We start from the raw sequence: 57,671 nt of genomic DNA on the forward strand, positions 1-57,671 counted from the left end.
GCCGGGCGGCACGAGGCCCCCGAGACGGACGGGCCACCCGCCGGGCCCGCCGCCGCCGAGGCGCCCGCCCGGGCCCCCGCGCAGCCCGCCCGCGGCGCCGCCACGGGCGCGTCCCTGAACGGGGGCGACACCCCGGAGGAGGACGTCGAGGTCACCGACCTGCTCCTGGTCGTGGACCTGACCGACGAGGTGCTCGTCGTCGACGAGCACCCGCGCTACCACCTGGCCGACTGCCCCTGGCTGGCCGGCCGGGAGCCGATCCCGCTGCCGGTGAACGAGGCGCGCACCGACGGGTTCACCCCGTGCGCGGTCTGCGGACCGGACGCGCACCTGGCCACCGTCGAGCGCGCCCGCAGGGCCGCCCGCCGCGGCTGACCGCGGCGGGCGGCCGCGTCAGGCGGCCACGAGGTCAGGCCCGGGCGAGCCAGAAGCGGGAGCCGTTCGGCCCCTCGACGCCGGCACCCTCGCCCGCGGTACCCGCGTGGACGGCGGTGGCGAGCACCTCGCCGGCCAGCTGCTCGCCGGACGCGGTGAGCGCCTCGGCCATCGGCCCGTCGGCGGTCCACCACAGCTCGATCCGGTCGCTGACCGCCAGGCCCGCGTTCTTGCGGGCCTCCTGCACCAGCCGCACCGCCTCGCGGACCAGCCCGGCCCGCTCCAGCTCCGGGGTGAGCGTGAGGTCCAGCGCCACGGTCAGCCCGGCGGCGCTGGCCACCGTCCAGCCCTCGCGCGGGGTCTCGGTGACCACCAGGTCGCCCTCGGCCAGCGGCACCGCCTCGCCGTCGACGTCGACCGACGCGGTCCCGGCCCGGTAGGCCGCGACCAGGGCGGCGGGGTCGGCCGCGGCGACGGCCTTCGCCACCGCCTGCACCTGCTTGCCCAGCCGCCGCCCGACGGCGCGGAAGTCGACCTTGACGCTGACGTCGACCAGGTCGCCGCCCACCGCCGCCAGCTCGTCGAGCTCGGCCACGTTGAGCTCGTCGGCGACCTCGGCCACCAGGTCGCGGCCCATCGCGGACCAGCCGGGCGCGGCGACCAGGGCCCGCGCCAGCGGCTGGCGGGTGCGCACCCTCGCCGAGGTCCGCGCCGCCCGGCCCAGCTCCACCAGCCGGCGCACCAGGTCCACCTGCGCCACCAGCTGCGGGTCGCGGGCGTCCTCGTCGACGGCCGGCCAGGACGCCAGGTGCACCGAGTCCGGGGCGTCGTCGCCGAGGCCCGGCCGCACGACGCGCGTCCAGACCTCCTCGGTGACGAACGGGGTGAACGGCGCCATCAGCCGGGTCAGCCCGTCGAGCACCTCGTGCAGGGTGCCCAGCGCCGAGGGGTCGCCGTCCCAGAACCGGCGCCGCGAGCGGCGGACGTACCAGTTGGACAGGTCGTCGACGAACTGCGCGAGCAGCCGCCCGGCGCCCTGGGTGTCGAAGGCCTCCAGCGCGTCGGTGACGCCCTCGGTGACCGCGGCCAGCTGGGCGAGCGCCCAGCGGTCCAGCAGCGGCCGCTCGGCCCGCGGGGGAGCGGGGGAGGCGGCCGGGTCCCAGCCGTTGGTCTCGGCGTACAGGGTGAGGAAGCTGGCGGTGTTCCAGTAGGTCAGCAGGACCTTGCGGACCACCTCGGACAGCGTCTCGTGCCCGACCCGCCGCGCCGACCACGGCGAGCCGCCGGCCAGCATGAACCAGCGGACGGCGTCGGCGCCGTGCCGGTCCATGAGCGGGATCGGCTCGAGGATGTTGCCCAGGTGCTTGCTCATCTTGCGGCCGTCCTCGGCGAGGATGTGGCCCAGGCACAGCACGTTCTCGTAGGAGTTCCTGCCGAAGACCAGCGTGCCGACGGCCATCAGCGAGTAGAACCAGCCGCGGGTCTGGTCGATCGCCTCGCAGATGAACTGCGCCGGGTAGGCCGCCTCGAACTCCTCCCGGTTCCGGTGCGGCGCGCCCCACTGCGCGAAGGGCATGGAGCCGGAGTCGTACCAGGCGTCGATGACCTGCGGCACGCGCCGGTAGGTCCCCTCCTCGCCGGGGCGGGTGAAGGTCACCTCGTCGATGAAGGGGCGGTGCGGGTCCAGGTCGGACAGGTCGCGGCCGGCCAGCTCCGACAGCTCCGCCAGCGAGCCGACGACGACCGTGCGGGACGGGTCGGCGTCGTTGCGCCAGATCGGCAGCGGGGTGCCCCAGTACCGGTCGCGGGACAGCGCCCAGTCGACGTTGTTGTTCAGCCAGTCGCCGTAGCGGCCCCACTGGATGGTCTCGGGGTGCCAGTGCGTCTTCTCGTTCTCCGCGAGCAGCTGGTCCTTGACCGCGCTGGTGCGGATGTACCAGGACGGCTGCGCGTAGTACATGAGCGGCGTGTGGCAGCGCCAGCAGTGCGGGTAGCTGTGCTCGTAGCGCTGCTCGCGCCACAGGACGCCGCGCTGCTGCAGGTCGACGACGAGGGCGTCGTCGGCGGCCTTGAAGAAGCGCCCGCCGACCAGCGGCACCTCCGGCAGGAAGTGGCCGGAGGCGTCGATCGGGTTGACCACCGGCAGGCCGTAGGCGCGGCAGACGGCGAGGTCGTCGGCGCCGAACGCGGGGGACTGGTGGACCAGGCCGGTGCCGTCGTCGGTGGTGACGTAGTCGGCGAGGACGACGTAGTGCGCGTCCTGCGGCCGACCGTCGGGGCCCTCGGGGAAGTCGACCAGCTCGAACGGGCGCCGGTAGTGGGTGCGCTCCCAGTCGCGGCCGGTCGTGCGCGCCAGCACCTCGACGTCGTCGGTGTCGCCGAAGACGGCGCCCAGCAGCGGCTCGGCGACGACGAGGGTGGGGCGGGCCGGGTCGGAGTTGTCGCGCGCCACCAGGTACGTGACGTCGGGGTGCACCGCGACGGCGGTGTTCGACGGCAGCGTCCACGGCGTCGTCGTCCAGACCAGCAGGTCGGCCTTCCCGGCCCACTCGCCGTCGGTGACCGGCAGCCGGACGTACACCGAGGGGTCGGTGATCGACTCGTAGCCCTGGGCGACCTCGTGGTCGGACAGGCCGGTGCCGCAGCGCGGGCAGTACGGGGCGACGCGGTGGTCCTCGACCAGCAGGCCCTTGTCGAAGACCTGCTTGAGCGACCACCAGACGCTCTCGATGTAGGAGGGGTCCATCGTCCAGTACGCGGTGGACATGTCGACCCAGTAGCCCATGCGGCGGGTGAGGTCGCTGAACGCGTCCACGTGCCGCATGACCGACTCGCGGCAGCGGGCGTTGAACTCGGCGATGCCGTAGCGCTCGATGTCGGGCTTGCCGGCGAAGCCGAGCTCCTGCTCGACGGCGATCTCGACCGGCAGGCCGTGGCAGTCCCAGCCGGCGCGGCGGGGCACGTGCCAGCCCTGCATCGTCTTGAAGCGGGGGAAGACGTCCTTGAACGCCCGGGCCTCGATGTGGTGGGTGCCCGGGCGCCCGTTGGCGGTGGGCGGGCCCTCGTAGAAGACCCACTGCGGGCGGCCCTGCGAGGCCTCCAGCGACCGGGCGAAGACGTCGGCGTCCTCCCAGCGGCGCAGCACGTCCTGCTCGAGCGCGGGCAGGTCGACCTGGGGCGGCAGCGCACGGAACGGAGAGCTCACGGACCGATCCTCCCACCCTGCCCTCCCCTCGTCCCCGAGCCGTCGAGCGCGCCCACGTCCAGGCGCGGCGGCCCGGCCGCGGGCGTACGGGAGACTGATCACCATGGGGAGCGGGCGGTGAACACCACGGTCACGCTCGCCCTGGCAGTCGGGGCGCTGGTGGTGCTCGTGGCCGCGGTCGCCCTGCGCGTGGCCGACCGGCTGGGTCTGCCGAGCCTGCTGCTCTACCTCGCGCTCGGTGTGGCGCTGGGGGAGAGCGGGCTGGGCATCGAGTTCGAGGACGTCGCGCTCACCCAGACCCTCGGCGTCGCCGCGCTCGTCGTCATCCTCGCCGAGGGCGGCCTGACCACCCGGTGGGGCGACGTCCGCCGCGCCGTCGGGCCGGGGCTGGCCCTGTCGACGGTCGGCGTCGTGGTCAGCGTGGCGACGACGGCGGCGGTCGGCGTCTGGCTCCTGGACCTGGACTGGCCGTTCGCGCTGCTGCTGGGCGCCGTCGTGAGCTCGACCGACGCCGCCGCGGTGTTCGCGACCCTGCGCCGGCTGCCCCTGCCGCGCCGGATGGTGGCCGCGCTGGAGGTGGAGTCCGGGCTCAACGACGCGCCCGTCATCCTGCTGGTCGCAGTGCTGTCCGACGCGCTCACCGGGGAGGAGACGGAGTCCTGGTGGGTGACCGTGGTGGTGGTGGTCGCCGAGCTGGTCGGCGGCGCGGTGGTCGGGCTGGCGCTCGGGGCCGGGGGTGCCTGGCTGCTGCGCCGCGCGGCGCTGCCGCTGTCGGGCTTCTACCCGCTGGCCACGCTGGCGCTGTGCGTGCTCGCGTTCGCGTCGGCGTCGCTGGCGCACACGTCGGGCTTCGTCGCCGTCTACCTGTGCGGGCTGGTGCTCGGCAACGCGGCGCTGCCGCACCGGGCGGTCACGATCGGCTTCGCGGAGGGCATGGCCACGCTGGCCCAGATCGGGCTGTTCGTCCTGCTCGGGCTGCTGGTCTCGCCCGGCCGGCTGCCCGACGCGATCGGCCCGGCGCTGCTGGTCGGGCTGGCGCTGCTGCTGGTGGCGCGGCCGCTGTCGGTGCTGGCGAGCCTCGTCTGGTTCCGCATGCCGGCGGTGCAGCAGGCGTTCGTGTCCTGGGCGGGGCTGCGCGGCGCGGTGCCGATCGTGCTGGCCACCTTCCCGCTCACCGCGCAGGTGCCCGGCGCCTCGTTCGTCTTCGACACGGTCTTCGTGCTGGTCGTCGTCTTCACCGTCGTGCAGGGCTCGTCGCTGCCCTGGGTGGCCCGCCGGCTGGGCATCGCCGCGCCGCTGACCCCGCGCGAGATCGAGGTGGAGTCAGCGCCGCTGGAGGAGCTCGACGCCGAGCTCATGCAGATGCGGGTGCCCGACGGCTCCCGGCTGCACGGCGTCTACCTGCCCGAGCTGCGGCTGCCCGAGGACGCCGCGGTGGTGCTGATCGTCCGCGACGGGCGGTCGTTCGTGCCCGACGAGACCACCCGGCTCATGCGCGGGGACCAGGCGCTGCTGGTGTCGGCCCGCCGCTCCCGCCCGGAGGCCGAGCGCCGGCTGCGGGCGGTCAGCCGCGCGGGCCGGCTGGCCACCTGGCGCGGCGAGCAGGGCGCCGCGACCGAGTCCGACTGAGCGGCCCCCGGACGACGACTCCCCCCAGTCGCGGGAACGGAGCGGACCTCAGCCGTTGAGCTCGAGGGTCTGCGTCGTGTCCGCGCGGACGGCCGCCAGCAGGGCCGGGTCGGAGGAGAGGTCGCGGCCGTAGGAGGGGATCGCCTCCTCGAGCGCGGCGCGGCGCGCGGCCACCCGGTCGGGGAACGCCCGCTCGACCAGCGAGAGCATCGCCGAGACCGCCGTCGAGGCGCCGGGGGAGGCGCCCAGCAGGCCCGCGATCGAGCCGTCGCCGCCGACGATGAGCTCGGTGCCGAACTGCAGCACGCCCTTGCCGCTCCTCGGGTCGCGCTTGATGACCTGCACCCGCTGGCCGGCGGTGATCATCTCCCAGTCGGCCTGCTCGGCCAGGGGCACGAACTCCGTCAGCGTGCGGTGGCGGGCCTTGCGCGACTGCAGCAGCTCGGTGACCAGGTACTTGGTCAGCGCCAGCTCGGTGCGGGCCACGCCCAGCATCGAGCCGAGGTTGTTCGGCTTGACCGACAGCGGCAGGTCGAACACCGAGCCGGCCTTGAGGAACTTCGGCGACCAGCCGGCGTAGGGGCCGAACAGCAGCGAGAACTCGCCGTCGACCAGGCGCAGGTCCAGGTGCGGCACCGACATGGGCGGCGCCCCGACGGCGGCCTGCCCGTAGACCTTGGCCTGGTGCCGGCTGACCAGCTCGGGGGAGCGGGTGCGCAGGAACATGCCGCTGACCGGGAAGCCGCCGAACCCGCGGATCTCGGGGACCGCCGCCTTCTGCAGCAGCGGCAGCGCGCCGCCGCCGGCGCCGACGAAGACGAACCGGGCGCGCACGGTGCGCTCCTCGCCGGTCCGCCCGTCGGTGACGGTGACCTTCCAGCGGCCGTCGTCGCGCTTCTCCAGGCCGGTGACCCGCTGGCCGGTGTGCACCTGCACGCCGCGGGCCTCGCCCTGCTCGAGCAGCAGCCGGGTCAGCGCGCCGAAGTTGACGTCGGTGCCGGCGACCGAGCGGGTCGCGGCGACGACCTGCGCGGGGTCGCGGCCGTCCATGACCAGCGGCACCCACCCCGCCAGCTCGGCGGGGTCGTCGGTGTACTCGAGCCCGGCGAACAGCGGCTCGGCCGACAGCGCCGCATGGCGGTTGCGCATGTAGGTGCGCCCGCCCTCCCCGGTCACGAAGCTGACGTGCGGGACGGGGGAGATGAACTCCTTGGGCGAGCCGGTCAGGCCGCTGCGCACCAGGTGCGACCAGAACTGGCGCGACACCTGGAACTGCTCGTTGATGAGGCGGGCCTTGGTGGTGTCCACCCGGCCGTCCGGCCCCGCGGGCGTGTAGTTCAGCTCGCACAGCGCCGCGTGCCCGGTGCCGGCGTTGTTCCACGCGTCCGAGCTCTCGCCCGCCACCGCGTCCGCGGACTCGAAGACGGTGATGCTCCACTCCGGCGCGATGACACCGAGCAGCGACGCCAGGGTCGCGCTCATGATGCCCCCGCCGACGAGCACCACATCGGGGTCGGTGGCTGAACCGAGGTCGGTGGACACGACTGCCTTCCTGCCGGGTGGACGTGCGCCATCTCCGACGATCGGCCGAACGGCGTCCCGGGACGCCCTCGGCGGGGTGTGAGATTCGTCTACCCGGCGGTGAGCTGCCTCACCGTCGCGGCGGTGGTACGGCCGCGCCGCGGGCCGGGAGGCACGGCCGCCGAGGCTATCGTCGGGCTCGCCGGCCGCCTCCCGCGGCCACCCGCACACCGCCGCGAGCACGAGGAGCCCCCCGCTGAGCGAGCGACCCGAGGACCCCGCGGAGGCCCCCGCCGCGGCCGCTCCGGACGACGCCGCCGTGTACGACGCCGCCGTGCACGCTGCCGCCGCGGACGCTGCCGCCCCGGCACCGGCCCGGCGCGCGCGCACGCGGCTGCTCCTCCTGCTCGCCGCGGCCGTCTTCCTCGCCGACCTCGGCAGCAAGCTGCTCGTCGTCGCCACGATCGACCGCGGCGAGAACCTCCGGGTGCTCGGCGGGGCGCTGTACCTCACGCACGCGCGCAACACCGGCGCCGCCTTCTCCTTCGCCGAGGGCTTCACCGTCGTCTTCACGCTGGTCGCGGTCGCCGTCGCCGTGGTGATCGTCCGGACGGCGCGGCGGCTGTACTCCACCGGCTGGGCAGTCGCGCTGGGGCTGGTCCTCGGCGGCGCCCTGGGCAACCTGGTCGACCGCGTGTTCCGCGAGCCGGGGTTCCTGCGCGGCGGCGTCGTCGACTTCCTGTCGGTGTTCGCGCCGGACGGCGAGGTGTACCCGATCTTCAACCTGGCCGACTCCGCGATCGTCTGCGGCGGGCTGCTCGGGGCCTACCTCGCGCTGCGCGGCGTCGAGTTCGACGGCACCCGGACCCGCGACCGCGGCGACGGCGCGGTGTCCCGCGGCTGACCTGTCACGATGGACCGGTGAGCGCTCCCGGTCAGCACCGCGCCCTCCCGGTGCCCGACGGCCTGGAGGGCCAGCGGGTGGACCAGGCGCTGGCGCGGCTGTTCGGGCTGTCCCGCGCGGTCGCCGCCGACCTCGCCGACGCCGACAAGGTGTGGGTCGACGGCCGCGTCCGCGGCAAGGGCGACCGGCTCACCGGCGGCAGCTGGCTGGAGGTCGAGCTGCCCCCGCCGCCGGGGGAGGCGCCGCCGCCCGAGCCGGTGCCCGGCCTGACCGTCGTCCACGACGACGACGACGTGGTGGTCGTCGACAAGCCGGTCGGCGTCGCGGCGCACCCGAGCCCCGGCTGGGAGGGCCCGACCGTCGTCGGCGGGCTCGCCGCGGCCGGCTACCGCATCTCCACCTCCGGCGCCCCGGAGCGGCAGGGCGTGGTGCACCGCCTCGACGCCGCCACGACGGGGCTGATGGTCGTCGCCAAGAGCGAGCGCGCCTACACGCTGCTCAAGGCGGCGTTCAAGGAGCGGACGGTCGACAAGGGCTACCACGCGCTCGTACAGGGCCACCCCGACCCCTCGCGCGGCACCATCGACGCGCCCATCGACCGGCACCCGCGGCACGACTGGAAGTTCGCCGTCGTCTCCGGGGGGCGCCCGTCGGTCACCCACTACGAGGTGATCGAGGCCTTCCCGGCCGCCAGCCTGGTCGACATCCACCTCGAGACCGGCCGCACCCACCAGATCCGGGTGCACTTCTCCGCGCTGCGCCACCCCTGCGTCGGCGACACCGCCTACGGCGCCGACCCGACGCTGGCCGCCCGGCTCGGGGTGTCCCGGCAGTGGCTGCACGCGGTGCGGCTGGGCTTCGCGCACCCCGCCGACGGGCACCGGGTCGAGTTCACCAGCGACTACCCGGACGACCTCGCCGGGGCGCTGGCCGTCCTGCGCGCCGAGTCCTGACCCTCCCGTGACCGGCCTCCCCGCCACCCTCGCCGACTGGGGCCCCGCCGCGCTGTCGGCCGTGGTCGTCGGGGTCTACCTCGTCGCCGGCGAGCCGCTGGTCGGGCACGTGCTGCACCGCCGCTTCGAGGGCCGGCTGCGCACCGACCCGGCCGCCCGGCGCTCCTTCTACCGGCGGCTGCTGGTCCTCGAGTGGGGGCTGGCGGCCCTCGCCCTCGTCGTCTGGCTGGCAGCGCCGGACGTCGACGCCGCCGCCGTCGGGCTGGCCTGGCCCACCGGCCCGCCGGGACCGGTCACCGGCGCCGCCGCGCTGCTGGTCCTGGTCCTGGCGCTGGTCTCGGTCCGGGTGCTGCGCAGCGGGGCGCTGACCCGTGCGGGCACGCCGCAGCCGGGCACCTCCCCGCCCGCCCAGGGCCGGCACGCCGAGCCGCCCGTGCACGCCACCCTGGCCCTGCTGCCGCGCAGCCGGTCCGAGCGGCGGCTGTTCACCGTCGTCGGGGTGACCGCGGGGGTGTGCGAGGAGTGGCTCTACCGCGGGTTTTTCCTCGCGGTGGTCGCCGCGGTGGGCGGCGGGCTGCCGCACGCGGTCCTGGTCGCCGTCGCGGCCGTGGCCTTCGGGCTGGCGCACGCCTACCAGGGGGTGGGCGGGGTCGTGCTCACCGGCGTGCTGGGCGGGGTGTTCGCGGCGCTGTACCTGGAGACGGGGTCGCTGCTGCTGCCGGTGCTGCTGCACGCCGCGGTCGACCTGCGGTTCCTGCTCGTGCCGTCGTCGGCGCTGCCCGAGGCGCTGCCCGCGCCGCGCGCCACCGGCGGGGCGCCCGCGTGAGCGCCCCGACGGCCGGCGTCGCCACCGCCGCCGACTGGCCGGAGGTGGTCGCGGTGCGCACCCGGGTCTTCGTCGAGGAGCAGGGCGTGCCGCCGGAGGTCGAGCAGGACGCCGCCGACGCCACCGCCGTCCACGCGGTCAGCCGGGGCCTCCACGGCGACCTGGCCGGCCGGGTGGTGGCCACCGGGCGGCTGCTCGAGCGCGACGGGCGGGGGGTGATCGGCCGCATGGCCGTCGACGCCGCCGCCCGCGGCGCCGGGCACGGCGCCGCGGTGCTGACCGAGCTGCACCGGCAGGCGGCGCTGCGCGGCCTGACCGAGGTGGAGCTGCACGCGCAGGTCACCGCCCGCGGCTTCTACGAGCGGGCCGGCTACACCGCCGTCGGCGAGGAGTACGAGGAGGCCGGCATCCGGCACGTCACCATGCGCCGCCGACTGTGACGGGGTCGTCCCGCCGCGCCGGGACACGTCCTGTCAGACCCTCGGCGTAGAACGTCCCCGGTGCGAGGATCAGGGGACCGGCCCGGGCCTGCGTCGGTGCCCGGCCGGACCAGTCCCGAGCCCGCACCGCGCCGCCCGGTCTTCCCCGCCGGTCGCCCGCCGGAGCACCCGACGGCCGGGCCAGCACGACCCGTGAGGAGCACCGCACCGCCGTGAGCAGCAGCGCCGCCCAGAGCACCGACTCGTTCGCGCACCTGCACGTCCACACCGAGTACTCGATGCTCGACGGGGCGGCCAAGCTGCCCGAGGTGACGAAGGCCGCGGCCGAGCAGGGCATGCCGGCGCTGGCCATGACCGACCACGGCAACGTCTTCGGCGCCTACGACTTCTACAAGCAGGCCAAGGCCGCCGGCGTGAAGCCGATCATCGGCATGGAGGGCTACTACACGCCCGGCTCGCGGTTCGACCGGGCGCCGTTCGACTTCGGCGACAACCTCATCGACGAGGACGGCGAGGGCGGGTCCTCCCGCGGCAAGGCCGCCTACACGCACATGACCCTGCTGGCGCGCACCACCGAGGGGATGCACAACCTCTTCCGCATCTCCTCGCTGGCCAGCCTCGAGGGCCAGTACCGCAAGCCGCGCTTCGACCGCGACCTGCTCGAGCGCTACGGCACGGGCCTCATCGCGACGACGGGCTGCCCGTCCGGCGAGGTCAACATGTGGCTGCGCGCGGGCAAGCTCGACCGCGCCCGGCAGGCGGCCGCCGACTTCCAGGACATCTTCGGCAAGGAGAACTTCTACGCCGAGCTGATGGACCACGGCCTGTCCATCGAGCAGAAGACCCGCCCGCAGCTGCTGGAGATCGCGAAGGACCTGGGCATCCCGCTGCTGGCCACCAACGACCTCCACTACACGCACAAGGAGGACGCCGAGGCCCACGACGCCCTGCTGTGCATCCAGACCGGGGCGCGGCTGAACGAGACCAACCGCTTCAAGTTCAACGGCGACGGCTACTACCTGAAGAGCGCCGCCGAGATGCGCGCGCTGTTCCCCGGCGACCTGGCCTCGGCGTGCGACAACACGCTGCTGGTCGCCGAGCAGTGCGAGGTGGCCTTCACCGAGGGCGCCGACCTCATGCCGCGGTTCCCCCTGCCGCCGGGGGAGGACGAGACCTCCTGGTTCGTCAAGGAGGTCGAGCGGGGGCTGCACAAGCGCTACCCGAACGGCATCCCCGACCACGTGCGCAAGCAGGCCGACTACGAGGTCGGGATCATCACCCAGATGGGCTTCCCCGGGTACTTCCTCGTGGTCGCCGACTTCATCAACTGGGCCAAGGACAACGGCATCCGCGTCGGCCCCGGCCGCGGCTCGGCCGCGGGCTCGCTGGCCGCCTACGCCATGGGCATCACCGACCTCGACCCGCTGCAGCACGGGCTGATCTTCGAGCGGTTCCTCAACCCCGAGCGCGTCTCGATGCCCGACGTCGACATCGACTTCGACGACCGCCGCCGCGGGGAGGTCATCCAGTACGTCTCGCGGAAGTACGGCGAGGAGCGGGTCAGCCAGATCGTCACCTACGGCACCATCAAGGCCAAGGCCGCGATCAAGGACGCCGCCCGGGTGCTCGACCGCCCCTACTCGGTGGGCGACGAGCTGACCAAGCTCATGCCCCCGGACGTGATGGGCAAGGGCATCCCGCTGTCGGGCGTCTTCGACCCGGCCCACCCGCGCTACAAGGAGGCCGCGGAGTTCCGCGCCCGCTACGAGTCCGACCCCGGCGCGGCCGAGGTCGTCGACCAGGCGCGCAAGCTCGAGGGCCTGAAGCGGCAGTGGGGCGTGCACGCGGCCGGCGTCATCATCGGCCGCTACCCGCTGATCGACTCGATCCCGATCATGCGCCGCGAGAACGACGGCGCGATCATCACGCAGTTCGACTACCCGACCTGCGAGACGCTCGGCCTGCTGAAGATGGACTTCCTGGGCCTGCGCAACCTCACGGTCATCGACGACGCGCTGCGCAACATCGTCGCGAACGGCAAGGAGCCGATCGACCTCGACGAGATCAGCAAGGACCTCACCGACAAGGCCACCTACGACCTGCTGGCCCGCGGTGACACCCTCGGCGTCTTCCAGTTCGACGGCGGGCCGATGCGCTCGCTGCTGCGGCTCATGCGGCCGGACAACTTCGAGGACATCTCCGCGGTCGGCGCGCTCTACCGGCCGGGCCCGATGGGCGCGAACTCGCACACCAACTACGCGCTGCGCAAGAACGGCCAGCAGGAGATCACGCCGATCCACCCCGAGCTGGCCGAGCCGCTCGAGGACATCCTGGGCGGCACGTACGGCCTGATCGTGTACCAGGAGCAGGTCATGGCGATCGCGCAGAAGGTCGCCGGGTACTCGCTCGGCAAGGCCGACCTGCTGCGCCGCGCGATGGGCAAGAAGAAGAAGTCCGTCCTCGACGCCGAGTTCGTCGGCTTCGAGGCCGGCATGAAGGAGCGCGGCTACTCCGACGCCGCGATCAAGACCCTGTGGGACATCCTCGTCCCGTTCGCCGACTACGCGTTCAACAAGGCGCACTCGGCGGCCTACGGCCTGGTCTCCTACTGGACGGCCTACCTCAAGGCCAACTACCCGGCCGAGTACATGGCCGGGCTGCTCACCAGCGTCGGCGACGACAAGGACCGCCGGCCGGTCTACCTGGCCGAGTGCCGCCGGATGGGCATCAAGGTGCTCCCGCCGGACGTCAACGAGTCCTCCTGGGACTTCACCGCGGTCGGCACCGACATCCGCTTCGGCCTGGCGTCGGTGCGCAACGTGGGCACCAACGTCGTCGACTCGATCGTCCGGGCGCGCGAGGAGAAGGGCGCGTTCAAGGACTTCGCCGACTTCATGCGCAAGATCGACACGGTGGCCTGCAACAAGAAGGTCATCGAGTCCCTGGCCAAGGCCGGCGCCTTCGACTCCCTCGGCCACTCGCGCCAGGGCATCGCCGCCATCCACGCCCAGGCCGTCGACGCCGCCATGTCGCTCAAGCGCAAGGAGGCCGAGGGCCAGTTCGACCTGTTCGGCAGCTTCGGCGGCGACGGGGACGACCCGTTCGGCAGCGCGCTGGACATCGCCGTCCCGACGGCGGACTGGTCGAAGTCCGAGCGGCTGGTCTTCGAGCGCGACATGCTCGGCCTCTACGTCTCCGACCACCCGCTGCACGGCGTCGAGCACGTGCTCGCCGCCAACGCGGACACCCCGATCGCGGAGATCAACGCCGGCGGGGTCGAGGACGGCGCGAACGTCACGATCGCCGGCATCCTCACCTCGGTGCAGCCCCGCACCAACAAGCAGGGCGCGCCGTGGGCCATCGCGACGCTGGAGGACCTCGAGTCCGGCATCGAGGTGCTGTTCTTCCCGAAGACCTGGGCGGAGGTCTCGGAGAAGGTCGTCCGCGACCAGATCGTCGTGGTCAAGGGCCGGATCAGCCGCCGCGACGACCAGCCCTCGCTGTTCGGCTCCGAGGTGACCGTCCCCGAGCTCACCGAGGGCCCCCGCGGCCCGGTGCTCGTGTCGATGGCCGCGGCCCGCTGCACCCCGCCGGTGGTCGAACGGCTGCGCGAGGTGCTGGGCAGCCACCCGGGCACCACCGAGGTGCACCTCAAGCTGCTCAACAACGGGCGCGAGACGGTGCTGCGGCTGGACCAGGGGCTGCGGGTGCGGCCGAGCACGGCCCTCATGGGCGACATCAAGGCACTGCTGGGACCGACCAGCGTCGCCCTGCTGTGACCGGCACGCCCGGGAGCGGGCCGTCCGCTCCGCGGGGTTCACTGGGGGTCGTGAGCAGCCCGTCTCCGCTCCCCGACAGCCCGTACGCCCCGCCCGCCTCGGTGGTCGGCGCCGCGGGCACCGCTCCCGGCGCCGGGAACGCCGCCTCCGGCGCCGGGGACGTCGCCCCCGGTGCCGTCCCGGCCGCGGTGCCGCCCGCCCGGCCGGCCGGTGCCGCGCTGCTGGCGGAGCTGCGGCGGGACCTGCGGGGGGCGGCGCTGTGGGCGGCGCTCGTCGCGCTCGCGGGTGTCCCGGCCGGCCTGCTGTGGGTCTGGCTGGCGCCGCGGGCCCGGTTCGAGGTGGTCGAGGGCGGGGCGGTGCCGGTCGGGCGCCCGTCGGCGGAGCTGCTGGTCGCCGACGACTCGGTGCTGGTGCTCGTCCTCGCCGGCCTCGGCCTGCTCGCCGGCGGGATCGCCTGGGGGATGCGCCGCCGGCGGGGCGTGGCCACCGTGGTGGGCACCGCGCTCGGCACCGCGCTGGCCGGGGTCCTCGCCTGGCAGCTGGGGGAGCTGCTCGCGCCCGGGCCGACGCCGGCCCAGCTCGGCGACGTCGGCACCCGGGTGACCACCGGGCTGGAGCTGTCCAGCCCGCCGGCGCTGGCGGTGGCCCCGTTCGCCGCGCTGCTGGTCTACGTGGTCGCGGCGCTGTTCGCCGCCCGCGACGACCTCGGCCGGGGGTGACGTCCTGGGACGGCCCCCCGCAGGGTCCCGCCGCGAGCCTCCACCGGCCTTCCTGCAGGGTCCCGCCGCGAGCTTGCGAGCGGTGGGGGGCAGGGAGGTCCTCCACGGGGGTAGGGGGTCCTCCGCCTAGTTGAGGCTGGTCGGGCCGGCGAACTGCTGCAGCGGCGCCGGGACCGCCCCCACCGTCCGGAGCAGGGTCAGCTCCCGGCGCAGCATCCGCGTCTCGGCCACCAGCCGCCGCCGGGTCGCCGACTCGGCCAGGAGCGCCTGCCGGTCCTCGGTGGTCAGCAGCGCCGCCGAGGCCACCAGGTAGGACAGCGCGCGGGCGTCCCCGTCGACGACGTCGAGGAGCGCGTCGGTGCCCTCGAGGTCCTGCGCGTCGCCGGCCACGGCGGTCTCCGCGCCGCCGGTCTGCAGGCTCGCCACGGCGCTCACGTAGCGGGTGAACAGCGAGCCCACCCCGCGCTCCAGCACGTCGAGCGACCCGCGGGCCACCTCGGCCACCAGCCCCTCGTCCGGGCCCCCGCCGGGCGGGGAGGACCCCACCTCCTGGTCACCGGCCGCCTCCTCGGCGGCCTCCTCCTCGGCCAGCCACTCGACCTCGGCGCGCAGGTAGGGCGTGCCGTCCTCGTCCTCGTCGTCCCCGCCGACCAGGACGTCGAGCAGCCGGAACCGGTCGCCGCCGACGGTGGTGAGGCGGAACCCGCCGTCGGGCTGCGGTCGCACGGTCTGCAGGTGCGCGGTGCAGCCGACGTCGTAGAGCGCCTGGGCGGGGGCGACCCGCTCGACCTCCCAGCCCTGCCGGATCGCGACCACCCCGAAGAACCGGCCGTCGCCGTCCTCCGGCTGCGCCAGCAGGTCCCGCACCAGCGCCCGGTAGCGGGGCTCGAAGACCTGCAGCGGCAGCACGATCCCGGGGAACAGCGGCGACCCGAGCGGGAACAGCGGGATGAGGTCGCCCACACCGGCGAGCCTACGGGCGCCCCTGGCCCCCGGCGCCGTGACGGCGGGCGGCCGGACCCCGACTACGCTGGGAGGTCGTCCCTCGCCTGGTTCCGGAGGCCTCCCGTGCTCGCCCGCATCGACCTGCGTGGATCCGCGCTGCCGGGGGTCCGTGACCTGGCCGGCCTGCTGCCGCGCGCCGCCACCGACATCGACTCCGTGCTGGCCACCGTCCGGCCGCTGTGCGAGGACGTCCGCGTCCGCGGCGCCCAGGCGGTCCGCGAGATCACCGCCCGCCTCGACGGCGTCGACCTCGAGGACTTCGCCGTCCCGGCCGACGCGATCCAGGGCGCGCTCGACGGGCTGGCCCCCGACGTGCGGGCCGCGCTCGAGGAGGCCATCGCCCGGGTGCGGAGGGTGCACGCCGACCAGGCGCGCACCGACGTCACCACCCAGGTGGTCCGCGGCGGCACGGTCACCGAGCGCTGGGTGCCGGTGCGCCGCGTCGGCCTCTACGTCCCCGGCGGGCTGGCGCCGCTGCTGTCCAGCGTGGTGATGAACGTCGTCCCGGCGCAGATCGCCGGCGTCGCGTCGATCGCCGTCGCCTCCCCGCCGCAGCGCGACCACGGCGGCCTGCCCGACCCGGGCGTGCTGGCCGCGTGCGCGCTGCTCGGCGTGACCGAGGTCTACGCCGTCGGCGGCGCGCAGGCGATCGCGGTGTTCGGCTACGGCGCGGGCTCGTGCGAGCCGGTGGACGTGGTCACCGGCCCCGGCAACGTCTACGTGACCGCCGCCAAGCGGCTGCTGCGCGGGCTGATCGGCATCGACTCCGAGGCCGGCCCCACCGAGGTCGCGATCCTCGCCGACGACACCGCCGACCCGGTGCACGTCGCCGCGGACCTGATCAGCCAGGCCGAGCACGACCCGCTGGCCGGCGCGGTGCTGGTCACCACGAGCGAGGAGCTGGCCGACGCCGTCCTCGACCTCGTCCCCGGCCAGGTCGCGGCCACCAAGCACTCCGACCGCATCCTCACGGCGCTGGACGGCAGCCAGTCGGGGATCGTGCTGGTCGACGACCTCGACGCCGGCCTGGCGGTGGTCGACGCCTACGCCGCCGAGCACCTGGAGATCCAGACCCGCGACGCCCGCGACGTGGCGCTGCGGGTGCGCAACGCCGGCGCGGTGTTCGTCGGCGCCTGGTCGCCGGTGTCGCTGGGCGACTACATCGCCGGCTCCAACCACGTGCTGCCCACCGGCGGCTGCGCCCGGCACTCCAGCGGCCTGTCGGTGCAGTCGTTCCTGCGCGGCATCCACGTCGTCGAGTACGACGAGCAGGCGCTGGCCGAGGTGGCCGGGCACGTCGACGCCCTCGCCCACGCCGAGGACCTGCCCGCGCACGCGGCCGCGGTCCGGGTGCGGCAGAAGCCGTGACGGCCACCCCGAGGACGTCGATCGACGAGCTCCCGCTGCGGCCGGAGCTGCGCGGGCGCACGCCCTACGGCGCCCCGCAGCTGCAGGTCACCCACCGGCTCAACACCAACGAGAACCCGCACCCGCTGCCCGCGGAGCTGCTGGCCACGCTCGGCGAGGCGCTCGGGCACGCGGCGCTGGAGCTCAACCGCTACCCCGACCGGGACGCCGTCGCGCTGCGCACCGACCTCGCCGCCTACCTCAGCCGCGGCGGGGAGCGGGTCGAGCCCGCGCAGGTGTGGGCGGCCAACGGCTCCAACGAGGTCCTGCAGCAGCTGCTGCAGGCCTTCGGCGGCGCCGGGCGGACGGCGCTGGGCTTCACCCCGTCCTACTCGATGCACCCGATCATCTCCGCCGGCACCGGGACGGCGTGGGTCGACGGGCACCGCCGCGAGGACTTCACCATCGACGCCGCGCAGGCCGCCGCCCAGGTGCGCGAGGTCCGGCCCGACGTCGTCTTCGTGACCAGCCCGAACAACCCCACCGGGACGGCGGTCGCGCTGGAGACGGTCGAGCAGCTCCACGACGCCACCGAGGGCATGGTCGTGGTGGACGAGGCGTACGAGGAGTTCGCCCGCACGGGCACGCCGTCGGCGCTGAGCCTGCTGCCCGGCCGCCCGCGGCTGGTGGTCAGCCGCACGATGAGCAAGGCGTTCGGCATGGCCGGCCTGCGGCTGGGCTACCTCGCCGCCGACCCCGCCGTCGTCGACGCGCTGCAGCTGGTGCGGCTGCCCTACCACCTGTCCTCGCTGACCCAGGCCGCCGCGCGGGCCGCGCTGGCGCACACCGACGCGCTGCTGGCCACCGTCGACGCGGTCAAGGCCCAGCGCGACCGGATCGTCGCCACCCTGCCGTCGCTGGGGCTGACCAGCGTGCCCAGCGACGCCAACTTCGTCCTGTTCGGCCGGTTCGCCGACGCGCACGCCGCCTGGCAGGCGCTGCTCGACCGCGACGTCCTCGTCCGCGACGTCGGCATCCCCGGCTGGCTGCGGGTCACCGCCGGCACCCCGGCGGAGACCGACGCCTTCCTCACCGCGCTGGGTGAGGTGGCCCCCGACCACCGCCTGGGAGACTGAGACCCATGAGCCGTACCGCCCGCGTGGAGCGCGCCACCAGCGAGACCAAGCTGGTCGTCGAGCTGGACCTCGACGGCACCGGAAAGAGCTCGATCAGCACCGGCGTCGGCTTCTACGACCACATGCTCACCGCGCTGTCCCGGCACAGCGGCATCGACCTCACCGTGCAGGCCGACGGCGACCTGCACATCGACGCCCACCACACGGTGGAGGACGTCGCCATCGCGCTCGGCCGGGCGTTCGGCGAGGCGCTCGGGGACAAGAAGGGCATCACCCGCTACGGCGACGCCACGATCCCCATGGACGAGGTGCTCGTGCAGGCGGCGGTCGACCTGTCCGGCCGGCCGTACTTCGTGCACGCCGAGCCCGAGACCATGACGCCGATGATCGGGCCGGACTACCCGACGTCGCTGACCAAGCACGTCCTCGAGTCCTTCGCCTTCAACGCGCGGATCACCCTGCACGTGCGGGTGCTCTACGCCGGCCGCGACGCCCACCACATCGTCGAGGGCCAGTTCAAGGCGCTCGCCCGGGCCCTGCGCGCCGCCGTCGCGATCGACCCGCAAGTCGCCGACGTCCCCTCCACCAAGGGCGCGCTGTAACGGATGGAGTTCGGCGTCGTCCTCGTCGTCCTCGGCGGGTTCCTGCTGGGCGGGGCGTGGAGCATGTGGAAGGCGGACCACGACACGAGGGGCCGCACGGGCCCGCAGGTCCTGATCGCGGTCGTCCTGCTGGTGGCGGCGCTGCTGGCCACCGCGTCGGGGATCCTGAGGCTCGTCTGAGCGACCGGGACCGCCTCCCCGGGCCGGTCCTCGCCGACCGGCGGTGGCCGCGGTGCTCGAGCGGGCGCCCCGGGACCGGGCGGGAATCCCGGCGGGGACCGCGGCGCTGCCACGTACCGTGGCAGACGTGAAGAAGGTGGTCGTCCTCGACTACGGGTCCGGCAACCTGCGCTCGGCCGAGCGGGCGCTGGCCCGCGTCGGCGCCGACGTGACCGTGACCGCCGACCGCGACGCCGCCCTCGAGGCCGACGGGCTCGTCGTGCCGGGAGTGGGCGCGTTCGCCCACTGCATGCGGGAGCTGCGCGCCGTCGACGGGCCGCGCACCATCGGCCGGCGGCTGGCCGGCGGCCGGCCGGTGCTGGGCATCTGCGTCGGTATGCAGGTCCTGTTCGAGCGCGGGGTCGAGCACGGCCACGACGCCGAGGGGTGCGGTGAGTGGCCCGGCACGGTCGAGCAGCTGGAGGCGCCCGTCCTGCCGCACATGGGCTGGAACCGGGTTGAGGTGCCCGAGGGCAGCGTGCTGTTCGACGGCCTGGCCGACGAGCGGTTCTACTTCGTGCACTCCTACGGCGTCCGCGAGTTCACCCTCGGCCAGGACGGCCCGCCGTCGCGGCTGGCGCCGCCGAAGGTGACCTGGGCCGAGCACGGCGACCGGTTCGTCGCCGGCGTGGAGAACGCCGCGCTGTCGGCGACGCAGTTCCACCCGGAGAAGAGCGGCGACGCCGGCGCCCAGCTGCTCACCAACTGGCTGGCCACGCTCTGACGCGTCACGTCAGGGGGAAGGGCGGCTGCAGCCACCACGGCGCGTCGACCACCTCCACCCGGCGGACCCACTTCACCCACCAGTAGCCGCGCCGGCCCGGCGCGACCAGCCGCACCGGCGCCCCGTGCCCGGCCGACAGCGGCCGGCCCGCGCAGTGCGTGGCCAGCAGCAGCGCGCCCGCGTCGGCCAGCGGCAGCCGCCGCCGGTAGCCGGTCACGCTCACGACGTCGACGCTGCCGTCCTCCGGCAGCCCGGCGCCGGCCAGCAGCCGGTCCAGCCGCACGCCGCGCCACTCCTGCGTCGCGTACCAGCCGCCGGTGCAGTCGAGGACGGCGGTGACCGTGTCGCCGCGGTCGAGGTCGGCGGCGCGCAGCCGGGTCGTGCGGCCGCCCGCGACCAGCTCGACGGTCCCGCCGGCGTCGTCCGGGACGGCGTCGGTGAACCACTGCGTCACCGGCATGGCCGCGGGGTCGCCGCTGCCGCGCTCGTGCGAGCCGGTGCCGCGCCGGCGCGCGCCCGGTGCCCCGGTGAGCCGCAGGCCGCCCTCGACCGCGCCCCACAGCGCGGCCGCGGCGACGGCCAGGTCGCCGGCCCGCAGCAGCCCGCGGCGGGAGGCGTCGCCGCGCCGCGGCCGCTGCCGGCTGCCCACGGCGTGCACCGCCAGCAGCACCGCGGTGCCGACCGCCGTCGCGACGTGCACCTGCAGCAGCGCCACGCCGCCCACGGCCAGTCCGGGCCCCGCGACGGTGTGCAGGAGGCCGGTCACGACGGTCAGCCCGACGAGGACCGCGAGGCCCCACGCCGCCGTCGGGTCGCGCCGGCCACGGGTGCGCGCCCGCGACCTGCGGACGACGACGGCCTTCCACGGCACGAGCAGCAGCAGGCCGAGCCCCGCCGCCCCGTGCGCGGCGGCCACCAGCCGCGAGGGCAGCGGCGTCCCGACGCCGAACGCGAGCACCCCGGTGCCGCCGGCCACGAGCAGGAGCACGAGCAGCCCGAGGTTCGTCCGGCGCCCGGCACGAGCGGGGAGCGCACCGCGCAGCATCCCCGGAGTGTCCTCCGCGCGCGCCTAGGGTGACCCGGTCCGGCACCCGGTCGAGGAGGACCCCGCTTGCCCGCGTCGCGCACGCCCGCCCCGGCACCCGAGCGCCGCGGGGGGCTGGCCGGCCCGCTCGTCACCCTGGCGCTGCTGGCCGGGCTGACCGTCTGGAGCGTGCTGGCGCTCCGGCCGCCGGCCCCCGCGCCCGCCGACGCCCCGGCGGCGTCGTTCAGCGCCGGCCGGGCCTTCGCGCACGTGCAGGAGATCGCCGCGCAGGTGCACGTCACCGGCAGCCCGGCGCACGAGCGCGTCGTCGACGGGCTGGTCGCCACGCTCACCGACCTCGGCCTGGACACCCGCGTGCAGAACGCCGTCGGCACCCGGCAGGCCGGCCCCGGGGCGGCGGAGATGGCGCGGGTGCGCAACGTCGTCGCGGTCCTGCCCGGCACCGACAGCACCGGCCGGCTGTTCCTCGTCGCGCACTCGGACTCGGTGGAGACCGGCCCCGGAGCCAGTGACGACGCCGCCGGCGTGGCCGCGATCCTCGAGACGGTGCGCGCGCTCGGCGAGGGCGAGCCGCTGCGCAACGACGTCGTCGTGGTCATCACCGACGCCGAGGAGGCGTGCCTGTGCGGCGCCGAGGCGTTCGCCGACAGCCACCCGCTGGCGAGCGAGGGCGGGGTGGTGCTCAACCTCGAGGCCCGCGGCACCACCGGCCCGCCGATCACGTTCGAGACGTCGCCGGGCAACGCCGGGCTGGCCGCGCGGTACGCCGCCGCGGTGCCGCACCCGGTGGCCAGCAGCTTCGCCGTCGAGGTGTACCGGACGCTGCCCAACGACACCGACTTCAGCGTGCTGCTCGGCGACGGCGACTTCACCGGCCTGAACACCGCCTTCATCGACGGCAACGCGGGCTACCACACCCCGCAGGACACCCCCGAACGGCTGGACCGGCGGACGCTGCAGGCTCTGGGCGACAACACCCTCGCCCTCACCCGGGAGCTCGGCGACGCCGCCCTGACCGGCCTCGCCCGCCCCGGCGACGGCGACGCCACCTACTTCCCGCTGCCTACCGGGCTCGCGCGGTACCCGGGCGCGCTGGTGTGGCCGCTGGCGGGGGCGGCGGTGCTCGGCGTCGTCGTCCTGGCGCTGGTGGACCGCCGGCGCGGCTCCTCCGTGCCGCGGACGCTGCTCGGGACGGCGGCGGCGCTGCTGCCGCTCGTGCTGGCGCCGCTGGCGGTGACCGGGCTGTGGCGGCTGCTGGTGCTCATCCGGCCCGGCTACGCCTCGATGACCGACCCGTGGCAGCCGGGCTGGTTCCGGCTGGCGGCGGTCGCGCTCGTCGCGGTGGTGGTGCTCGCCTGGTACGCGCTGCTGCGCCGCCGCCTGGGCGCCGCGGCACTGCGCACCGGGGCGCTGACCCTGCTCGCCGTCCTCGCGGGAGTCCTCGCGGCGCTGGCGCCCGGCGGGTCGTACCTGGCCGCGCTGCCGGCACTGGCCGGCGCGCTCACCGGGCTGCTGCCTCGGCGCGCGCAGCCCGCCGGCGCGCTGGTCGCCGGGGCGGTCGCGGTCGTCGTCCTCGCGCCGACCGTGGCGCTGTTCCTCCCGGCGCTCGGCCTGGCCGGCGGGGCCGCGCCGGCGGCGGTCGCGACGGTGCTCGCCCTGGCCCTGCTGCCGGTGGTGGAGGGGCTGTTCCCGGCCGGCCGCGCGCGGCTCCGGACGCCGGCCGTGCCCGGGGTCGCCGTCGTCCTGACCGTGCTGCTCACCGCCGTCGGGCTGGCCGTGGACCGCTTCGACCCGCAGCACCCGGTGCCCAGCCGGCTGGTCTACGCCCTGGAGGCCGACACCGGCGAGGCGTGGTGGGCCAGCACCGAGGACGACCCGGGGGAGTACACGGCGCGCTACGTCGGCACCCCGCGGACGCTGCCGCACGACTACCCGTACCTCGCCGGGGAGGCGGTGGCGGCCGGGCCGGCGGAGGTCGCGGGCCTGCCGACGTCGCGGGTCGAGGTCGTCGACGACCGCTCCTCCGGCGGGCAACGGACGGTCACCGTGCGGGTCACGCCGCAGCGCGAGGTCCGGCTGGTGGTGCTGGACCTGACCGCCGACGGCGGCACGGTCACCGCCGCCCGCGTGGAGGCGCGCGACGTCCCGGCGCAGGCGCTGGGGGAGGACCGGCTGTGGGTCACCTTCCACGCGCCGCCCGCGCAGGGCGTGGAGGCGACGTTCACCGTGGACGGCGACGGGCCGCTGCGGCTGCGGGTGGTCGACGGCAGCGACGGGCTGGACGACCTGCCCGGCTTCGAGCCCCGCCCGCCGGGCGTGGACGCGGCCGGCACGCACAGCTCCGACCTCGTGGTCGTGGGGGCGACGACGGACCTCGGCTGACCCGCCGCCGCACGCCGACCTGTGGCCGTCCCGGCGCGGTCGGGGCAGCCGCAGGTCGGCACCGGGCGCTCAACCGCCGTGGCGGGCCAGCAGCTCCGCGCCGATCGCGGCCAGCTCCGCGCGCACCGCGGCGGGCTCGACCACCTCCACCGCGGCGCCGAACCCGGCCAGCTGCTCGGCGACCGCGCGCACCGTGTGGGCCGCGACCCGCAGCCGCACGCGCCCGTCGCCGTCCGGGCCGCCCTCGACGGCGCAGTGCCGGCTGAACCGGTCGCGCAGCACCGGCACCAGCCGCGCGGGCACCACCACCGTCGCGGCCTCCGGCGACCGGCGCCGCTCCACCTCGCCGACCACCTCGTCCCACGCGCCGGGCAGGTCGAGCCCGGCGGGCCGCTCGAAGCCCTCCCCGGTCACCGCCGGCGCCCCCATGCGGTCGACGCGGAAGGTGCGCCGGCCGGCGGCGGTGCCGGCCACCAGGTACCAGGTGCCGTCCTTGTCCACGAGCCCCCACGGCTCGGCCCGCCGCCGCCCGGGCGCGCCGCCGCGCCCGGCGTAGTCGAACTCCACCACCCGCCGGGCGACGACGGCGTCGAGCAGCAGCGCCACCTCCGGCCGGTCCCGGGCCTGCTCGCCCCAGCCGGACGGGTCGACGACGACCGCCTCCGCGGCGGCCGCGGCCTCGGCGCGGAAGGTCCCCGGCAGCGCCCGCAGCAGCTTGCGCAGCGCGCCCCGGGCGTCCGGCCCGGCCGCGGTGGCGGGGCCGAGCAGCAGGAACAGCGCCCGCGCCTCGGGCCCGGTCAGGCCGGTCAGGTCGGTGCGCGCCCCGCCGACCAGCTGCCACCCGCCGCCCCGCCCGGCCTGCGGGTACACCGGCACGCCCGCGGCCGACAGCGCCTCCAGGTCGCGCCGGGCGGTCGCGACCGACACCTCCAGCTCGGCGGCGGCCTGCGCGGCGGTGACCCGGCCGCGGGCCTGGAGCAGCAGGAGGAGGGCCACCAGCCGGTCGGCGCGCACGCCGCCGAGGATGCCGCGGAAAGTGCTCAGGAGGTGAGCACTTCTCCGCGGAGCATGGGATCCAGCGGGACGCAGCAGGCGGACCGCCCGACGGAGGGACCCTCCCGTGCTCCGAGGACTGGCCACCGTGACCCTGCTCGCCGACGACGTCCCCGCCGCCGTCCGCTGGTACGCCGGCGTGCTCGGCACCGGGCCCTACTTCACCCGGCCGGTCGAGGGGCCGCCGGCCTACGTCGAGTTCCGCATCGGCGACGACGAGGACGAGCTCGGGATCATGGACGCCCGCTACGCCACCTGGGCCGCCGGGCAGCCGGCCGGCGTCGTCGTCCACTGGCACGTCGACGACCTGCCCGCCGCGCTGCGGCGCCTCGAGGACGCCGGCGCCACCGTCGTCTCCCCGCCCACCGTCCGCGGCGAGGGCTGGTCCACCGCGGTGGTCGCCGACCCGTTCGGCAACCTGCTCGGCCTCATCACCAGCCCGCACTGGGCCGCCGCGCACGGCGGCTGACCGGGCTCAGCTGCGCAGGTAGGACGCGCCGTTGACGTCGACGATCGTCCCGGTGCTGAACCGCGCCTCCGGCGACGCCAGCCACAGCACCGCCGAGGCCACCTCCTCCGGGCGCGCGACCCGGCCGAACGGCGACTGCGCGCGGACGGCGTCGCCACCGGGGCCGTCGAGCACCTCGCGCGCCATCTCGGTCTGCACGAAGCCCGGCGCCACCGCGGTGACCGAGATGCCCAGCGGCGCGAGCGCCAGCGCCATCGACTGCGCGAACGCGTTCATCCCGGCCTTCGAGGCGCCGTAGGCCGGGTTCTGCGGCTCGCCGCGGAAGGCGCCGCGGCTGGACACGTTGACCACCGCGCCGCCGCCGGCGGCCCGCAGGTGCGGCACGGCGCGGAAGGTCGCGTGCGCGGCGCCGAGCAGGTTGACCGCGAGCGTCCGCTCCCACACCTCCTGCCAGTGCTCGAACGACGACTCCAGCGGCGGGGAGGCGACGAAGACGCCGGCGTTGTTGACCAGCACGTCCAGCCCGCCCAGCGCTTCGGCGGCGGCGTCGACCATCGCGCCCACGGCCTCGGCGTCGGTCATGTCGGCCTGCACCAGCGCGTGGCCGGACCCGGGCAGCTCGGCGAGCACGGCCTCGGCGCGCTCCTTCGACGTGCCCCAGTGGACGGCCACCCGGTCCCCGCGCCCGGCGAAGGCGCGGGCGATCGCGCGGCCGATGCCGCGGGAGCCACCGGTGACGAGGACGGCGCGCGAGGAGGAGGTCACGAGCGGGCAGTCAACCAGCCCGGCCACCGGCGGCCCGCGTCACCACCGGCCCCGGTGGACGACCTCGTCCACGCCCCGCCGGCCGCGCCGCAGCGACGGCGAGCGCCGGTCGTCCCCGCCCGGGTAGCCGACCGACACGACGCCGACCGGCCGGTGGGTGCCGGGGATCCCGAACGCCTCCCGGACGGCGTCCACCCGCTCGGCCGGGACGCCGAACAGGCAGGCGCCGAGCCCCTCGTCGACGGCGGTCAGCAGCATCATCAGCGCCGCCATCCCGGCGTCGACGTCCCACCAGGGCACCGGCCAGCGGGTCTCGTCGCGATCGGTCCAGCCCTTGTCCGGCTCGGCGTAGCGGTCGAGGTAGGCGGCCTTCGACGACAGCGGGACCACCAGCAGCGGCGCCCGCCGCATCCGGGTCAGCCACGCGTCGGGCGCGCCCTCCCCGGCGGTCACCGACCAGAACAGGTCGCGGTCGGCGGCCGACTCGAGCACCAGGAACGCCCAGCCCTGGGTGAACCCGGCCGAGGGCGCCCGGATCGCGTGCTCCAGCAGCCGCTCGCGCACCTCCGGCGGCACCGGCCGGTCGGGGTCGTAGTCGCGCACCATGCGGCGCCTGCGGACGACGTCGGCGAACTCCACCCCCGCAGCCTGCCTCGGGTGGGTCAGGCCACAGCGGGCCGGTCCCTAGGCTGGGAGCGTGCCCACCCTCCAGCTGCTCCCCGCCGTCGACGTCGCCGACGGCCAGGCCGTCCGACTCGTCCAGGGGGAGGCCGGCAGCGAGACCTCCTACGGCGACCCCCTCGACGCCGCCCTGCAGTGGCAGCGCGACGGCGCCGAGTGGGTGCACCTGGTCGACCTCGACGCCGCCTTCGGCCGCGGCAGCAACCGCGAGCTGCTCGCCCGCGTCGTCGGCGAGCTCGACGTCGACGTGGAGCTGTCCGGCGGGATCCGCGACGACGAGTCGCTGGCCGCGGCCCTCGCCACCGGCTGCCGCCGGGTCAACCTCGGCACCGCGGCGCTGGAGTCGCCCGAGTGGTGCGCCCGCGCCATCGCCGAGCACGGCGACCGCATCGCCGTCGGCCTCGACGTCCGCGGCACCCGGCTGGCCGCCCGCGGCTGGACCCGCGAGGGCGGCGAGCTCTACGAGACCCTCGCCCGCCTCGACGCCGAGGGCTGCGCCCGCTACGTGGTCACCGACATCACCAAGGACGGCACGCTGCGCGGCCCCAACCTCGACCTGCTGCGGGAGGTCTGCGCCGCCACGCCCCGGCCGGTGGTCGCCTCCGGCGGGGTCAGCTCGCTCGAGGACGTCCGGGCGCTGGCCGGGCTGACCGCGGTCGGCGTCGAGGGCGCGATCGTCGGCAAGGCCCTCTACGCCGGAGCGTTCACGCTGCCCGAGGCGCTGGCGGTCACCCGCGAGGTCTCGTCGTGACCGCGCGGCGGATCGGCTCCGGCGGGCCCTGGGAGGACGTCGTCGGCTACAGCCGGGTCGTCGTCGCCGGGGACTCGGCGTGGGTGAGCGGCTGCACCGCCACCGTCGACGGCGCGGTCGTCCACCCCGGCGACGTGGGCGCGCAGGCCCGGGTCGCGTTCGGCGTGCTCGTCGCCGCGCTGGAGTCGGCGGGCCTGACCGCCGCCGACGTCGTCCGCACCCGCATGTACGTCACCGACACCTCCCGCTGGGAGGAGGTCGGGCGCGTGCACGGCGAGGTCTTCGGCGCGGTCCGGCCGGCCACCGCGATGATCGGCGTGGCCTCGCTGCTGCACCCCGACATGCTGGTCGAGGTGGAGGCCGACGCGGTCCGGGGGGCGGGGACGTGAGCGAGCTCGCGAGACCACGCACGAGCAGAGCAGCCGGGCGAACGCCGCCGACGAGCGCCAGCGAGGAGGCGTCGTGAGCCTCGCGGTGCGCGTGATCCCGTGCCTGGACGTCGACGCCGGCCGGGTGGTCAAGGGCGTGAACTTCGTCGACCTGCGCGACGCCGGCGACCCGGTCGAGATGGCCCGCGTCTACGACGCCGAGGGCGCCGACGAGCTCACCTTCCTCGACATCACCGCCAGCTCCGGCGACCGGGAGACCACGTACGACGTCGTCCGGCGCACCGCCGAGAGCGTCTTCATCCCGCTCACCGTCGGCGGGGGCGTGCGCAGCCCCGACGACGTCGACCGGCTGCTGCGGGCCGGCGCGGACAAGGTCGCGGTCAACACCGCCGCGGTCGCCCGGCCCGAGCTGATCAGCGAGATCGCCGACCGCTTCGGCAGCCAGGTGCTCGTGCTCTCCCTCGACGCCCGCCGGGTGCGCGACGGCGCGGCCACCGACTCCGGTTTCGAGATCACCACGCACGGCGGGCGCCGCGGCACCGGCCGGGACGCCGTCGAGTGGGTGGTGCAGGCCGCGCAGCTCGGGGTGGGGGAGGTGCTGCTCAACTCGATGGACGCCGACGGCACCCGCGCCGGCTTCGACACCGAGCTGATCCGCGCCGTCCGCCGCGAGGTGAGCGTCCCGGTGGTCGCCAGCGGCGGCGCCGGGGCGGTCGAGCACTTCCCGCCCGCGGTCGAGGCCGGCGCCGACGCGGTGCTCGCGGCCAGCGTCTTCCACTTCGGCACGCTGCGGATCGGCGACGTCAAGGCCGCGCTGGCCGGCGCCGGCGTCCCGGTGCGCACCGCCGCGGACACGCCCCTGCGCTGACCGCGCCCGGCCGTCGTGCACCTCCGCGGAGGTGCACCGGACGCGTCAGCCGACCGGGGCGCCGTCCCGCACGACGACCCGGGCGACGTCGGTGCGCCCGGTCGCCCAGAGCAGGACCTCCATCGGCTCGCCCTCGACCGTGGTGGGTGCCGACCCGGCGCGGATCCGCTTCCCGGGGCCGGGGACGTCGCTGCGCTGCAGCGCCAGGCCGCCGGGGCACCGCGCGGCCGCCGCGCGGGCGAACAGCTGCGCCGCGCCCCAGAGCCGGTCGGCGTCGGCCGGCGGCAGCGCGCGCGGCGCCCAGCCGGGCCGCGCCCGCCGCACGTCCTCGTGGTGGATCGCGAACTCGGCGGAGTCGGCGACCGCCGACACCCCGGGCCAGCCCATCGGCAGCCACGCCGGCGGGCCCTGCCGGACCCGCGCCACCAGCTCGGGATACGCCGTCGAGGTGCGCAGCCGGTCCTCGACCCGCTCCGCGTGGGCGTGCAGCCGCCCGCCGACCGGCGTGCGCTCCAGCGCGTAGCCGGGCAGCGCGTCGGGACGTCGGTCGCGGGTCACCAGGTGGGCGGCCAGGTGGGCCGTCGTCCACCCCTCGCAGCAGGTCGGGGCGTCGGGGCCGAGCTCGTCGAGGAGGTCGGCGAGGGCCGCGCGCTCGCGGGCGGCGAGCGGGCGGGAAGAGGGAGTCACCACGGCGGGTTACCGATCCCGTCCACCCGGAAAACCCGCAGGCCCCTGTCGGTACCGCCGGTTAGCCTGAGTAACGACTGCGAGTGCCGCGGTCGCGAACCCCGAGGAGATCCGTGCCCCGCGCCCGAGACGCCGTCGTCCGGCGGGGACTGCGCCACGTCGCCCGGTCCATCCGCGAGCAGCGCGGGATGTTCACCCTCGCCCTGCTCGCCAGCAGCCTCTACGCCGCGATGACCGTGCTGTCGGCGTTCGTCATCGGCGGGGTCACCGACCGGGTGGTGCTGCCGGCCTTCGCCGACGGCGACACCACCGCCGGCGCGCTCACCCTCGCCGTCGTGGTGATCCTCGGCGTCTCGGTGCTCAAGATCCTCGGCATCCTCGGCCGGCGGCTGTTCGCCGGCGTGATGGCCTACCGGCTGCAGGCCGACTACCGCCGCCGCGTCACCGCGCAGTACCTGCGGCTGCCGCTGGCCTGGCACCAGCGCCACCCCACCGGGCAGCTGCTGTCCAACGCGAACTCCGACGTCGAGGCCGCCTGGTACTTCGTCTCCCCGCTGCCCTTCGCCTGCGGGACGCTCGTGATGATCGCCATCACCGTCGTCGCGCTGGTGGCCACCGACCCGCTGCTGGCGCTGGTCGGCCTGGTCGTCTTCCCGCTGGTCTTCGTGGTCAACGCCGTCTACTCGCAGGTGATGAGCCCGCGGATGCAGCGGGCGCAGCAGCTGCGCGCCGAGGTCAGCGAGATCGCCCACGAGAGCTTCGACGCCGGCCTGGTGGTCAAGACCCTCGGCCGCGAGGACGTCGAGAGCGCCCGGTTCACCGAGCGCGCCCGAGAGCTGCGCGACGGGTTGGTCTCGGTCGGCCGGGTGCGCGGGCTGTTCGACCCGCTCATGGAGGCGCTGCCCAACCTCGGCACGCTCGCCGTGCTGCTGGTCGGCGCCGGCCGGGTCGCCTCCGGCGCCACCGACGCCGGCGACCTGGTGAGCATCGCCTACCTGTTCACCCTGCTCGCGCTGCCCATCCGCGCGATCGGCTGGGTGCTCGCCGACCTCCCGCGCGCGCTCGCCGGCTTCGACCGGGTCACCCCCGTCCTCGACGCCACCGGCGAGACCCCGCACGGCCCGGAGACCGCGCCCGCCGGCGACGGCGGCGCCCGGCTGGGCCTGCGCGCGGTCGACCACGTCTTCGACGGCGCGTCGCAGCCGGTGCTGTCGCAGGTCACCTTCGACGTCGCGGCCGGCAGCACGGTCGCCGTCGTCGGGCCGACCGGCTCGGGCAAGTCGACGCTGGCCGGGCTGCTGGTGCGACTGGTCGACCCGGCCGGCGGCGAGGTGCTGCTCGACGGCGTCGACCTGCGCCGGCTGCGCGAGGGCGAGGTCAGCGGCCAGGCCGCGTTCGTCCCGCAGGGCACCTTCCTCTTCGACGACACCGTCCGCGGCAACGTGACCCTCGGCGGCGGGTACGGCGACGACGAGGTGCGCGCGGCGCTGCGCGTGGCCGCCGCCGAGGACTTCGTCGACCGGCTGCCCGAGGGCCTCGACACCCGCGTCGGCGAGCGCGGCGCCACCCTCTCCGGCGGCCAGCGGCAGCGGCTCGCCCTCGCCCGCGCCGTCATCCGCCGGCCCCGGCTGCTCGTCCTCGACGACGCCACCAGCGCCGTCGACCCCGCCGTCGAGGCGCGCATCCTCGACGCGCTGCGCTCGGCCGACCGGCCCTCGACCGTGGTCGTCGTCGCCTACCGGCAGGCCACCATCGCCCTCGCCGACGAGGTGGTGTGGCTGGAGAACGGCCGGGTCACCGCCCGCGGCAGCCACGAGGAGCTGCTGGCCACCGTGCCCGGCTACGCCGCGCTGGTCCGCGCCTACTCCCAGGCGGAGGTGGCGGCGTGAGCGCCGTGGACACCGGGCGGCGGGAGGGCGCGTTCGCCACGCTGCGCCGCGGGCTGCGGATGATGCCGGAGTTCCGCCGCGGACTGCCGGCCACGTTCGCGCTCGCGCTGGTCGCCACCGCCGGGCGGGTGGTCGTGCCGATCGCCGTCCAGCAGGTCATCGACCGCGGCCTGCTCGCCCCCGGCGGGCCCGACCTCGGCCTGGTCCGCACGCTGGTGCTGGTCTGCGCGGTCGTCGTCCTGGTCACCGGGGTGGCGGTCTACCGGATGAACGTCCGGCTGTTCCGCACCACCGAGACCGCGCTGGCCGGGCTGCGCGCCCGGGCGTTCCGGCACGTGCACGACCTGTCCGTGCTGCACCAGCAGGGCGAGCGCCGCGGCTCCCTGGTCTCCCGGGTCACCAGCGACGTCGACCAGCTGTCCACCTTCATGCAGTGGGGCGGCGTCCTCGGCGTGGTCAGCCTCGGCCAGCTGGTCGTGGCCACCGTCGTCATGGCGGTCTACTCCTGGCAGCTGACCCTGCTGGTGCTCGCCTGCTTCCTGCCGCTGGCCTTCGCCGTCCGCTGGTTCGCCCGCCGGCTGCAGGTCGCCTACGGCGTGGTCCGCGAGCGGGTCGGCGACGTGCTCGCCGCGGTGTCGGAGTCCGTCGTCGGCGCGCCGACGGTGCGCGCCTACGGCATCCGCGAGCGGACGGCGGCCCGCCTCGACCGGGCCATCGGCCGGCACTACCGCGCCCAGGTCGACGCGCAGAAGGTCACCGCGGCCGTCTTCGTCACCGGCGAGTTCGCGGCCGCGGTCGCCAACGCCGCCGTCGTCGTGGTCGGCGTGCTGCTCGGCGTGGCCGGGCAGGTCAGCGCCGGCACGCTCGTCGCCTTCCTGTTCCTCGTCACGCTCTTCGTCGCGCCGGTGCAGACCGCCAGCGAGGTGCTCAACGAGGGGCAGAACGCGATCGCCGGGTTCCGTCGGGTGCTCGACGTCCTCGACACCGAGCCCGACGTCCGCGACCCCGCCGCCGGCGGCACCGCGCGGGAGCTGCCGACCGGGCCGCTCGGCGTGCGGCTCGAGCACGTCACCTTCCGGTACGCCCCCGGCGCGCGGGCGGCCCTCGACGACGTCGACCTCGCGCTGGCGCCGCGCCGCCGCTACGCCGTCGTCGGGGAGACCGGGTCGGGGAAGACGACGTTCGCCAAGCTGGTCACCCGGCTCATGGACCCCACCGAGGGGCGGGTGCTGCTCGGCTCCGACTCCGCCGGCTGGGTGCCGCTGCCCGACGTGGCGTTCGCCTCGCTGCGCCGGCGGGTCGGCATGGTGCCGCAGGACGGTTTCCTCTTCGACGCCACCGTCGCCGACAACGTCCGCTACGGCCGCCCGGACCTCACCGACGAGCAGGTGACCGCGGCCTTCGCCGAGCTCGGTCTCGGCGACTGGCTGGCCGGCCTGGCCGACGGCGTCGCGACGCCGGTGGGCCAGCGCGGGGAGTCGCTGTCGGCGGGGGAGCGGCAGCTGGTCGCCATCGCCCGCGCGCACGTGGCCGCGCCCGACCTGCTGGTGCTCGACGAGGCCACCAGCGCCGTCGACCCGGCCACCGAGCGGCGGCTGACCCTGGCGCTGGACCGGCTCACCGAGGGCCGCACCACGCTCACCATCGCGCACCGGCTGTCCACCGCCGAGCGGGCCGACGAGGTGCTCGTCGTCGACGCCGGCCGGGTGGTGCAGCGCGGCACGCACGCGGACCTGGTCGACGCCGTCGGCCCCTACGCGCGGCTGCACGCCTCGTGGCGCCGGTCGTCGGCGGGGGAGCCCGAACGCGTCGCCTGAGCGGGCGGCGGTCCTAGGCTCCGCGGCGTGACCACGTCCTCCACCAGCCCCTCCCGCATGCCCGGCACGGCGATCGCCGCCGCGGCGATCGGCGCCCTCGGCGTGCTGCCGCTGGCCCTGGTCACCGTCCTGCCGTTCGCCCTCGGCGGCGTGCAGTCCGACGACGTCCGCGACTGGTGGGTCTACGCGCTGCTCCTGCTGCCCGTGCTCCAGGTCTTCGGTGTCGTCTGGCTGGTCTCCCGCCGGGGCCGGTGGCCGCTGCTCCTGGGAGCCGTGGGCTCGCTGGGGTTCGCCCTCCTCGTCATCGCGACGGCGGTCGCGGTCGGCGAGGACGTGGGCGCCGCGCCGGTCGTCGTGGCCGTCTGCCCCCTGGTCGCGGCCGGCCTCGCGCTCAGTCCCCGGGTGACGGCCTGGCTGGCCGGCCGCCGCCGTCCGGGCTGACGGGGTCCGGCCGCGGGGGCCTCCCTGCGGGGCCCGCCGCGAGCGTGCGAGTGGCGGAGGGCAGGGAGGCCCCTTCTCTAGGCTGCCCGGCATGCCGTCGTCCCCGCCCCGCCGGACGACGACCCGCCGCTCCCCGCGGGCGGCGGCCGCGGCGTCGGCCGTCCGGCGGGCCGCCCCGCCGCCCGCTGCCGGGCGCCCGCTCACCGCGCCGTTCGCCGCCGCGTTCGGCCTGCTCGTCGCCGCCGAGGACCTGTACCTCGGGTGGCTGCTCTGGGACGGCCTGCCCCCGCGCTGGGGCTGGTACCTGGCCGCCTCCGCCGTCCTGGCGCTGCCGGCGGTCGCCGGGGCGGCGCTGGTGTGGGCCGGCCGGGGCCGCGGGTGGCTGGTCCTCGCCGTCGCCGCGGTGCTGCCGCTGCTCCTGCTGCTCGGCGTGGCCCTGCTGTTCGGCGCCCTCGGCGACGGCTCGTCGGTCGGGTGGGCGCTGGCGCTGCTGGTGGGCCCGGCCGGCTGCCTGGCGCTGACGGTGCGCCGCCCGATCCGGGAGTGGACCCGTCCCGGCCGGGCGACACCGCCCCCGGCGCAGCCGGGGCGGACCCCCCGGGGCGGCCGCGCCCGCTAGCGTGCCCGCCGTGATCGACACAGACGTCGTCGTGGTGGGGTCCGGACTGGCCGGCCTGGTGGCCACCGCCGAGCTGGCCGACGCCGGCCGGCGGGTGGTGCTCGTCGAGCAGGAGCCGGAGGCGTCCTTCGGCGGGCAGGCGTGGTGGTCCTTCGGCGGCCTGTTCCTCGTCGACTCGCCCGAGCAGCGCCGCCTGCGCGTCCGCGACTCGCTGGAGCTGGCCCGCCAGGACTGGTTCGGCACCGCCGCCTTCGACCGCGCCGAGGACCACTGGCCCCGGCAGTGGGCCGAGGCGTACCTGGAGTTCGCCGCGGGGGAGAAGCGGGCCTGGCTGCGCGAGCAGGGCGTCGGCTTCTTCCCCGTCGTCGGGTGGGCCGAGCGCGGCGGCTACACCGCCACCGGCCACGGCAACTCCGTGCCCCGCTTCCACATCGTCTGGGGCACCGGCCCCGGCATCGTCGAGCCGTTCGCCCGCCGGGTCCGCGCCGCCGTCGAGCGCGGGCTGGTCGAGCTGCGCTTCCGGCACCGGGTGACCGCGCTGGTCGTCACCGACGGCGCGGTCACCGGCGTCCGCGGCGAGGTGCTCGAGCCCAGCGGCGTCGCCCGCGGCGAGGCCAGCTCGCGCACCGCCGTCGGGGACTTCGAGATCACCGCCCAGGCCGTCGTCGTCACCTCCGGCGGCATCGGGGGCAACCACGACCTGGTCCGGCAGAACTGGCCGGCCCGGCTGGGCCCCCCGCCGCAGCGGCTGCTGTCCGGCGTCCCCGCGCACGTCGACGGGCTCATGCTCCAGGCCACCGAGGCCGCCGGCGCCAACCTCATCAACCGCGACCGCATGTGGCACTACACCGAGGGGATCGCCAACCACTCCCCGGTGTGGGCACGGCACGGCATCCGGATCCTGCCCGGGCCCTCGTCGCTGTGGCTGGACGCGACCGGGCAGCGGCTGCCGGTCCCGCTGTTCCCCGGCTTCGACACCCTGGGCACCCTCGCCCACATCGGGCAGACCGGCTACGAGCACACCTGGTTCGTGACGACGAAGAAGATCGTCGAGAAGGAGTTCGCGCTGTCGGGCTCCGAGCAGAACCCCGACCTCACCGGCAAGGACGTCCGGCTGCTGCTGAACCGGGTCAAGGCGGGCGTGTCCGCCCCGGTGCAGGCCTTCCTCGACCGCGGCGAGGACTTCGTGACGGCGTCCTCCCTGCCCGAGCTGGTCGCCGGGATGAACCGGATCACCGGCGGCACGCCCGAGGTGTCGCTGGAGACCGTGGAGCGCGAGGTCACCGCCCGCGACCGCGCGGTGGACCACCCGTTCACCAAGGACCTGCAGCTCACCGCGGTCCGCGGCGCCCGCAACTACCTCGGCGACAAGCTCATCCGGGTGGCCCCGCCGCACCGGCTGCTCGACCCCGCGGCCGGCCCGCTGATCGCGGTCCGGCTCAACCTGCTCACCCGCAAGACCCTCGGCGGGCTGGAGACCGACCTGTCCGGCCGGGTGCTGCGCGCCGGCGGCGAGCCGTTCCCCGGCCTGTACGCCGCCGGGGAGGCGTCCGGGTTCGGCGGCGGCGGCATGCACGGCTACCGGTCGCTGGAGGGCACCTTCCTCGGCGGCTGCCTGTTCTCCGGCCGGGTCGCCGGCCGGGCGCTGGCGGCGGCCCTGTGAGCTCGCCCGGCAGCCCCTGGGCCGACCCGGCCGCCGGGACCGAGCCGGTCGCCTACGCGGGCCCGCCGGCCACCGCCCCGTACGCCGCGCCGGCCCCGGTGTACCCGGGGTACGCGCCGGGCTGGCCGGCCGCGCCGGGCTGGCCGGCCTACGGCCCGCCGGTGCCGCAGCGGCCGCGCCGGCCGGGGCAGGTGGTCGCCGCGGCGGTCCTCGCGTTCGTGCAGGCCGCCGTCGTCGCGCTGTCGTCGGCCTACGTGCTGCTGCTTGCCAGCACGTTCGGCCTGTTCGCCGGCATCCCCGACCACTCCGGCGGCGGGGGCGACGACGTCTCCGGCCTGGTCACCGAGGTCACGGTGCTCTCGGCGGTCCAGCTGGCCTCGGCGGTGCTGCTGGTCGTCGCCGGGGTGCTGGTGCTCAACCGGCGCAGCCGGGCGGTGTGGACGACGCTGCTCGCCGGCTTCGGCGTGCAGCTCGCCCTGGCCGCCTACTGGCTGGTCCGGCTGACCTCCCTCGCCGACGTCGCCGGCTTCGACCCGACCGGCGTGCTCGTCGTCGGCGTGCTGTTCTACGCCGCCGCCCCGGCCGTGGGGCTGGGCCTGCTGCTGGTCGGCGCCGTCCGCCGGTGGGCCGCCGGCGGGGACGCGCCACCGGCCGCGGAGTGACCGCGCGGGGCCGCCGGACCGGCCGGTCCCCGCGGCGGGGGAGAATCGCGGGCATGCCCGCCGTGCCCGCCGTCGACTCCGCCCTCGACCCCGCCGTCGCCGCGCTGCTGCGCCGCGACCCGGCGGGACTGGTCGCCGCCGTCGTGCAGCAGCACGACACCGGCGAGGTCCTCATGGTCGCCTGGATGGACGACGAGGCGCTGCACCGCACCCTGACCACCGGCCGGGCCACCTACTGGTCCCGCAGCCGCGGGGAGTACTGGGTGAAGGGCGAGACGTCCGGGCACCGGCAGTGGGTCCGCGACGTGCGCCTGGACTGCGACGGCGACGCGCTGCTGGTGCTCGTCGACCAGGAGGGCCCGGCCTGTCACACCGGCGCGCGCAGCTGCTTCTCCCGCGACCTGGAGGTCACCCGTGCGGCTCGGTGAGACCAGCCCCTCGCGCGAGGCGTTCGCCGCCCTGGACCAGCCGGTCGTGCCGGTGACCCGGCGGCTGCTGGCCGACGGCGAGACCGCCGTCGGCATCTACCGCAAGCTGGCCGGCAACCGGCCCGGCACCGTGCTGCTCGAGTCGGCCGAGCAGGGCAAGCGCTGGTCGCGCTACAGCTTCGTCGGCGTGCGCAGCGCCGGGGTCCTCACCGAGCGGGACGGGCGGACCCTGTGGCTCGGCGACCCGCTGCCCGGGCTCACCGACGACCTGCCCGAGGACCCCCTGGCCGCGGTCCACACGCTGGCCCGCCGGCTGCGCTCGCCGCGCCGGGAGGACCTGCCGCGGCTGACCGGCGGGCTGGTCGGCTACCTCGGCTACGACGTCGTCCGGCGGCTGGAGCGGCTGCCGGTCACCGCCACCGACGACCTCGGCATGCCCGAGCTGTCGCTGGCCCTGGTCACCGACCTCGCCGTCCTCGACCACACCGACGGCACCGTGCTGCTCATCGCCAACGCCCTGACCGGGTCCGGCGACGCCGACACGGCCTGGGACGACGCCGTCGCCCGCCTCGACGCCATGGCCGCCGACCTCACCAAGGCGGTGCCGCCGGGGGTGGCCACGTTCGCCCCCGCCGAGCCGCCGCCGGTGCGCAGCACGATGGCGCCGGGGGAGTACGAGGCCGGGGTGGAGGCGGTGCGCGAGCACATCCGCGCCGGCGACGCCTTCCAGGTCGTGCTGGCCCAGCGGTTCGAGACCGACACCGACGTCGACGCGCTCGACCTCTACCGGGTGCTGCGGGCCACCAACCCCTCGCCGTACATGTACCTGCTGCGCTTCGCCGGCCGGGAGACGCCCTTCGACGTCGTCGGCTCCTCGCCGGAGGCGCTGGTGACCGTGACCGGCGGCTCGGCCGTCGTCCACCCGCCGGCCGGCACCCGCCCGCGCGGCGCCACCGAGGAGGAGGACCTGCGGCTGGCCGAGGGACTGCTCGCCGACCCCAAGGAGCGCGCGGAGCACGTCATGCTCGTCGACCTCGCGCGCAACGACCTGGGCCGGGTGTGCGTGCCGGGCACGGTCGAGGTGCCCGACTTCATGCGGATCGAGTACTACAGCCACGTCATGCACCTGGTGTCCACCGTCGGCGGCGAGGTGGCCCCCGGCCGCGACGCGCTCGACGTCTTCGACGCGACCTTCCCGGCCGGCACCGTCTCCGGTGCCCCCAAGCCGCGGGCGATGGAGATCATCGAGTCGCTGGAGCCCACCCGGCGGGCGCTGTACGCGGGCACCGTCGGGTACCTGGACGCGAGCGGGGACATGGACATGGCGATCGCCATCCGCACCGCGGTGCTCCACCAGGGCCGGGCGTACGTGCAGGCCGGCGCCGGGATCGTCGCCGACAGCGACCCCGCCACCGAGGAGGCCGAGACCCGGCACAAGGCGCGGGCGGTGCTCTCGGCGATCGCGACCGCGGAGGGCATGCGGGAGGTGCGGTGACGGCGGCGCGGCGGGAGCTGGGGACGGCGCTCGCCGGCTGCGCGGTCGCCGGCGGGCTGGCGCTGTCGGCGGGCGGGCAGACCTGGGCCACGGTCACGGTCACCCGGCGCCCGCCGCTGCCGCCGGTCACCGAGACGCTGACCGGGTCGTCGCTGGCGCCGCTGGTGCCCGCCGCGGGGCTGCTGCTGCTCGCCGCGGCGGTCGCCGTCCTCGCGGTGCGCGGCGCCGGGCGGGTCGCGGTGGGGGTCCTGGTGGCGCTGGCGGGCGCCGCGCTGGCCTGGTCGTCGGTGGGCGTGCTGGCCGGCGGGGTGGACCCTTCCGCGGCGGCACCGGGGGAGCGGCGCACCGCCGACCTCGCGGCCGCCTGGCCGGTGCTGTGCGTGCTCGCCGCCGTCGTCGTCCTCGCCGCCGGCGGGCTGGTCGCGGTCCGCGGCCGCCGCTGGCCGGCCATGGGCCGCCGCTACGAGCGGTCACCCGGCGCGGCGGCCGCGCCAGCCCCGGCGCGGGCCCGCACCGACGAGGACCGGGCGCTGGACGCCTGGCGCGCCCTCGACCGCGGCGACGACCCGACGGCCGACCCCGCCGACGAGGCGCCACCGGGCCCGGCCGGTGACCCGGCGGCCGGGCCCCCGGGCCGCCGTCGCTAGGGTGGGTCCACCCGTCCGACCGGCACCGGACCGGCCGACCCAGCAGCGAGGAGGCGGAGTGACCGTCCTCGACGACATCGTCGCCGGCGTCCGTGAGGACGTCGCGGCGCGCGAGGCGGCCACCCCGCTGGCCGAGGTCCGAGCCGCCGCCCGCGACGCCCGCCCCGCCCGCGACGCCCTGGCCGCGCTCCGCGAGCCCGGCGTCGGCGTGATCGCGGAGGTCAAGCGCCGCAGCCCGAGCAAGGGTGCGCTGGCCGACATCCCCGACCCCGCGGTGCTCGCCGCCCAGTACGCCGCCGGCGGCGCCCGGGTGATCAGCGTTCTCACCGAGCGGCGCCGCTTCGGCGGCTCGCACGCCGACCTGGCCGCCGTCCGCGCCGCCGTCGACGTGCCGGTGCTGTGCAAGGACTTCGTGGTCAGCAGCTACCAGGTGCACGAGGCGCGTGCCCACGGCGCCGACGTCGTCCTGCTGATCGTCGCGGCGCTGGAGCAGAACGCGCTGCTGGGCCTGCTCGAGCGGGTCGAGTCCCTCGGCATGACCGCCCTGGTCGAGGTGCACACCGAGGCGGAGGCCGACCGCGCGCTGGCCGCCGGCGCCTCGGTGATCGGCGTCAACGCCCGCGACCTCACCACCCTCGACGTCGACCTCGGCACCTTCGAGCGGATCGCGCCCGGGCTGCCCTCGGGCGTGGTCAAGGTCGCCGAGTCCGGCGTCCGCGGCCCGCGCGAGCTCATCGCCTACGCCGGCGCCGGCGCCGACGCCGTCCTGGTCGGCGAGGGCCTGGTCACCGCCGGCGACCCGCGCCAGGCGGTCGCCGACCTGGTCACCGCCGGCTCGCACCCGGCCGTGCCGCGCACGACCCGCTAGACCCCGGCCTCGCTGCAGGGACCCGCCGCGAGCCTGCGAGGGGCGGGGGGCAGCGAGGTCCTTAGTCTGGGTGCATGACCACGAGTGCCGTCCACCCGCCCGAGCAGCGCAGCGACCCGGCGCGCCCGGCGTGGCCCGACGCCACCGGTCACTTCGGCGTCTTCGGCGGCCGGTTCGTCCCCGAGGCGCTGGTCGCGGCCCTCGACGAGCTGACCGAGGCCTACGAGGCCATGCGGGTCGACCCCGCGTTCGTCGCCGAGTTCGCCGCCCTGCAGCGGGACTACACCGGCCGCCCGAGCCCGGTCACCGAGGTGCCGCGCTTCGCCGAGCACTGCGGCGGCGCCCGCGTGCTGCTCAAGCGCGAGGACCTCAACCACACCGGCTCGCACAAGATCAACAACGTGCTGGGCCAGGCGCTGCTGACGAAGCGGATCGGCAAGCAGCGGGTCATCGCCGAGACCGGCGCGGGCCAGCACGGCGTCGCCACCGCGACCGCGGCGGCGCTCATGGGCCTGTCCTGCACGATCTACATGGGCGAGGAGGACACCCGCCGGCAGGCGCTCAACGTCGCCCGCATGCGGCTGCTCGGCGCCGAGGTGGTCCCGGTGAGCACCGGCTCGCGCACCCTCAAGGACGCCATCAACGAGGCCTTCCGCGACTGGGTGACCAACGTCGAGACCACCAACTACGTCTTCGGCACCGTCGCCGGCCCGCACCCGTTCCCGGCGATGGTCCGCGACTTCCAGCGGGTGATCGGCGACGAGGCCCGCGCCCAGGTGCTTGAGCGCGAGGGCCGGCTGCCCGACGCCGTCCTCGCCTGCGTCGGCGGCGGCTCCAACGCCATCGGGATCTTCACCGCGTTCGTGCCCGACGAGGGCGTGCGCCTGGTCGGCCTGGAGGCCGGCGGCGACGGCGTCGAGACCGGCCGGCACGCCGCGACGATCACCGGGGGAGCCCCCGGCGTGCTGCACGGCGCCCGCTCCTACCTGCTGCAGGACGACAACGGCCAGACGATCGAGTCGCACTCGATCAGCGCCGGGCTGGACTACCCCGGCGTCGGGCCGGAGCACAGCTTCCTGCACGACGTCGGCCGGGCCGAGTACCGCCCGGTCACCGACGCCGAGGCGATGGAGGCCTTCGCGCTGCTGTGCCGGACCGAGGGCATCATCCCGGCGATCGAGTCCGCGCACGCCCTCGCCGGCGCCGTGCGGCTGGGCCGCGAGCTGGTGGCCGCGGGGGACGGCGGGCGGGGAGGCGAGCCTCCGCTGCTGCTGGTCAACCTCTCCGGCCGCGGCGACAAGGACGTCGAGACCGCGTCGCGCTGGTTCGGCCTCGGCGACCGCGACGAGGTCGACCCCGGCCCCGGCCTGGACACCGACCAGCAGCCCACCGAGGGCGCCGTCGCCTCCGGCGACGCGGTGCCCGGCCGGGACGCGGGGAGCCCGGCATGAGCCGGCTCGAGCAGCGGATCCGCGGCGCCAACGCCGAGGGCCGCGCCGCGCTCGTCGCCTACCTGCCGGTGGGCTACCCGGGCGTGGACGACTCGATCGCCGCGATGACGGCCGCCGTCGAGGGCGGGGCCGACGTCGTGGAGATCGGCGTCCCGTACTCCGACCCCGGCATGGACGGCCCGGTCATCCAGCAGGCGGTCGACCCCGCCGTGCGCGCCGGCGTGGGCATGCGCGACGTGCTGCGCGCCGTCGAGGCGGTGGACGCCGCGGGCGCGGTGCCGGTGGTGATGAGCTACTGGAACCCGGTCGAGCGCTACGGCGTCGAGCGGTTCGCCACCGACCTGGCCGCCGCCGGGGGAGCGGGCGCGATCACGCCCGACCTCATCCCGGACGAGGCCGCCGCGTGGCTGGCCGCCGCCGAGGCCGCCGACCTCGACCGCGTCTTCCTCGTCGCGCCGTCGTCCACCGACGCGCGGCTGGCGTCGACCACCGCGGCCTGCCGCGGGTTCGTGTACGCCGCGTCCACGATGGGCGTCACCGGCACCCGCGCCACCGTCGGCGACGCCGCCGAGCGGCTGGTCGCCCGCACCCGCGCGGTCACCGACGTCCCGGTGTGCGTGGGCCTGGGCGTCTCCAACGGCGACCAGGCCGCCGAGGTGGCGGGCTTCGCCGACGGCGTCATCGTGGGGTCGGCCTACGTGCGGGAGCTGCTCGAGGGCCGGGGCGCCGACGGCGTGCGCCGGCTGTCCGAGGAGCTCGCCGCGGGCGTGCGCCGCCGGGTGGCCGTGCCGTGACGGTCCTGGCGTCGATCCCGAGCCCGGCCCAGGGGGTGTGGCACCTGGGGCCGTTCCCGCTGCGCGCCTACGCGCTGTGCATCATCGCGGGCATCGTCGCGGCCTGCTGGATCGCCGAGAAGCGGTGGGTCGCCCGCGGCGGCCGGCCCGGCGAGGTCCTCGACATCGCGGTCTGGGCGGTGCCCTTCGGCATCCTCGGCGGCCGGCTCTACCACGTGATCACGACGCCGCAGCCCTACTTCGGGGAGGGCGGGGACCCGCTGCGGGCGTTCGCCATCTGGGAGGGCGGCCTCGGCATCTGGGGCGCCATCGCCCTCGGCGGCGTCGGCGCGTGGATCGCCTGCCGCCGCCGGGGCATCCCGCTGCCGGCCTTCGGCGACGCCATCGCACCCGGCCTGCTGGTGGCCCAGGCGGTCGGCCGGCTGGGCAACTGGTTCAACCAGGAGCTGTTCGGCCGGCCCACCACGCTGCCCTGGGGCCTGGAGATCGACGCGGCGCACCGCCCCGACGGCTACGAGGCGTTCGCCACGTTCCACCCGACGTTCCTCTACGAGCTGCTGTGGAACCTCGCCGCGGCCGCCGTCGTGGTGTGGGCCGACCGCCGCTTCCGGCTGTCCCACGGGCGCGCGTTCGCGCTCTACGTCGCGCTGTACTGCGCCGGCCGGCTGTGGATCGAGGTGCTGCGCATCGACGACGCCAACCGCTTCCTCGGCGTCCGGCTCAACGTGTTCACCTGCATCGTGGTCGGGCTGCTCGCCGTGGCCTACATGCTCTGGCAGCGGGGCCGCCCGCGGGAGGTCATCGACCGGGCCGCCGTCGGCGGACGTGACGACGACGACACCGCCGCCGCCGACGCCGGCACCGCCGACGCGGCCCCGACCAGCACCGACGCGCCCGCCGAGGAGCGGCGGGGTGACCGGTCTCACGACGCGCCGGGGACGTCCTGACAGGACGCGCCGACGGATCGTTTCGCGCCGGTGAGCCCGGTGTCGCTGCTGTGTACCCTCCTGTCCAGACCGGCCGGTGATCCCGGTGGGTCGCTCGCGTCGTAACCGGGCCAGCGCTGCCCCGCGGGACGACGACCCCGCGCAACCACCCGCGGGGCCGCCGGTCCTCAGCCTGCCCGGGCCACCGTGTCCCGGGCGGTCGCCGGCTCCGCTGTCCCCCTCTGCTTCCGTGCACCGCACCCTCTGACCACCGGCCGGGCCCCGCGCCCCGCGACGTCCCCCCGGGGGCCGCGCGCAGGCCGACGACGGGAGTGATCATGTCCGGGTCCCGCACCCCCGCCCCCCGCACCACCGCCGGCTCGGCCGTCCCCTTCTCGGCCGTCCCCTTCTCGGCCGTCCCCTTCTCGGCCGTCCCCTTCTCGGCTACGCCGGCGGCCTCCGGCCTCTACGACCCGGCGAACGACTCGGACGCCTGCGGCGTGGCCTTCGTGGCCGACGCCCGCGGCCGCCGCTCGCGCGCGATCGTGGCCGCCGGCCTGACCGCGCTGCACAACCTCGACCACCGCGGGGCCGCCGGCTCCGAGCCCAACTCCGGGGACGGCGCCGGCATCCTGACCCAGGTGCCCGACGCGCTGCTGCGGGCCAGCGTCGACTTCGACCTGCCCCCGCTGGGCGAGTACGCCGTCGGCGTCGCCTTCCTCCCGGTCGACGAGCAGGAGCGGGCCGCCCGCTACGCCGACGTCGAGCGGATCGCCGCCGAGGAGGGCCTGACCGTCCTCGGCTGGCGCGACGTGCCGGTCGACCCCGACGGCGCCGACCTCGGCCCCACCGCGCGCGCGGTCATGCCGCACTTCGGGCAGCTGTTCGTCGCCGAGACCATGGGCGCCCGCGCCGACCAGCAGGCCTTCGGCGGCCCGCGCGAGGTCAACGGCGTCACCCGGCTGGAGCGGCGCTCGTTCGTGCTCCGCAAGCGCGCCGAGCGGGAGGCCCGCGAGGCCGGCAGCTCGCTCTACGTCGTCTCGCTGTCCAGCCGCACCGTCACCTACAAGGGCATGCTGACCACCGACCAGCTGCCCGCGTTCTTCCCCGACCTGCGCGACGAGCGCTACGAGTCGGCGATCGCGCTGGTCCACAGCCGGTTCTCCACCAACACGTTCCCGAGCTGGCCGCTGGCGCACCCGTTCCGGTTCATCGCCCACAACGGCGAGATCAACACCATCAAGGGCAACCGCAACCGGATGCGCGCCCGCGAGGCCAAGCTCGAGACCGAGCTGTTCGACGGCCCCGCCGGCCCGGCCTCCGAGCTCGGCCTGGACCGGGTCTTCCCGGTGACCGCGAGCGACTTCAGCGACTCGGCGACCTTCGACGAGGTGCTCGAGCTGCTGCACCTGTCGGGCCGCTCGCTGCCGCACGCGGTGCTGATGATGATCCCGGAGGCGTGGGAGAACCACGACGAGATGGACCCGGCCCGCCGGGCCTTCTACCGGTTCCACTCCTCGATCATGGAGCCCTGGGACGGGCCGGCCTGCGTCGCGTTCACCGACGGCACGCTCATCGGCGCCGTCCTCGACCGCAACGGCCTGCGCCCGGGGCGCTGGTGGCGGACCAAGGACGACCTCGTCGTCCTCGCCAGCGAGGCCGGCGTCCTCGACATCCCGGCCGGCGACGTCGTCGCCAAGGGCCGGCTGCAGCCGGGCCGGATGTTCCTCGTCGACACCGCCTCCGGGCGGATCGTCTCCGACGAGGAGGTCAAGGGCGCCCTGGCCGCCGAGCACCCCTACGAGGACTGGCTGCACGCCGGCCTGGTGCACCTGCCCTCGCTGCCCGAGCGGCGGCGGGCGCGGCCCAGCCACGAGTCGGTGGTCCGCCGGCAGCTGCTGTTCGGCTACACCGAGGAGGACCTGCGCGTCCTGCTCACCCCGATGGCGTCGTCCGGCGCCGAGCCGATCGGCTCCATGGGCACCGACACCCCGATCGCGGCGCTGTCGGACCGCTCCCGGCAGCTCTACGACTACTTCGGGCAGCTGTTCGCCCAGGTGACCAACCCGCCGCTGGACGCCATCCGCGAGGAGCTGGTGACCAGCCTCGGGCGCACCTTCGGCCCGGAGCAGAACCTGCTCTCGGCCACCCCGGCGTCGTGCCGGCAGGTGTACCTGCCCTACCCGGTCATCGACAACGACGAGCTGGCCAAGATCCTGCACATCGACGACGACGGCGACCTGCCCGGCTTCGCCGCCGTCCGGATCACCGGCCACTACGACGTCACCGGCGGCGGCCCCGCGCTGGTCGAGGCGGTCGAGCAGCTGCGGAGCAAGGTCAGCAGGGCGATCGCGGCCGGCGCGCGGGTCATCGTGCTGTCCGACCGCGACTGCGACGAGAAGCGCGCGCCGATCCCGTCGCTGCTCATGACCGCCGCCGTCCACCACCACCTGGTGCGCGAGCGCACCCGCATGGAGGTCGGCCTGGTCGTCGAGTCCGGCGACTGCCGCGAGGTGCACCACGTCGCGCTGCTGCTCGGCTACGGCGCGGCCGCGGTCAACCCGTACCTGGCCTTCGAGTCGATCGAGGACCTCATCCGCGACGGCGTCCTCACCGGCGTGCAGCCCGCCCAGGCGGTGCGCAACGTCGTCAAGGCGCTCGGCAAGGGCGTCCTCAAGGTGATGAGCAAGATGGGCATCAGCACCGTCGGCTCGTACACGATGGCGCAGATCTTCGAGGCCGTCGGCCTGTCGCAGGACGTCGTCGACGAGTACTTCACCGGCACCTCCTGCCCCCTGGGCGGCGTCGGCATGGACGTCCTCGCCGAGGAGGTCGCCATGCGGCACCGGCGCGCCTACCCGGAGAACCCCACCGAGCGCGCGCACCGGCGGCTGGAGACCGGCGGCGAGTACCAGTGGCGCCGCGAGGGGGAGGTGCACCTGTTCAACCCCGAGACGGTGTTCCTGCTCCAGCACTCGACCCGCTCGCGGCAGTTCGAGGTGTTCCAGCGCTACACCGACACCGTCGACGCGCTCTCGGAGGACGCCGCGACGCTGCGCGGCCTGTTCGAGATCCGGAAGGGCGTGCGCCCGCCGGTGCCGCTCGAGGAGGTCGAGCCGGCCAGCGAGATCGTCAAGCGCTTCCAGACCGGCGCGATGAGCTACGGCTCCATCTCGCAGGAGGCGCACGAGACCCTCGCCATCGCCATGAACCGGCTCGGCGGCAAGTCGAACACCGGTGAGGGCGGGGAGGACCCCGACCGCTACGTGCCCGACCCGAACGGCGACCTGCGCCGCTCGGCGATCAAGCAGGTGGCCAGCGGCCGCTTCGGCGTGACCAGCGAGTACCTGGTCAACGCCGACGACATCCAGATCAAGATGGCGCAGGGGGCCAAGCCCGGCGAGGGCGGCCAGCTGCCCGGCGGCAAGGTCTACCCGTGGGTGGCCCGCACCCGGCACTCGACGCCGGGCGTCGGCCTGATCAGCCCGCCGCCGCACCACGACATCTACTCGATCGAGGACCTCAAGCAGCTCATCCACGACCTCAAGAACGCGAACACCGAGGCGCGGATCAACGTCAAGCTGGTCGCCGAGGTCGGGGTCGGGACGGTCGCGGCCGGGGTCAGCAAGGCGCACGCCGACGTCGTCCTGATCTCCGGGCACGACGGCGGCACGGGTGCCGCCCCGCTGACCTCGCTCAAGCACGCCGGCTCGCCGTGGGAGCTCGGCCTGGCCGAGACCCAGCAGACGCTGCTGGCCAACGGGCTGCGCGACCGGATCGTGGTGCAGGCCGACGGCCAGATGAAGACCGGCCGCGACGTGCTCGTCGCGATGCTGCTCGGCGCCGAGGAGTACGGCTTCGCCACCGCTCCGCTGGTGGTCTCCGGCTGCATCATGATGCGGGTCTGCCACCTCGACACCTGTCCGGTCGGCGTGGCCACCCAGAACCCGGAGCTGCGCAAGCGGTTCACCGGGCGGCCGGAGTTCGTCGTCACCTTCTTCGAGTTCCTCGCCGAGCAGGTCCGGCAGTACCTCGCCGAGCTGGGCTTCCGCTCGGTCGACGAGGCCGTCGGCCACACCGAGCTGCTCGACACCCGGCGCGCGGTCGACCACTGGAAGGCCAGCGGTCTGGACCTCTCGCCGATGCTCGCGCAGCCCGAGCTGCCCGAGGGCGCGGCCCGCCGGGCGGTCCGCACCCAGGACCACGGCCTCGACGTCGCGCTGGACCAGACGCTGATCCAGCTGTGCGAGGGCGCCCTGCTCGACGCGCGGCCGGTGCGCCTGGAGCTGCCGGTGCGCAACGTCAACCGCACCGTCGGCACGATGCTCGGCTCGATGGTCACCCGCCGCTTCGGCGGCGAGGGCCTGCCCGACGGCACGATCGACCTGACCTTCACCGGGTCGGCCGGCCAGTCCTTCGGCGCCTTCCTGCCGCGCGGCATCACCATGCGGCTGCTCGGCGACGCCAACGACTACGTCGGCAAGGGCCTGTCCGGCGGCCGGATCGTCGTCCGCCCGGCGCCCGAGGCGACCTTCGCCGCCGAGGACAACGTCATCGCCGGCAACGTCATCGGCTACGGCGCCACCGGCGGGGAGGTGTTCCTGCGCGGGCGGGTCGGCGAGCGGTTCTGCGTCCGCAACTCCGGCGCGCTGGCCGTCGTCGAGGGCGTCGGCGACCACGCGCTGGAGTACATGACCGGCGGCCGCGCGGTGATCCTCGGGCCCACCGGGCGCAACGTCGCGGCCGGCATGTCCGGCGGCATCGGCTACGTCCTGGACCTCGCCCGGCACCGGGTGAACCCCGAGATGGTCGACGTCGAGCCGCTGGACGGCGAGTCCGCGCAGTGGCTGCGCGACGTGCTGGTCCGGTACCACGCCGAGACCGAGTCGCCGGTCGCGGCGGCCCTGCTGGCCGACTGGGGCCGCTGGTCCGAGCAGTTCAGCGTGATCATGCCGCGCGACTACCGTCGCGCCCTCGAGGCCCGGCGCGCCGCCGAGGCCGCCGGCACGGATGTGGATCGAGCAGTGATGGAGGCCGCACGTGGCTGACTCGACGGGGTTCCTGAAGTACGAGCGGGCCCTGCCGCCCCGGCGGCCGGTCGACGTCCGCATCCTCGACTGGAAGGACGTCTACCTCTCCCGGCAGAACGGGGAGGACGGCGTCTACCCGGTCGCCGCGCTGCGCCAGCAGGCCGCGCGGTGCATGGACTGCGGCATCCCGTTCTGCCACCACGGCTGCCCGCTGGGCAACCTGATCCCGGAGTGGAACGACCTCGCCCGCCGGGACGACTGGCGCGACGCGATCGAGCGCCTGCACGCGACCAACAACTTCCCGGAGTTCACCGGGAAGCTGTGCCCGGCCCCCTGCGAGGGCGCCTGCGTGCTGAACCTGCAGGACTCGCCGGTCACGATCAAGCAGATCGAGTGGGAGATCATCGACCAGGCCTTCGAGCGCGGCCACGTCGAGCCGCAGGCCCCGGCCGAGCGCACCGGCAAGAAGGTCGCCGTCGTCGGGTCCGGGCCGGCGGGCCTGGCCGCCGCCCAGCAGCTCACCCGCGCCGGGCACGACGTCACCGTCTACGAGCGGGCCGACCGCGTCGGCGGCCTGCTCCGGTACGGCATCCCCGAGTTCAAGATGGAGAAGTCCGTCCTGGACCGGCGGCTGGATCAGATGCGCGCCGAGGGCACCCGTTTCGTCACGGGCGTCGAGGTCGGCGGGTCGGGGGAGGGCGACCTCTCCGCCGAGCAGCTGCGCGGTGAGCACGACGCCGTCGTGATCGCCGCCGGCGCCACCGTCGGGCGCGACCTGCCCGCCCCCGGGCGCGAGCTCGACGGCATCCACCTGGCGATGGAGTTCCTGCCCTTCGGCAACCGGCAGGCGCTCGGCGAGCTGGACGACCCGCCGATCTCCGCCAAGGGCAAGGACGTCGTCATCATCGGCGGCGGCGACACCGGCGCGGACTGCCTGGGCACCTCGCACCGGCAGGGCGCCCGCTCGGTCACCCAGCTGGAGATCATGCCCGCGCCGCCGGACAAGCGGGCCGAGGGCAACCCCTGGCCGACCTACCCGATGATCATGCGGGTCTCCTCGGCCCACGAGGAGGGCGGCGAGCGGCTGTACTCGGTCAACACCGAGCGCTTCCTCGGCGACGACGAGGGCCGCGTGCGCGCCCTGGTGATCCACGAGGTCGAGCGGGTCGACGGCCGGTTCCAGAAGGTCGAGGGCACCGAGCGCGAGCTGCCCGCGCAGCTGGTGCTCCTGGCCATGGGCTTCACCGGCGTGCAGCGCGAGGGCCTGGTCGAGGCGCTGGGCCTCGACGTCGACGGGCGCGGCAACGTCGCCCGCGACGGCGAGTTCATGTCCACCGTGCCCGGCGTGTTCGTGGCCGGGGACGCCGGCCGCGGCCAGTCGCTGATCGTGTGGGCCATCGCCGAGGGCCGCGCCGCCGCCGGCGCGGTCGACCAGTGGCTGACCGGCAGCTCCATGCTGCCCCGCCCGGTCACCCCGACGGCGGTGGCGCTGCGGTAACACCGTCGTCCTCCGGGCTCCGCTCGCCGGACGACACAGGGGCCGGGCCCCCGCGACACCCGCGGGGACCCGGCCCCTGTCCGATCCGCCGGAGGCGGCGCACTAGCGTTCTCCCCATGTCCCGCCGCGCGAAGATCGTCTGCACCCTGGGCCCGGCCACCAGCTCCCTCGAGCAGATCACCGCCCTGGTCGAGTCGGGCATGGACGTCGCCCGGCTCAACTTCAGCCACGGGTCGCACGCCGACCACGAGAAGGCGTACCTCCACGTGCGCCAGGCCTCCGACCGCACCGGTCGCGCCGTCGCCGTCCTGGCCGACCTGCAGGGCCCCAAGATCCGCCTCGGCACGTTCGCCGACGGCCCGGTGCACTGGGCCACCGGCAGCCGCGTCTGCATCACCGTCGACGACGTCGACGGCACCGCCGAGCGCGTCTCGACCACCTACAAGGGCCTGGCCAACGACGCCCGCGTCGGCGACCGGCTGCTGGTCGACGACGGCAAGCTCGCCCTGTCGGTCGTCTCCGTCGACGGGCCCGACGTCTGGTGCCTGGTCGTCGAGGGCGGCGAGGTCTCCAACAACAAGGGCCTGTCGCTGCCCGGCGTCGCCGTGAGCGTGCCCGCGCTGTCGGAGAAGGACGAGGAGGACCTCCGCTTCGCCCTGCACCTGTCCGTCGACTTCGTCGCGCTGTCGTTCGTCCGCTCGCCCGCCGACGTTGAGCTGGTCCGCGACATCATGCGCCAGGAGGACGTGCACGTCCCCGTCATCGCCAAGCTGGAGAAGCCCGAGGCGGTGGCGAACCTGGAGGCGATCGTCGAGGCCTTCGACGGGATCATGGTGGCCCGCGGGGACCTCGGCGTGGAGCTGCCGCTCGAGAAGGTGCCGCTGGTGCAGAAGCGCGCCGTGCAGGCCGCCCGCGAGCGCAACAAGCCGGTCATCGTCGCCACCCAGATGCTCGAGTCGATGATCACTAACTCGCGGCCCACCCGCGCCGAGGCCTCCGACGTCGCCAACGCCGTCCTCGACGGCGCCGACGCGGTGATGCTCTCCGGCGAGACCTCGGTCGGGCGCTACCCGATCGCGGCGGTGCGCACGATGGAGCGGATCATCGACGCCGTCGAGAGCTCCGACGCGCGCGCGCCGGAGATCACCCGCCGGTCCCGGTCCCGCTCGGGCGCGATCGTCCGCGCGGCCCGGGACATCGGCGAGGCGCTCGACGTCAAGGCGCTGTGCACCTTCACCCAGACCGGCGAGACCACCCGCCGGCTGGCCGCGCTGCACCCCCGCCAGCCGCTGCTGGCCTTCACCGTCGACGGCCGGGTCCGCAGCCAGCTCGCGCTGTCCTGGGGCGTGGAGACCTTCCTCGTGCCCTCGGTGGAGCACACCGACGACATGGTCGAGCAGGTGGACTTCTCCCTGCTGTCCATCGGCCGGCTCAAGGTCGGCGACCGCGTCGTCGTCGTGGCCGGCAGCCCGCCGAACACGGTCGGGTCGACCAACCTCATCCGGGTGCACGAAGTCGGCACCGACTCGTGACCGGCGGCGGGACCCAGGCCGCCGCGCTGATGAGCGTCCTCGACCTCGAGGAGCGCTCGCCCGACGTCTTCGTGGGGCAGACCCCGACCACCACGCTGCAGCGCATCTTCGGCGGGCAGGTGGCCGGGCAGGCGCTCATGGCGGCCACGCGCACGGTGCCGGGCGGCCGCGGCGTGCACTCGCTGCACTCCTACTTCCTGCGGCCCGGCGACCCGCACGAGGAGCTGCGCTACACCGTCGAGCGGATCCGCGACGGCCGGTCCTTCTCCACCCGCCGGGTCATCGCCTGCCAGACCCGGCGCGGTGAGGACGTCGCCGTCTTCGCGCTGACGGCGGACTTCCACGCCGGCGAGCCGGGCGTCGTCGCGCACTCCCGGCCGATGCCGGAGGTGCCGCGGCCCGACGAGCTGCTGTCGCTGGCCGACCACGCCGCCGGGTACGGCGACCTGGCGGCGCCGGCGCTGGAGATCAGCCGCGCGGTCGAGCAGCGGCCGCTGGTCAACCCGTTCGCGCCGGAGCCGAAGACCCCGCCGGCCACCCAGTCGCACGCCTGGTTCCGGGTGGCCGGCCGGCTCCCCGACGACGCCGGGGTGCAGGCCGCGGCGCTGACCTTCGTCAGCGACCTGACGCTGCTGTCCGCGGGGCTGGCGCGGGTCGGCGGCGGGTGGGGCGGGCGCTACGTCGGCGCCAGCCTCGACCACGCCGTCTGGTTCCACGCGCCGTTCCGGGCCGACGAGTGGTTCCTCTACGAGACCGACAGCCCGGCCGCCTCCGAGGGCCGCGCGCTGTGCTTCGGCAGCATCTGGACCGCCGACGGCCGGCACGTGGCCACGGTGGCCCAGGAGGGGCTCATCCGGTCACTGGGGGAGTAGCCGGCACCACCTCGGCCGGCTCCACCTCCGCCGAGGCCTCCTCGGGGGCCTCCGGCACCACCGTCTGCCCGGCGGCCGCCTGCTCGGCCGCGTGCCGCCGGGCCGCCTCCTCCTCGGCCGCCCGCCGCTCGGCCTCCTTGCGCTCGGCCTCGGCGCGGGCGCGCTCGGCGGCCTGCTCGGCGAAGTCTGCGGCCAGCCAGTCGTGGCCCTCGCACAGCAGCGCCCAGGCCCGCTCGACGTGCGCCCGCGTCGTCGCCGGCGCGCCGATCGCCACCCGCAGCACCACCGAGCCGCGCACGGTCGTGTGGGTCAGGTAGACCTCGCCGCCGTCGTTGAGCCGCTCCAGCAGCGTCATGGTCGCGACGTCGGCGTCGACGTCGGCCGGCCAGCGCGGCCGCAGGCACACCAGCGACAGCGGGTGCGGGGCGGCGACGTCGAAGCGGTCGTCGGCGTCGGCCCAGCCGGCGAGCTCCTGCGCCAGCGCGACACCGGACCGGACGTGCGCGCGCAGCCCCTCGGCGCCGTACCAGCGCAGCACGGTCCACAGCTTGAGCGCGCGGAACCGGCGGCCCAGCTCGATCTGCCAGTCGCGGTAGTCGACGACCGCGCCGGCCTCGGTCGCGGCGTTGCGCAGGTACTCGGGGAGGATCGACAGCGCGCCGGTGAGCGCCGCCCGGTCGGCGACCCAGAACAGGGTCGCGTCGAAGCCGGTGAGCAGCCACTTGTGCGCGTCGGTGGTGTAGCTGTCGGCCTCCTCGACGCCGGCCTGCAGGTGCCGCAGCTCCGGGGCGACGGCGCTCACGCCCGCGTACGCGGCGTCGACGTGCAGCCAGGCGCCGTACCGGCGGCAGATCGGCCCGATCGTGGCCAGCGGGTCCACCGCGGTGGTCGACGTCGTCCCGACCGTGGCGCAGACCAGCACCGGCTTCAGCCCGCGGGCGGTGTCGCGCTCCAGCCGGGCGGCGAGGGCGGCCGGGCGCATCGCCAGGTCGCCGTCGACCTCCACGACCCGGATGGCGTCGGTGCCGAGGCCCGCGATCCGGACGGCCTTCTCCATCGACGAGTGGGTCTCGGAGGAGACGTAGACCGTGTACTCCTCGGGCACGACACCGTGCCGGACGGTGGCCCCGCCGCTGGCGCGGTGCAGCGCCGCGAGCAGGGCGACCAGGTTGGCCCCCGAGCTGGAGTCCTGCACGACGCCCCCGCCGCTGCCCGTGGAGCGGAACGCCTCCGGCAGCCCGAGCAGGTCGGCCAGCCAGTCCAGGACGTGCTGCTCGAGCTCGGTGGCCGCCGGACTGGTCACCCACGACATGCCCTGGACGCCCAGGCCCGCCGACAGCAGGTCGCCGAGCACCGAGGGGCCGGAGGTGTTCGCCGGGAAGTAGGCGAGGAAGCCGGGGTGCTGCCAGTGGGTGACGCCCGGCAGGACGACCCGCTCGAGGTCGGCGAGGACGGCGGAGAAGGGCTCGCCCCGCTCGGGGGCGGACGGCGGGAGCGCCGCGCGGACGTCGCCGGGGGAGACCCGCGAGCGGACGGGGAAGGACTCGATGCGCGCCCAGTAGTCGGCGATCCAGTCGACGACCTCGTGACCGTGCTGCCGGAACTGCTCGGGGGTCATGTGGGGCACGGGCTCGCTCACCCCGACACCGTATGCGGCGCTCCTCCGTCCGAGCGGGCAGGAGGTGAGCCGCTCCCGTCGGGTCGTGAGCCGCCCCGCGAGGCGGTGGGAGGAGTGGGGGCCGGAGGCCTCCGCGACGAGCGCCGGGACGGGCTCCGCGGCGGCGGGGACGGCACCCGGCCGCGGTGCGGTCCGGAGGACCGCGATGTCGGAGTGCCCCCGGTGCGACTCGAACGCACACTGCGCGGGTTTTGAATCCGCTCCCTCTGCCGATTGGGGTACGGGGGCAGGTGCCGCGACCGAGGTCACGACCCGGCCAGCCTAACCGGGACGCCACTCCCAGCCGTCGTCGCTAGGCTCCTCCGCGTGAGCAGCGAGCCGACCCGGGTCCTCATCGCCGAGGACGAGGCCCTCATCCGCCTCGACCTCAAGGAGATGCTCGAGGAGGAGGGGTACGTCGTCGTCGCCGAGGCGGGGGACGGGCAGACCGCCGTCGACCGCGCCCGGGAGCTGACGCCGGACCTGGTCATCCTCGACATCCAGATGCCGGTCCTCGACGGGCTGGCGGCCGCCGAGCAGATCGCCTCGGCGCGCATCGCGCCGGTCATCGTGCTCACCGCCTTCAGCCAGCGCGAGCTGGTCGAGCGGGCCCGCGACGCCGGCGCCATGGCCTACCTGGTCAAGCCCTTCTCCAAGAACGACCTCGTGCCGGCCATCGAGGTGGCCCGCGCCCGGTTCACCGAGATCGCCGCGCTCGACGGCGAGGTGCGCACGCTCGAGGAGCGGCTGGAGGCCCGCAAGGTCGTGGAGAAGGCCAAGGGCCGGCTCATGGCCGAGCAGGGGATGACCGAGGCCGAGGCCTTCCGGTGGATCCAGCGCACGGCCATGAACGAGCGGACGTCGATGAAGGCGCTCGCCGAGCGGATCCTCGCCACGGACGAGGCTGCTGCGGAGGGTGCACCCTCCCGGGGGAACGCGTAACCCGGCCGGAACAGGGCAGGTCACGACCCCATCACGGTCTCAACCGTCCCGCATCCATCCCCGTGTCCAGCAGTTACGTTCACCGGACTGACGGGGCCCCGGCACGTCCGGGGCCCGCCGGACCGACGTACGACAACTGGGAGTTGCTGGATGCGCACGCGTACCTACGCCCGCAGCATCGCCGTCACCTCCGCCGCGCTCGTCGCTCTCACCGCCTGCGGTGGCGGCGACGACGGTGGCAGCGGCTCGGGCGGCGACGCCTCGGGCGGCGGCGAGAAGCAGGTCAACATCTACGGCACCGACGGCAACATGGGCAACGCCCTCGGTGAGGACTTCACCGAGGAAGGCGCGCTGGCCGGCATGCGGGGCACGACGCCCCTCACCGAGCTGGGCCCGGAGTTCACCGACCGGCTGCTCGAGGTGGACCCCAACCTGCAGGACTACAACTACGCGGGTGAGACCTACGACGCGGTGATCGTCACGGCGCTCGCCGCGCAGGCGGCCGGCACCAACGACGCCAACACCTTCAAGGCGTACGTCAACGGCATGACCACCGGCGGCGACAAGTGCACCGACTTCGCCGCCTGCCTGGAGATCATCAACAACGGCGGCAACGTCGACTACGACGGCATCTCCGGCCCGCTGGCCTTCACCGACGCCGGTGAGCCCGCGGCGGCCAGCTTCGGCCTGCTGCAGTTCGGCGACGACAACGCCCTCGACAGCGACGCCACCGAGTACGTCATCGCCGGTGACGAGGCCAACGCCACCACCGACGAGGGCCCGGCCTACGCGCCGGCCGGCACGACCGGCGGCCCGCTGGTCATCGGCACCCTGCTGCCGCTGACCGGCAACCTGGCCTTCCTCGGCCCGCCGGAGGTCGCCGGCGCCAAGCTGGCGGTCAACGACATCAACGCCGCCGGCGGCGTCCTGGGCCAGCCGGTCCAGCTCGTCGAGGGTGACTCCGGTGACGCCTCCACCGACACCGCCACCCAGACCGTGGACCGGCTGCTGCAGTCCGGCGTGAACGCGATCATCGGTGCGGCGTCCTCCGGCGTGAGCCTGACGGTCATCGACGCCATCACCGGCGCCGGTGTCCTGCAGTTCTCGCCGGCGAACACGTCCGACCAGTTCACGAACTACAACGACAACGGGCTGTACTTCCGCACCGCCCCGCCGGACACGCTGCAGGCCCGCGCCCTCGCGGACCTGATCATCGCCGACGGCAACAACACCGTGGGGATCCTCGCGCTCAACGACCCCTACGGCACGGGCCTGGCCGAGAACACCAAGAACAACCTGGTCAGCGCGGGCCTGTCCGAGGACGACATCGTCAGCGTGACGTACGACCCGCAGGCGGCGAACTTCGACGCCGAGGTCCAGCAGATGACCGAGTTCAACCCCGACGCGATCGTCGTCATCGGGTTCGAGGAGTCCTCGCGGATCCTGCAGGGCCTCAACGACCAGGGCGTCGGCCCGCAGCGGTGACCCCGCGGCGGTGAGGTAGTCCCCGTCCCGGCAGCGGCCCGGTACCCCTCGCGGGGTGCCGGGCCGCTGTCGTGTGCTCAGCGCTGCAGGGACTGGCCCTCGGGCGCCCAGTCGGCCGGGCGCCCGCGGTGGTTGGAGAACTCCACGGCCCAGCGCCACCAGCTGCGGTCGGGCGCGTGCTCCCAGCGCAGCAGGACGCCGACCTCCCCACCGGGCAGCAGCACCGGCAGGCCCAGGTGGCTCTCGTCGGGCCACACCTCGCTGCGCCGCAGGCCGCCGTCGGTCAGCTCGAGCAGGGTGACGGGGGAGTAGTCGCCGTCGCGGTCGGCGTCGCCGCGGGCCACGACGGTGTCGTCGTCGGCGGTGACCCGCACCGCCAGGCGGGCGGGCGCGGCGTGCACGAGCACGCGGGAGAAGCCGCCGGCGGTCAGCGCCCGGCAGAAGTCCAGGCCGTTCATGCCGCCGTCGCGGCCGCGCAGGTCCCAGGTCCAGTTCACGGACCCGGTCCTACCCGTCCGCACCCCGGACGACGAGAGGCCGGCGCCCCCTCGGGGACGCCGGCCTCGTCAGGGGGCCTCGGGCGGTCACTGCGCCTTGGCGAGGGTCCCCAGGTAGAGCTCGATGACCTTCGGGTCGGTCATCAGCGACCGGCCGGTGTCGGTGTAGGCGTTGCGGCCCTGGTCGAGCACGTAGCCGCGGTCGCAGATCTGCAGGCAGCGCCGGGCGTTCTGCTCGACCATGATGATCGAGACCCCCGTGGCGTTGATCCGCCGGCAGCGGATGAACACCTCGTCCTGGTAGGCGGGGGACAGGCCCGCCGAGGGCTCGTCGAGCAGCAGCACCGACGGGTCCATCATCAGCGCCCGTCCCATGGCCACCATCTGCCGCTCGCCGCCGGAGAGCGCGCCCGCCTTCCCCTTGCGCCGCTCACCGAGCAGCGGGAAGAGGTCGATGACGTAGTCGAAACGCTCCTTGAACGTCTTCGGCCGCAGGTAGACGCCCATCTGCATGTTCTCCTCGATGGTGAGCGAGGGGAACACGTTGTTGTTCTGCGGCACGTAGCCGACGCCCATGGACACCAGCCGGTGCGCCGGCGCGGAGGTGATGTCCTCCCCGCGCAGCTTCACCGACCCCGAGCGCACCGGGATGAGCCCGAACAGCGTCTTGAGCAGCGTCGACTTGCCCGCGCCGTTGGGGCCGATGATCCCGACGAGCTCGCCGTCCTGCAGGTAGAAGTCGGCGCCGCGCAGGATGTTGACCCCCGGCACGTAGCCGGCGACGAGGTCGTCGGCGCGCACCAGGGCGCCCTCGGCGAGGCGCAGGTGCTCCTCGCGGGTGGCGGCCTTCTCCGCCGGCGACAGCTCCGCGGTGCCCGCGGCGGCCTCGTCGGCGCGGGTGACGTCCTCGCCGGACTCGTCGACCCGGAACAGCGGCTCGCTCATCGGTCGGTCTCCCTGCGGGTGTCGGAGCCCAGGACCTCGCCGCCGCCGTGCTCCTCGGCGGCGATCTGCGCCTCGGCCTGGGCGAGGACCTGGTCCTCCTCCTCGACGGTGAGCGGGGCGTCGTGGTGCGCGCCGAGGTAGGCGTCGACCACGGCCTGGTTCTGGCTGATGGACTCGGGCGGCCCCTCGGCGATCACCCGGCCGGCGGCCATGACGACCACCCAGTCGCTGATGTCGCGGACGACGTCCATGTCGTGCTCGACGAAGATCACCGTCATGCCCTCCTCGCGGAGGTCCTTGACGTGGCCGAGCAGGCTCTGCGTCAGCGCCGGGTTCACGCCGGCCATGGGCTCGTCGAGCATGACGACCTTCGGGTCGCTCATCAGCGCGCGCGCCATCTCCAGCAGCTTGCGCTGACCGCCGGAGAGGGTGCCGGCGAACTCGTCCTTCTTGGCGTCGAGCTTGAACCGCCGGAGCAGGTCCATGGCCTTGTCGGTGTTGGCCCTCTCCTGCGACCGCCAGGTGCCGGGCACCAGCGCCCGCAGGAAGCTCTCGCCGCGCTGGCCCTGGGCACCGAGCAGCATGTTCTGCAGCACGGTGAGCCGGGACAGCGCCTTGGTGAGCTGGAAGGTCCGGACGACGCCGAGCCGGGCGACCTGGTGCGGCGCGAGCTTGCCCAGCGGCCGGCCGTCGAAGCTCCACGTGCCGGTGTTGGGCTGGTCGAAGCCGGTGAGCAGGTTGAACAGCGTCGTCTTGCCGGCACCGTTCGGCCCGATCAGCCCGGTGATGCCGCCGCGCTGCACCTCGAGGTGGTCGACGGCGACCGCGGTCAGACCGCCGAAGGTCCGGGTGACCCCGTCGACGACGATCGCCGGGTCGGGCTTGGCGACGCCGACCTCCCACGGGACGTCGCGCAGTGCCGCCTGGGCCAGTCGCTGCGGGGCACGGCCGGAGCCGCCCTTGTCCAGCGACGCCGCGGAGGCGCCGGCGGGCGTGTTGTCAGCGGGCATCGAGCATCACCTCTCGTCGGTCGCCGAAG

At 75.4% G+C, this 57,671-nt stretch carries 50 protein-coding genes and 1 tRNA gene (1 of these 51 running past the window's edge); 37 read left to right on the forward strand and 14 right to left on the reverse strand.

The genetic code is table 11. The features are described from left to right. Positions 1–375: hypothetical protein (locus ACFO3M_RS03820; RefSeq protein ID WP_465253857.1), on the forward strand; the 375-nt coding region annotated here is incomplete at its 5' end. 34 nt (positions 376–409) lie between these two features. Here the strand turns inward: ACFO3M_RS03820 and ileS are convergent. Beyond that, positions 410–3,580 (reverse strand): isoleucine--tRNA ligase, encoded by a 3,171-nt coding sequence (gene ileS / locus ACFO3M_RS03825; RefSeq protein WP_387986570.1) that lies wholly within the window; start codon positions 3,578–3,580, stop codon positions 410–412. A gap of 117 nt (positions 3,581–3,697) precedes the next feature. Between ileS and ACFO3M_RS03830 the strand changes: the two genes are divergently transcribed. Beyond that, positions 3,698–5,209 carry a potassium/proton antiporter gene (locus ACFO3M_RS03830; RefSeq protein WP_387986573.1) on the forward strand — a complete coding sequence of 504 codons (1,512 nt, stop codon included), beginning with the start codon at positions 3,698–3,700 and terminating at the stop codon, positions 5,207–5,209. A gap of 48 nt (positions 5,210–5,257) precedes the next feature. Here the strand turns inward: ACFO3M_RS03830 and mqo are convergent, their stop codons facing one another. Continuing rightward, entirely contained in the window at positions 5,258–6,751 is a 1,494-nt protein-coding gene (gene mqo, locus ACFO3M_RS03835) for a malate dehydrogenase (quinone) (protein WP_387986576.1), read from the reverse strand. A 298-nt stretch (positions 6,752–7,049) separates the two neighbouring features. Between mqo and lspA the strand changes: the two genes are divergently transcribed. The 6 genes from lspA to ACFO3M_RS03865 all read left to right on the forward strand — a co-directional run bounded on the left by lspA (position 7,050) and on the right by ACFO3M_RS03865 (position 14,351). Continuing rightward, positions 7,050–7,634 carry a signal peptidase II gene (gene lspA / locus ACFO3M_RS03840; protein WP_387986578.1) on the forward strand — a complete coding sequence of 195 codons (585 nt, stop codon included), beginning with the start codon at positions 7,050–7,052 and terminating at the stop codon, positions 7,632–7,634. A 17-nt stretch (positions 7,635–7,651) separates the two neighbouring features. Further along, on the forward strand, positions 7,652–8,587 hold the full coding sequence (locus tag ACFO3M_RS03845) for an RluA family pseudouridine synthase (protein WP_387986581.1): 936 nt from the start codon (positions 7,652–7,654) through the stop codon (positions 8,585–8,587). 7 nt (positions 8,588–8,594) lie between these two features. Next, positions 8,595–9,413, forward strand: a complete 819-nt coding sequence (locus tag ACFO3M_RS03850) for a CPBP family intramembrane glutamic endopeptidase (protein ID WP_387986582.1) — start codon at positions 8,595–8,597, stop codon at positions 9,411–9,413. Beyond that, positions 9,410–9,853, forward strand: a complete 444-nt coding sequence (locus ACFO3M_RS03855; RefSeq protein ID WP_387986583.1) for a GNAT family N-acetyltransferase — start codon at positions 9,410–9,412, stop codon at positions 9,851–9,853. The genes ACFO3M_RS03850 and ACFO3M_RS03855 overlap by 4 nt, the downstream gene beginning before the upstream one ends. Positions 9,854–10,065: 212 nt before the next feature. Next, a complete protein-coding gene (gene dnaE, locus ACFO3M_RS03860) occupies positions 10,066–13,632 on the forward strand; it encodes a DNA polymerase III subunit alpha (RefSeq protein ID WP_387986585.1) in 3,567 nt (1,188 codons plus the stop codon). A gap of 50 nt (positions 13,633–13,682) precedes the next feature. Then, the gene (locus tag ACFO3M_RS03865) at positions 13,683–14,351 is read left to right on the forward strand and encodes a hypothetical protein (RefSeq protein ID WP_387986588.1); all 669 of its coding nucleotides are present in this window, start codon (positions 13,683–13,685) and stop codon (positions 14,349–14,351) included. Positions 14,352–14,477: 126 nt separating this feature from the next. On the opposite strand, the gene ACFO3M_RS03870 is transcribed toward ACFO3M_RS03865, so the two are convergent. Further along, positions 14,478–15,314, reverse strand: a complete 837-nt coding sequence (locus ACFO3M_RS03870; protein ID WP_387986590.1) for an LON peptidase substrate-binding domain-containing protein — start codon at positions 15,312–15,314, stop codon at positions 14,478–14,480. Positions 15,315–15,419: 105 nt separating this feature from the next. Between ACFO3M_RS03870 and hisD the strand changes: the two genes are divergently transcribed. From hisD to hisH, 5 genes are all read left to right on the forward strand, one after another. Beyond that, positions 15,420–16,724 (forward strand): histidinol dehydrogenase, encoded by a 1,305-nt coding sequence (gene hisD, locus ACFO3M_RS03875; protein WP_387986592.1) that lies wholly within the window; start codon positions 15,420–15,422, stop codon positions 16,722–16,724. Next, entirely contained in the window at positions 16,721–17,839 is a 1,119-nt protein-coding gene (locus ACFO3M_RS03880) for a histidinol-phosphate transaminase (RefSeq protein WP_387986593.1), read from the forward strand. The genes hisD and ACFO3M_RS03880 overlap by 4 nt, the downstream gene beginning before the upstream one ends. 5 nt (positions 17,840–17,844) lie before the next feature. After that, positions 17,845–18,441: an imidazoleglycerol-phosphate dehydratase HisB gene (gene hisB, locus ACFO3M_RS03885; RefSeq protein WP_387986595.1), complete on the forward strand. Its 597-nt coding sequence runs from the start codon at positions 17,845–17,847 to the stop codon at positions 18,439–18,441. 3 nt (positions 18,442–18,444) lie between these two features. Next, entirely contained in the window at positions 18,445–18,621 is a 177-nt protein-coding gene (locus ACFO3M_RS03890; RefSeq protein WP_387986597.1) for a hypothetical protein, read from the forward strand. Positions 18,622–18,748: 127 nt separating this feature from the next. Continuing rightward, positions 18,749–19,384, forward strand: a complete 636-nt coding sequence (gene hisH, locus ACFO3M_RS03895; protein WP_387986598.1) for an imidazole glycerol phosphate synthase subunit HisH — start codon at positions 18,749–18,751, stop codon at positions 19,382–19,384. Between the two features lie 4 nt (positions 19,385–19,388). Here hisH and ACFO3M_RS03900 read toward each other — a convergent pair whose 3' ends face one another. After that, positions 19,389–20,429, reverse strand: coding sequence for a molybdopterin-dependent oxidoreductase (locus tag ACFO3M_RS03900; protein WP_387986599.1), 1,041 nt, complete (start codon positions 20,427–20,429; stop codon positions 19,389–19,391). Between the two features lie 66 nt (positions 20,430–20,495). Here ACFO3M_RS03900 and ACFO3M_RS03905 point away from each other — a divergent pair, with 66 nt between their 5' ends. Next, positions 20,496–22,811: a M28 family peptidase gene (locus ACFO3M_RS03905; RefSeq protein WP_387986602.1), complete on the forward strand. Its 2,316-nt coding sequence runs from the start codon at positions 20,496–20,498 to the stop codon at positions 22,809–22,811. Between the two features lie 69 nt (positions 22,812–22,880). Here ACFO3M_RS03905 and ACFO3M_RS03910 read toward each other — a convergent pair whose 3' ends face one another. Next, positions 22,881–23,825, reverse strand: a complete 945-nt coding sequence (locus ACFO3M_RS03910; RefSeq protein WP_387986604.1) for a helix-turn-helix transcriptional regulator — start codon at positions 23,823–23,825, stop codon at positions 22,881–22,883. A gap of 106 nt (positions 23,826–23,931) precedes the next feature. Between ACFO3M_RS03910 and ACFO3M_RS03915 the strand changes: the two genes are divergently transcribed. Further along, positions 23,932–24,333 carry a VOC family protein gene (locus ACFO3M_RS03915; protein WP_387986607.1) on the forward strand — a complete coding sequence of 134 codons (402 nt, stop codon included), beginning with the start codon at positions 23,932–23,934 and terminating at the stop codon, positions 24,331–24,333. Positions 24,334–24,339: 6 nt separating this feature from the next. Here the strand turns inward: ACFO3M_RS03915 and ACFO3M_RS03920 are convergent, their stop codons facing one another. Both ACFO3M_RS03920 and ACFO3M_RS03925 read right to left on the reverse strand, forming a co-directional pair. Beyond that, positions 24,340–25,098 carry an SDR family NAD(P)-dependent oxidoreductase gene (locus tag ACFO3M_RS03920; protein WP_387986609.1) on the reverse strand — a complete coding sequence of 253 codons (759 nt, stop codon included), beginning with the start codon at positions 25,096–25,098 and terminating at the stop codon, positions 24,340–24,342. Positions 25,099–25,137: 39 nt separating this feature from the next. Continuing rightward, a complete protein-coding gene (locus ACFO3M_RS03925) occupies positions 25,138–25,737 on the reverse strand; it encodes a nitroreductase family protein (RefSeq protein WP_387986611.1) in 600 nt (199 codons plus the stop codon). Between the two features lie 58 nt (positions 25,738–25,795). On the opposite strand from ACFO3M_RS03925, the gene priA reads away from it, so the two are divergent. The 3 genes from priA (at position 25,796) to hisF (ending at position 27,787) form a co-directional block, all read left to right on the forward strand. Then, positions 25,796–26,530, forward strand: coding sequence for a bifunctional 1-(5-phosphoribosyl)-5-((5-phosphoribosylamino)methylideneamino)imidazole-4-carboxamide isomerase/phosphoribosylanthranilate isomerase PriA (gene priA, locus ACFO3M_RS03930; RefSeq protein ID WP_387986614.1), 735 nt, complete (start codon positions 25,796–25,798; stop codon positions 26,528–26,530). Next, positions 26,527–26,919 carry a RidA family protein gene (locus ACFO3M_RS03935; RefSeq protein WP_387986617.1) on the forward strand — a complete coding sequence of 131 codons (393 nt, stop codon included), beginning with the start codon at positions 26,527–26,529 and terminating at the stop codon, positions 26,917–26,919. The genes priA and ACFO3M_RS03935 overlap by 4 nt, the downstream gene beginning before the upstream one ends. A gap of 73 nt (positions 26,920–26,992) precedes the next feature. Then, positions 26,993–27,787 (forward strand): imidazole glycerol phosphate synthase subunit HisF, encoded by a 795-nt coding sequence (gene hisF, locus ACFO3M_RS03940; protein WP_387986619.1) that lies wholly within the window; start codon positions 26,993–26,995, stop codon positions 27,785–27,787. A gap of 45 nt (positions 27,788–27,832) precedes the next feature. Here the strand turns inward: hisF and ACFO3M_RS03945 are convergent, their stop codons facing one another. Beyond that, positions 27,833–28,477 carry a TIGR03085 family metal-binding protein gene (locus ACFO3M_RS03945; protein ID WP_387986622.1) on the reverse strand — a complete coding sequence of 215 codons (645 nt, stop codon included), beginning with the start codon at positions 28,475–28,477 and terminating at the stop codon, positions 27,833–27,835. Positions 28,478–28,587: 110 nt separating this feature from the next. Here ACFO3M_RS03945 and ACFO3M_RS03950 point away from each other — a divergent pair, with 110 nt between their 5' ends. The 17 genes from ACFO3M_RS03950 to ACFO3M_RS04030 all read left to right on the forward strand — a co-directional run bounded on the left by ACFO3M_RS03950 (position 28,588) and on the right by ACFO3M_RS04030 (position 51,106). After that, a complete protein-coding gene (locus ACFO3M_RS03950; RefSeq protein WP_387986624.1) occupies positions 28,588–30,363 on the forward strand; it encodes an ABC transporter ATP-binding protein in 1,776 nt (591 codons plus the stop codon). Continuing rightward, a complete protein-coding gene (locus ACFO3M_RS03955) occupies positions 30,360–32,180 on the forward strand; it encodes an ABC transporter ATP-binding protein (protein ID WP_387986626.1) in 1,821 nt (606 codons plus the stop codon). The genes ACFO3M_RS03950 and ACFO3M_RS03955 overlap by 4 nt, the downstream gene beginning before the upstream one ends. 27 nt (positions 32,181–32,207) lie before the next feature. Beyond that, on the forward strand, positions 32,208–32,621 hold the full coding sequence (locus tag ACFO3M_RS03960; RefSeq protein ID WP_387986629.1) for a hypothetical protein: 414 nt from the start codon (positions 32,208–32,210) through the stop codon (positions 32,619–32,621). Between the two features lie 91 nt (positions 32,622–32,712). Then, positions 32,713–33,240, forward strand: a complete 528-nt coding sequence (locus tag ACFO3M_RS03965) for a hypothetical protein (RefSeq protein WP_387986632.1) — start codon at positions 32,713–32,715, stop codon at positions 33,238–33,240. A gap of 10 nt (positions 33,241–33,250) precedes the next feature. Further along, a complete protein-coding gene (locus tag ACFO3M_RS03970) occupies positions 33,251–34,903 on the forward strand; it encodes an FAD-binding dehydrogenase (RefSeq protein ID WP_387986634.1) in 1,653 nt (550 codons plus the stop codon). Continuing rightward, positions 34,900–35,565 carry a hypothetical protein gene (locus tag ACFO3M_RS03975; protein ID WP_387986637.1) on the forward strand — a complete coding sequence of 222 codons (666 nt, stop codon included), beginning with the start codon at positions 34,900–34,902 and terminating at the stop codon, positions 35,563–35,565. Before ACFO3M_RS03970 ends, ACFO3M_RS03975 begins: the two co-directional genes overlap by 4 nt. 53 nt (positions 35,566–35,618) lie before the next feature. Further along, the gene (gene hisI / locus ACFO3M_RS03980; protein ID WP_387986640.1) at positions 35,619–35,993 is read left to right on the forward strand and encodes a phosphoribosyl-AMP cyclohydrolase; all 375 of its coding nucleotides are present in this window, start codon (positions 35,619–35,621) and stop codon (positions 35,991–35,993) included. After that, a complete protein-coding gene (locus ACFO3M_RS03985) occupies positions 35,980–37,488 on the forward strand; it encodes an anthranilate synthase component I (RefSeq protein WP_387986642.1) in 1,509 nt (502 codons plus the stop codon). Before hisI ends, ACFO3M_RS03985 begins: the two co-directional genes overlap by 14 nt. Continuing rightward, the gene (locus ACFO3M_RS03990; protein ID WP_387986645.1) at positions 37,485–38,135 is read left to right on the forward strand and encodes a Trp biosynthesis-associated membrane protein; all 651 of its coding nucleotides are present in this window, start codon (positions 37,485–37,487) and stop codon (positions 38,133–38,135) included. Before ACFO3M_RS03985 ends, ACFO3M_RS03990 begins: the two co-directional genes overlap by 4 nt. Positions 38,136–38,193: 58 nt before the next feature. Continuing rightward, the gene (gene trpC, locus ACFO3M_RS03995) at positions 38,194–39,003 is read left to right on the forward strand and encodes an indole-3-glycerol phosphate synthase TrpC (protein WP_387986647.1); all 810 of its coding nucleotides are present in this window, start codon (positions 38,194–38,196) and stop codon (positions 39,001–39,003) included. A 74-nt stretch (positions 39,004–39,077) separates the two neighbouring features. Further along, on the forward strand, positions 39,078–40,454 hold the full coding sequence (gene trpB, locus ACFO3M_RS04000; protein WP_387986650.1) for a tryptophan synthase subunit beta: 1,377 nt from the start codon (positions 39,078–39,080) through the stop codon (positions 40,452–40,454). Next, positions 40,451–41,248 carry a tryptophan synthase subunit alpha gene (gene trpA, locus ACFO3M_RS04005; RefSeq protein WP_387986653.1) on the forward strand — a complete coding sequence of 266 codons (798 nt, stop codon included), beginning with the start codon at positions 40,451–40,453 and terminating at the stop codon, positions 41,246–41,248. The genes trpB and trpA overlap by 4 nt, the downstream gene beginning before the upstream one ends. Continuing rightward, positions 41,245–42,195: a prolipoprotein diacylglyceryl transferase gene (gene lgt, locus ACFO3M_RS04010; RefSeq protein WP_387986656.1), complete on the forward strand. Its 951-nt coding sequence runs from the start codon at positions 41,245–41,247 to the stop codon at positions 42,193–42,195. The genes trpA and lgt overlap by 4 nt, the downstream gene beginning before the upstream one ends. Positions 42,196–42,512: 317 nt before the next feature. Beyond that, positions 42,513–47,222: a glutamate synthase large subunit gene (gene gltB / locus ACFO3M_RS04015; protein WP_387986659.1), complete on the forward strand. Its 4,710-nt coding sequence runs from the start codon at positions 42,513–42,515 to the stop codon at positions 47,220–47,222. After that, positions 47,215–48,702: a glutamate synthase subunit beta gene (locus ACFO3M_RS04020; protein ID WP_387986662.1), complete on the forward strand. Its 1,488-nt coding sequence runs from the start codon at positions 47,215–47,217 to the stop codon at positions 48,700–48,702. Before gltB ends, ACFO3M_RS04020 begins: the two co-directional genes overlap by 8 nt. Positions 48,703–48,818: 116 nt before the next feature. Further along, positions 48,819–50,234 (forward strand): pyruvate kinase, encoded by a 1,416-nt coding sequence (gene pyk / locus ACFO3M_RS04025; RefSeq protein WP_387986664.1) that lies wholly within the window; start codon positions 48,819–48,821, stop codon positions 50,232–50,234. Next, entirely contained in the window at positions 50,231–51,106 is an 876-nt protein-coding gene (locus ACFO3M_RS04030; protein WP_387986667.1) for an acyl-CoA thioesterase, read from the forward strand. The genes pyk and ACFO3M_RS04030 overlap by 4 nt, the downstream gene beginning before the upstream one ends. Here ACFO3M_RS04030 and ACFO3M_RS04035 read toward each other — a convergent pair. Then, positions 51,084–52,745, reverse strand: coding sequence for an aminotransferase class V-fold PLP-dependent enzyme (locus tag ACFO3M_RS04035; RefSeq protein WP_387986669.1), 1,662 nt, complete (start codon positions 52,743–52,745; stop codon positions 51,084–51,086). The two genes, ACFO3M_RS04030 and ACFO3M_RS04035, sit on opposite strands and share 23 nt — an antisense overlap. A gap of 193 nt (positions 52,746–52,938) precedes the next feature. Next, a tRNA-Leu gene (locus ACFO3M_RS04040) sits at positions 52,939–53,012 on the reverse strand. A 78-nt stretch (positions 53,013–53,090) separates the two neighbouring features. Here ACFO3M_RS04040 and ACFO3M_RS04045 point away from each other — a divergent pair. Together ACFO3M_RS04045 and ACFO3M_RS04050 are read left to right on the forward strand one after the other, a co-directional pair. After that, the gene (locus ACFO3M_RS04045) at positions 53,091–53,705 is read left to right on the forward strand and encodes an ANTAR domain-containing response regulator (RefSeq protein ID WP_387986671.1); all 615 of its coding nucleotides are present in this window, start codon (positions 53,091–53,093) and stop codon (positions 53,703–53,705) included. 150 nt (positions 53,706–53,855) lie between these two features. Next, positions 53,856–55,190: an ABC transporter substrate-binding protein gene (locus ACFO3M_RS04050; protein WP_387986673.1), complete on the forward strand. Its 1,335-nt coding sequence runs from the start codon at positions 53,856–53,858 to the stop codon at positions 55,188–55,190. 77 nt (positions 55,191–55,267) lie between these two features. On the opposite strand, the gene ACFO3M_RS04055 is transcribed toward ACFO3M_RS04050, so the two are convergent. From ACFO3M_RS04055 to ACFO3M_RS04070, 4 genes are all read right to left on the reverse strand, one after another. Next, positions 55,268–55,687, reverse strand: a complete 420-nt coding sequence (locus ACFO3M_RS04055; RefSeq protein ID WP_387986676.1) for a DUF7712 family protein — start codon at positions 55,685–55,687, stop codon at positions 55,268–55,270. Between the two features lie 87 nt (positions 55,688–55,774). Continuing rightward, positions 55,775–56,632, reverse strand: a complete 858-nt coding sequence (locus tag ACFO3M_RS04060; protein ID WP_387986679.1) for an ABC transporter ATP-binding protein — start codon at positions 56,630–56,632, stop codon at positions 55,775–55,777. Beyond that, complete coding sequence (locus tag ACFO3M_RS04065; RefSeq protein WP_387986681.1) at positions 56,629–57,642, reverse strand: ABC transporter ATP-binding protein; 1,014 nt, start codon at positions 57,640–57,642, stop codon at positions 56,629–56,631. The genes ACFO3M_RS04060 and ACFO3M_RS04065 overlap by 4 nt, the downstream gene beginning before the upstream one ends. Beyond that, positions 57,632–57,671: the final stretch of a branched-chain amino acid ABC transporter permease gene (locus ACFO3M_RS04070; protein WP_387986684.1), read on the reverse strand. It continues 959 nt past the right edge of the window; 40 of the gene's 999 nt are visible here — the last part of the coding sequence; the start codon falls outside the window, past its right edge; its stop codon occupies positions 57,632–57,634. Before ACFO3M_RS04070 ends, ACFO3M_RS04065 begins: the two co-directional genes overlap by 11 nt.

It is taken from the genome of Geodermatophilus arenarius (assembly GCF_042654585.1).
Lineage (GTDB): Bacteria > Actinomycetota > Actinomycetes > Mycobacteriales > Geodermatophilaceae > Geodermatophilus > Geodermatophilus arenarius.

Coding starts and splice junctions, on each gene's coding strand:
- ACFO3M_RS03890 (WP_387986597.1), top strand. CDS start 18,445: ATGGAGTTCGGCGTCGTCCTCGTCGTCCTCGGCGGGTTCCTGCTGGGC.
- hisB (WP_387986595.1), top strand. CDS start 17,845: ATGAGCCGTACCGCCCGCGTGGAGCGCGCCACCAGCGAGACCAAGCTG.
- pyk (WP_387986664.1), top strand. CDS start 48,819: ATGTCCCGCCGCGCGAAGATCGTCTGCACCCTGGGCCCGGCCACCAGC.
- trpA (WP_387986653.1), top strand. CDS start 40,451: ATGAGCCGGCTCGAGCAGCGGATCCGCGGCGCCAACGCCGAGGGCCGC.
- ACFO3M_RS03900 (WP_387986599.1), bottom strand. CDS start 20,429: ATGCTGCGCGGTGCGCTCCCCGCTCGTGCCGGGCGCCGGACGAACCTC.
- hisI (WP_387986640.1), top strand. CDS start 35,619: ATGCCCGCCGTGCCCGCCGTCGACTCCGCCCTCGACCCCGCCGTCGCC.
- ACFO3M_RS03965 (WP_387986632.1), top strand. CDS start 32,713: ATGCCGTCGTCCCCGCCCCGCCGGACGACGACCCGCCGCTCCCCGCGG.
- trpB (WP_387986650.1), top strand. CDS start 39,078: ATGACCACGAGTGCCGTCCACCCGCCCGAGCAGCGCAGCGACCCGGCG.
- ACFO3M_RS04065 (WP_387986681.1), bottom strand. CDS start 57,642: ATGCCCGCTGACAACACGCCCGCCGGCGCCTCCGCGGCGTCGCTGGAC.
- ACFO3M_RS04060 (WP_387986679.1), bottom strand. CDS start 56,632: ATGAGCGAGCCGCTGTTCCGGGTCGACGAGTCCGGCGAGGACGTCACC.
- gltB (WP_387986659.1), top strand. CDS start 42,513: ATGTCCGGGTCCCGCACCCCCGCCCCCCGCACCACCGCCGGCTCGGCC.
- ACFO3M_RS04050 (WP_387986673.1), top strand. CDS start 53,856: ATGCGCACGCGTACCTACGCCCGCAGCATCGCCGTCACCTCCGCCGCG.